Annotated in this window: 51 protein-coding genes, 1 tRNA gene, 1 pseudogene and 1 riboswitch (1 of these 54 running past the window's edge); of the genes and pseudogenes, 17 read left to right on the top strand and 36 right to left on the bottom strand. The window is 67.3% G+C overall.

The features are described from left to right. Positions 1-161 (top strand): annotated as a pseudogene (locus GH681_RS04470) (IS256 family transposase); the annotation flags it as partial. Positions 162-509: 348 nt separating this feature from the next. Here the strand turns inward: GH681_RS04470 and GH681_RS04475 are convergent. Next, complete coding sequence (locus tag GH681_RS04475; RefSeq protein ID WP_153160238.1) at positions 510-1322, bottom strand: SDR family oxidoreductase; 813 nt, start codon at positions 1320-1322, stop codon at positions 510-512. A 138-nt stretch (positions 1323-1460) separates the two neighbouring features. On the opposite strand from GH681_RS04475, the gene putA reads away from it, so the two are divergent. Beyond that, on the top strand, positions 1461-5108 hold the full coding sequence (putA, locus tag GH681_RS04480; protein WP_153160239.1) for a bifunctional proline dehydrogenase/L-glutamate gamma-semialdehyde dehydrogenase PutA: 3648 nt from the start codon (positions 1461-1463) through the stop codon (positions 5106-5108). A gap of 123 nt (positions 5109-5231) precedes the next feature. Here the strand turns inward: putA and GH681_RS04485 are convergent, their stop codons facing one another. Continuing rightward, complete coding sequence (locus GH681_RS04485) at positions 5232-6998, bottom strand: PQQ-dependent methanol/ethanol family dehydrogenase (protein ID WP_298625426.1); 1767 nt, start codon at positions 6996-6998, stop codon at positions 5232-5234. A 17-nt stretch (positions 6999-7015) separates the two neighbouring features. Then, the gene (locus tag GH681_RS04490; RefSeq protein ID WP_153160241.1) at positions 7016-7264 is read right to left on the bottom strand and encodes a hypothetical protein; all 249 of its coding nucleotides are present in this window, start codon (positions 7262-7264) and stop codon (positions 7016-7018) included. Between the two features lie 204 nt (positions 7265-7468). Here GH681_RS04490 and GH681_RS04495 point away from each other — a divergent pair, with 204 nt between their 5' ends. The 8 genes from GH681_RS04495 (at position 7469) to GH681_RS04530 (ending at position 15796) form a co-directional block, all read left to right on the top strand. After that, positions 7469-8248, top strand: a complete 780-nt coding sequence (locus GH681_RS04495) for a quinoprotein dehydrogenase-associated SoxYZ-like carrier (protein ID WP_228111776.1) — start codon at positions 7469-7471, stop codon at positions 8246-8248. Continuing rightward, positions 8245-9195 carry a quinoprotein relay system zinc metallohydrolase 1 gene (locus GH681_RS04500; protein ID WP_153160242.1) on the top strand — a complete coding sequence of 317 codons (951 nt, stop codon included), beginning with the start codon at positions 8245-8247 and terminating at the stop codon, positions 9193-9195. Before GH681_RS04495 ends, GH681_RS04500 begins: the two co-directional genes overlap by 4 nt. Then, positions 9192-10001, top strand: coding sequence for an energy transducer TonB (locus GH681_RS04505; RefSeq protein WP_153160243.1), 810 nt, complete (start codon positions 9192-9194; stop codon positions 9999-10001). The genes GH681_RS04500 and GH681_RS04505 overlap by 4 nt, the downstream gene beginning before the upstream one ends. Next, positions 9998-11455, top strand: coding sequence for an ATP-binding protein (locus GH681_RS04510; RefSeq protein ID WP_228111777.1), 1458 nt, complete (start codon positions 9998-10000; stop codon positions 11453-11455). The genes GH681_RS04505 and GH681_RS04510 overlap by 4 nt, the downstream gene beginning before the upstream one ends. Next, positions 11452-12087 carry a response regulator transcription factor gene (locus GH681_RS04515; RefSeq protein WP_153160244.1) on the top strand — a complete coding sequence of 212 codons (636 nt, stop codon included), beginning with the start codon at positions 11452-11454 and terminating at the stop codon, positions 12085-12087. Before GH681_RS04510 ends, GH681_RS04515 begins: the two co-directional genes overlap by 4 nt. 31 nt (positions 12088-12118) lie before the next feature. Next, positions 12119-12616 (top strand): SRPBCC family protein, encoded by a 498-nt coding sequence (locus GH681_RS04520; protein ID WP_153160245.1) that lies wholly within the window; start codon positions 12119-12121, stop codon positions 12614-12616. 15 nt (positions 12617-12631) lie between these two features. Beyond that, positions 12632-14746 carry a 4Fe-4S binding protein gene (locus tag GH681_RS04525; protein WP_153160246.1) on the top strand — a complete coding sequence of 705 codons (2115 nt, stop codon included), beginning with the start codon at positions 12632-12634 and terminating at the stop codon, positions 14744-14746. A gap of 249 nt (positions 14747-14995) precedes the next feature. Further along, positions 14996-15796 carry an alpha/beta hydrolase gene (locus tag GH681_RS04530; protein WP_228111778.1) on the top strand — a complete coding sequence of 267 codons (801 nt, stop codon included), beginning with the start codon at positions 14996-14998 and terminating at the stop codon, positions 15794-15796. Positions 15797-15799: 3 nt separating this feature from the next. Here GH681_RS04530 and GH681_RS04535 read toward each other — a convergent pair whose 3' ends face one another. From GH681_RS04535 to GH681_RS04575, 9 genes are all read right to left on the bottom strand, one after another. Then, positions 15800-16246, bottom strand: coding sequence for a MaoC family dehydratase (locus GH681_RS04535; RefSeq protein WP_153160247.1), 447 nt, complete (start codon positions 16244-16246; stop codon positions 15800-15802). A gap of 123 nt (positions 16247-16369) precedes the next feature. Continuing rightward, entirely contained in the window at positions 16370-16984 is a 615-nt protein-coding gene (gene ureG / locus GH681_RS04540; RefSeq protein ID WP_153160248.1) for an urease accessory protein UreG, read from the bottom strand. Continuing rightward, positions 16981-18345, bottom strand: coding sequence for a patatin-like phospholipase family protein (locus GH681_RS04545; RefSeq protein ID WP_153160249.1), 1365 nt, complete (start codon positions 18343-18345; stop codon positions 16981-16983). The genes ureG and GH681_RS04545 overlap by 4 nt, the downstream gene beginning before the upstream one ends. Before the next feature lies 1 nt (position 18346). Then, a complete protein-coding gene (locus GH681_RS04550) occupies positions 18347-19030 on the bottom strand; it encodes an urease accessory protein UreF (RefSeq protein ID WP_153160250.1) in 684 nt (227 codons plus the stop codon). Positions 19031-19041: 11 nt separating this feature from the next. Continuing rightward, complete coding sequence (gene ureE, locus GH681_RS04555) at positions 19042-19518, bottom strand: urease accessory protein UreE (RefSeq protein ID WP_153160251.1); 477 nt, start codon at positions 19516-19518, stop codon at positions 19042-19044. Between the two features lie 127 nt (positions 19519-19645). After that, the gene (gene ureC, locus GH681_RS04560) at positions 19646-21346 is read right to left on the bottom strand and encodes an urease subunit alpha (RefSeq protein WP_153160252.1); all 1701 of its coding nucleotides are present in this window, start codon (positions 21344-21346) and stop codon (positions 19646-19648) included. 252 nt (positions 21347-21598) lie between these two features. Continuing rightward, positions 21599-21904, bottom strand: coding sequence for an urease subunit beta (locus GH681_RS04565; RefSeq protein ID WP_153160253.1), 306 nt, complete (start codon positions 21902-21904; stop codon positions 21599-21601). A 9-nt stretch (positions 21905-21913) separates the two neighbouring features. Continuing rightward, positions 21914-22216: an urease subunit gamma gene (ureA, locus tag GH681_RS04570; protein ID WP_153160254.1), complete on the bottom strand. Its 303-nt coding sequence runs from the start codon at positions 22214-22216 to the stop codon at positions 21914-21916. A 221-nt stretch (positions 22217-22437) separates the two neighbouring features. Further along, positions 22438-23205, bottom strand: coding sequence for an urease accessory protein UreD (locus GH681_RS04575; protein WP_228111779.1), 768 nt, complete (start codon positions 23203-23205; stop codon positions 22438-22440). Positions 23206-23474: 269 nt separating this feature from the next. On the opposite strand from GH681_RS04575, the gene GH681_RS04580 reads away from it, so the two are divergent. Then, on the top strand, positions 23475-24056 hold the full coding sequence (locus GH681_RS04580) for a hypothetical protein (RefSeq protein ID WP_153160255.1): 582 nt from the start codon (positions 23475-23477) through the stop codon (positions 24054-24056). Between the two features lie 14 nt (positions 24057-24070). Here GH681_RS04580 and urtE read toward each other — a convergent pair whose 3' ends face one another. The 5 genes from urtE to urtA all read right to left on the bottom strand — a co-directional run bounded on the left by urtE (position 24071) and on the right by urtA (position 30005). Then, on the bottom strand, positions 24071-24763 hold the full coding sequence (urtE, locus tag GH681_RS04585; RefSeq protein ID WP_153160256.1) for an urea ABC transporter ATP-binding subunit UrtE: 693 nt from the start codon (positions 24761-24763) through the stop codon (positions 24071-24073). A gap of 137 nt (positions 24764-24900) precedes the next feature. After that, entirely contained in the window at positions 24901-25752 is an 852-nt protein-coding gene (gene urtD, locus GH681_RS04590; protein ID WP_153160257.1) for an urea ABC transporter ATP-binding protein UrtD, read from the bottom strand. Beyond that, positions 25749-26963, bottom strand: a complete 1215-nt coding sequence (gene urtC / locus GH681_RS04595; RefSeq protein WP_153160258.1) for an urea ABC transporter permease subunit UrtC — start codon at positions 26961-26963, stop codon at positions 25749-25751. The genes urtD and urtC overlap by 4 nt, the downstream gene beginning before the upstream one ends. 10 nt (positions 26964-26973) lie before the next feature. Further along, on the bottom strand, positions 26974-28581 hold the full coding sequence (gene urtB / locus GH681_RS04600; protein WP_153160259.1) for an urea ABC transporter permease subunit UrtB: 1608 nt from the start codon (positions 28579-28581) through the stop codon (positions 26974-26976). 164 nt (positions 28582-28745) lie between these two features. Next, positions 28746-30005, bottom strand: a complete 1260-nt coding sequence (gene urtA, locus GH681_RS04605; protein WP_153160260.1) for an urea ABC transporter substrate-binding protein — start codon at positions 30003-30005, stop codon at positions 28746-28748. 159 nt (positions 30006-30164) lie between these two features. On the opposite strand from urtA, the gene GH681_RS04610 reads away from it, so the two are divergent. From GH681_RS04610 to GH681_RS04620, 3 genes are all read left to right on the top strand, one after another. Continuing rightward, positions 30165-31022 (top strand): HDOD domain-containing protein, encoded by an 858-nt coding sequence (locus GH681_RS04610; protein ID WP_153160261.1) that lies wholly within the window; start codon positions 30165-30167, stop codon positions 31020-31022. Positions 31023-31058: 36 nt separating this feature from the next. Next, positions 31059-32570: an NAD(P)H-hydrate dehydratase gene (locus tag GH681_RS04615; RefSeq protein WP_153160262.1), complete on the top strand. Its 1512-nt coding sequence runs from the start codon at positions 31059-31061 to the stop codon at positions 32568-32570. Positions 32571-32711: 141 nt separating this feature from the next. Beyond that, positions 32712-32786: transfer RNA gene (locus tag GH681_RS04620), tRNA-Val, on the top strand. A 193-nt stretch (positions 32787-32979) separates the two neighbouring features. Here the strand turns inward: GH681_RS04620 and pnp are convergent. The 15 genes from pnp to GH681_RS04695 form a co-directional block, all read right to left on the bottom strand. Then, a complete protein-coding gene (gene pnp, locus GH681_RS04625) occupies positions 32980-35076 on the bottom strand; it encodes a polyribonucleotide nucleotidyltransferase (protein WP_153160263.1) in 2097 nt (698 codons plus the stop codon). 196 nt (positions 35077-35272) lie between these two features. Next, positions 35273-35542, bottom strand: a complete 270-nt coding sequence (rpsO, locus tag GH681_RS04630; RefSeq protein ID WP_153160264.1) for a 30S ribosomal protein S15 — start codon at positions 35540-35542, stop codon at positions 35273-35275. 74 nt (positions 35543-35616) lie between these two features. Then, a complete protein-coding gene (gene truB, locus GH681_RS04635) occupies positions 35617-36534 on the bottom strand; it encodes a tRNA pseudouridine(55) synthase TruB (protein ID WP_153160265.1) in 918 nt (305 codons plus the stop codon). A 45-nt stretch (positions 36535-36579) separates the two neighbouring features. After that, on the bottom strand, positions 36580-37005 hold the full coding sequence (gene rbfA / locus GH681_RS04640) for a 30S ribosome-binding factor RbfA (RefSeq protein WP_153160266.1): 426 nt from the start codon (positions 37003-37005) through the stop codon (positions 36580-36582). A 3-nt stretch (positions 37006-37008) separates the two neighbouring features. Further along, entirely contained in the window at positions 37009-39831 is a 2823-nt protein-coding gene (gene infB / locus GH681_RS04645; protein WP_153160267.1) for a translation initiation factor IF-2, read from the bottom strand. Positions 39832-39847: 16 nt separating this feature from the next. Beyond that, on the bottom strand, positions 39848-41320 hold the full coding sequence (gene nusA, locus GH681_RS04650; protein WP_153160268.1) for a transcription termination factor NusA: 1473 nt from the start codon (positions 41318-41320) through the stop codon (positions 39848-39850). A 21-nt stretch (positions 41321-41341) separates the two neighbouring features. Continuing rightward, a complete protein-coding gene (gene rimP, locus GH681_RS04655) occupies positions 41342-41770 on the bottom strand; it encodes a ribosome maturation factor RimP (protein WP_153160269.1) in 429 nt (142 codons plus the stop codon). 172 nt (positions 41771-41942) lie between these two features. Then, positions 41943-43118 carry a 23S rRNA pseudouridine(2605) synthase RluB gene (gene rluB, locus GH681_RS04660; protein WP_194271132.1) on the bottom strand — a complete coding sequence of 392 codons (1176 nt, stop codon included), beginning with the start codon at positions 43116-43118 and terminating at the stop codon, positions 41943-41945. Further along, on the bottom strand, positions 43075-43656 hold the full coding sequence (gene scpB / locus GH681_RS04665) for an SMC-Scp complex subunit ScpB (RefSeq protein WP_153160271.1): 582 nt from the start codon (positions 43654-43656) through the stop codon (positions 43075-43077). Before scpB ends, rluB begins: the two co-directional genes overlap by 44 nt. Next, positions 43634-44404: a ScpA family protein gene (locus tag GH681_RS04670; RefSeq protein ID WP_153160498.1), complete on the bottom strand. Its 771-nt coding sequence runs from the start codon at positions 44402-44404 to the stop codon at positions 43634-43636. Before GH681_RS04670 ends, scpB begins: the two co-directional genes overlap by 23 nt. A 142-nt stretch (positions 44405-44546) precedes the next feature. Then, complete coding sequence (locus GH681_RS04675; protein ID WP_153160272.1) at positions 44547-45749, bottom strand: tryptophan--tRNA ligase; 1203 nt, start codon at positions 45747-45749, stop codon at positions 44547-44549. Positions 45750-45755: 6 nt separating this feature from the next. Then, entirely contained in the window at positions 45756-46415 is a 660-nt protein-coding gene (locus GH681_RS04680) for a site-2 protease family protein (RefSeq protein WP_153160273.1), read from the bottom strand. Positions 46416-46504: 89 nt separating this feature from the next. Next, complete coding sequence (locus tag GH681_RS04685; protein ID WP_153160274.1) at positions 46505-47128, bottom strand: L-threonylcarbamoyladenylate synthase; 624 nt, start codon at positions 47126-47128, stop codon at positions 46505-46507. A gap of 18 nt (positions 47129-47146) precedes the next feature. Further along, positions 47147-47986 carry a 3',5'-nucleoside bisphosphate phosphatase gene (locus GH681_RS04690; RefSeq protein ID WP_153160275.1) on the bottom strand — a complete coding sequence of 280 codons (840 nt, stop codon included), beginning with the start codon at positions 47984-47986 and terminating at the stop codon, positions 47147-47149. Beyond that, a complete protein-coding gene (locus GH681_RS04695) occupies positions 47983-48873 on the bottom strand; it encodes an alpha/beta fold hydrolase (RefSeq protein ID WP_153160276.1) in 891 nt (296 codons plus the stop codon). The genes GH681_RS04690 and GH681_RS04695 overlap by 4 nt, the downstream gene beginning before the upstream one ends. A 53-nt stretch (positions 48874-48926) precedes the next feature. Continuing rightward, positions 48927-49018, top strand: a riboswitch (glycine riboswitch). A 196-nt stretch (positions 49019-49214) separates the two neighbouring features. On the opposite strand from GH681_RS04695, the gene gcvT reads away from it, so the two are divergent. From gcvT to gcvP, 3 genes are all read left to right on the top strand, one after another. Continuing rightward, a complete protein-coding gene (gcvT, locus tag GH681_RS04700; protein ID WP_153160277.1) occupies positions 49215-50297 on the top strand; it encodes a glycine cleavage system aminomethyltransferase GcvT in 1083 nt (360 codons plus the stop codon). A 51-nt stretch (positions 50298-50348) separates the two neighbouring features. Further along, the gene (gcvH, locus tag GH681_RS04705) at positions 50349-50726 is read left to right on the top strand and encodes a glycine cleavage system protein GcvH (RefSeq protein ID WP_153160278.1); all 378 of its coding nucleotides are present in this window, start codon (positions 50349-50351) and stop codon (positions 50724-50726) included. A gap of 102 nt (positions 50727-50828) precedes the next feature. Next, positions 50829-53720, top strand: coding sequence for an aminomethyl-transferring glycine dehydrogenase (gcvP, locus tag GH681_RS04710; RefSeq protein WP_153160279.1), 2892 nt, complete (start codon positions 50829-50831; stop codon positions 53718-53720). Positions 53721-53802: 82 nt separating this feature from the next. Here the strand turns inward: gcvP and GH681_RS04715 are convergent, their stop codons facing one another. The 4 genes in view from GH681_RS04715 to prsT are tightly spaced (at most 34 nt apart) and all read right to left on the bottom strand, a layout consistent with a single transcriptional unit that may run on beyond the window. Then, positions 53803-54567 carry a S1C family serine protease gene (locus GH681_RS04715; RefSeq protein ID WP_153160280.1) on the bottom strand — a complete coding sequence of 255 codons (765 nt, stop codon included), beginning with the start codon at positions 54565-54567 and terminating at the stop codon, positions 53803-53805. 13 nt (positions 54568-54580) lie between these two features. Continuing rightward, positions 54581-55498 (bottom strand): transglycosylase SLT domain-containing protein, encoded by a 918-nt coding sequence (locus tag GH681_RS04720; RefSeq protein ID WP_194271133.1) that lies wholly within the window; start codon positions 55496-55498, stop codon positions 54581-54583. Between the two features lie 14 nt (positions 55499-55512). Next, a complete protein-coding gene (locus GH681_RS04725; RefSeq protein ID WP_153160282.1) occupies positions 55513-56793 on the bottom strand; it encodes a nucleotide sugar dehydrogenase in 1281 nt (426 codons plus the stop codon). Between the two features lie 34 nt (positions 56794-56827). Continuing rightward, positions 56828-57671, bottom strand: the final stretch of a protein-coding gene (prsT, locus tag GH681_RS04730) for an XrtA/PEP-CTERM system TPR-repeat protein PrsT (protein ID WP_153160283.1). It continues 1946 nt past the right edge of the window; only the last 844 of its 2790 coding nucleotides appear in the window; its start codon lies beyond the right edge, outside the window; the stop codon is at positions 56828-56830.

A 57671-nucleotide genomic window follows, 5' to 3' on the forward strand; every position in this document is an offset into this window, starting at 1 on the left:
GGGGCCACTTCCCGACGGATGAAGCGGCCACCAAGCTGATCTGGCTGGCGCTGCGCAACATCACCGACGGATGGCGGGGAACGATGACATGCTGGAAAGGCGCCATGAACCAGTTCGCCATCCTGTATGGCGAGCGCTTCATTCCGGCGGTCACAAAATGAGAACCGCCGATTGATCCCGGCCATGGCCGGGATCAATCGAAATTCGCCTCGAACACAAAATTACTGACACTCCCGACACTCCCGCGGGTTGGCGCTTTTTTGCTCCCGGTTGGGAGCAATTTCCTTCCAGCCCGGAGCGATGCGCTCCCGACCGGGAGTGATTTCGTCCGAGTCGGGAACGTTTTGCTCCCGGTCGGGGCGAAAGAGCTCCCGGTTCGGAGCTTTTTGCTCCCGATTCGGACGGATGAGCTCCCGGTTGGGAGCAAAAAGCTCCGAACCGGGACAAATTTGCTCCCACCCCGGAGCAAAAGGCCCCCAAGCGCGAGCACTCGGGCAAACGCCGGGCGGTCAGTCGTCGCTCGCCCCCGGCGACACCGCCGAGCCGGCCAGGATGCCGCCGTCGATGGTCAGCTCGGAGCCGTTCACATAAGGCGCCTCGTCCGAGGCCAGCAGCACGCACACTGCCGCCACCTCTTCCGGGCGGCCGAAGCGGCGGGCCGGGTTGGCGCGCACGAAGGCCTGCATGCGCGCCTCGCGCCCGGGGCCGGAACCGAGCATCGGCTCCCACATGGGGGTGAGGATCGCCGCCGGGTGCACCGAGTTGCAGCGGATCGGCAGGCCCTGCTCGGCGCAGTACAGCGCCACCGTCTTGCTGTGGTTGCGGATGCCGGCCTTCGACGACGCGTAGGCCGACGCGCCGGGCACGCCCACCACGCCCGAGCGGGACGACATGTTGATGATCGAGCCCACGTTGCCCCGGGCGCGCATGGTCTGGATCGCGAAGCGGCAGCCCAGGAAGGTGCCATCCAGGTTGGTGTGATGCACCCGGCGCCAGTCGTCAAGGCTGGCGTGCTCCGGGCTCTGGGGGCCGGAGCCGGTCTCGAAGCCGGTGATGCCGGCGTTGTTCACCAGCGCGTCGAGCTGCCCGGCCTCGGCGACGATGCGCGCCATCGCCGCCTCCCAGTCGGCTTCCTCGCGCACGTCGAGGCGCAGATAGACGGCGTTGCCGCCGATCGAATCGGCCACCGCCTGGCCGCGGGCGTCGTCGATGTCGCTCACGTAGCAGCGGGCGCCCTCCGCGGCAAAGGCGCGGGCGATGGCCTCGCCGATGCCCCGGGCAGCGCCGGTCACCAGGGCCACTTTATTGTTCAGACGGTTCATGCGTGCTCTCCAGGCAGAAGGTGAAAGGGCGGACGATGCAAAATCCGCCCGCCATTATCCGCCCGTCGCGAAACTCCCGCCCGCCGCCGCGCTCGAACCCCTGTAGCACACCCCATCGTCGTTCGAGGAGCCCGCGCCATGAACGCCCCGCCCGACCGCCGCGCCGCCGACCACCGTGCCGCCATCTCCGCCCACTGCCGCAGCGACGAAGCGGCCCGGGTTGCCGCCCTCGCCGCCGAACTCGCCGCCGTGCCCCTCGACAGGGCCGCCGTCGCCGAGCACGCCCGGGCGCTGGTGGTGGCGGTGCGCCAGCAGCGCGAAGGGGCCAGCGGGGTGGACAACCTGATGCACGAGTTCTCGCTCTCGACCCAGGAAGGCATCACCCTGATGTGCCTGGCCGAGGCCCTGCTGCGCATCCCCGACACGGCCACCCGCGACCGCCTGATCCGCGACAAGATCGCCAAGGGCGACTGGCGCGCCCGCCTGGGCCACAGCCACTCCCTGTTCGTCAATGCCGCCACCTGGGGGCTGATGCTCACCGGCCGGCTGGTGGCCACCCACAACGAGCACACCCTCGGCGGCAGCCTCGCCACGCTCATCGCCCGGGGCGGCGAGCCGCTGATCCGGCGGGGGGTGGAATTTGCGATGGGCCTGCTGGGCCAGCAGTTCGTGATGGGCGAGACCATCGCCACCGCCCTCAAGCGCAGCGAAGAGAAGATCCGTCAGGGCTACACCCACTCCTTCGACATGCTCGGCGAGGCCGCCGCCACCCGCGCCGATGCCGAGGCTTACACCAACGCCTACGAGCGCGCCATCCACGCCATCGGCAAGGCCAGCGCCGGGCGCGGGGTGATCGCCGGGCCGGGCATTTCCATCAAGCTCTCGGCGCTCCACCCCCGCTACTGTCGCGCCCAGCGCCAGCGGGTGATGGACGAGCTCTACCCGCGCCTCGTGGCGCTAATGCAGCTCGCCTGCGGCTACAACATCGGGGTGAATATCGACGCCGAGGAGGCCGACCGGCTCGAACTCTCCCTCGATCTCGTCGAACGCCTGCTCGCCGAGCCGGATCTGGCCGGCTGGACGGGCCTCGGGGTGGTCGTCCAGGCCTACCAGAAGCGCTGCCCCTTCGTGATCGAGCATCTGGCCGACCGGGCGCGCGAGCACGGCCGGCGCATCATGATCCGGCTGGTCAAGGGCGCCTACTGGGATAGCGAGATCAAGCGCGCCCAGGTGGACGGCCTGGCCGGCTACCCGGTATTCACCCGCAAGGTGCACACCGATCTTTCTTACCTGGCCTGTGCCGCCCGCCTGCTGGCGGTGGCCGACCGGATCTACCCCCAGTTCGCCACCCACAACGCCCACACCCTCGCCAGCGTCACCCGCATGGCCGCCGACCGGGGCGTGGCCGAGTACGAATTCCAGTGCCTGCACGGCATGGGCGAGCCCCTCTACGACAACGTGGTCGCCCCGGGCCAGCCCGGCGGGCGCTGCCGCATCTACGCCCCGGTGGGCAACCACGCCAGCCTGCTGCCCTATCTGGTGCGGCGCCTGCTGGAAAACGGCGCCAACACCTCCTTCGTCAATCGCATCGTGGACGACGCCGTGCCGGTGGACGCCCTGCTCACCGATCCCCTCGACGCGGTGCGCCGCGACGGTGGCCGCCCCCACCCGGCCATTCCCCTGCCGCGGGATCTCTTCGGGCCCACCCGGCGCAACTCCGCCGGGCTCGATCTCGCCAGCGACGCCGAGATCAACCGGCTCGACGCCGAACTCGCCCTCCTCGCCCCGCGCCCCTGGCACGCCGAGCCGCTCCTCGCCAGCCACCCGCCCTCCGGCACGCCCTACCTGCCCGTGACCAACCCCGCCAACCGGCAAGACCACGTGGGCACCGTACTCGAAGCCACCCTCACCGACGTGGCCCGTGCGGTGGAGGCCGCCGACACCTTCGCCGACGACTGGCACGCTGTGCCGCCAACCCGCCGGGCCACCGCGCTGCGCGCCGCCGCCGACGCCTTCGAGGCCCACCGCGCCGAGTTCATCAGCCTGTGCATCCGCGAAGCCGGCAAGACCCGCGCCAACGCCATCGCCGAGGTGCGCGAGGCGGTGGATTTCTGCCGCTACTACGCCACCCAGATCGAACACCTGCCCCCCAGCGCCACCGCGCCCGGGCCGGTGGTATGCATCAGCCCGTGGAACTTCCCGCTGGCGATCTTCGCCGGCGAGGTGGTGGCCGCGCTGGCCGCCGGCAGCCCGGTGCTCGCCAAGCCCGCCGAGCAGACGCCCCTCACCGCCGCGCTGGCGGTGCATCTGCTCCACGCCGCCGGCGTCCCCCGGGCGGCCCTGCAGCTGCTGCCCGGCCGGGGCGAACGGGTGGGCGCCGCGCTGGTGGCCGATCCGCGCATCCGCGGCGTGATCTTCACCGGCTCGACCGAAGTTGCCGGGCTCATCCACCGTCAGCTCGCCCAGCGCCCGCCTGAGGCCCGGACCCCTCGCCTGATCGCCGAAACCGGCGGCCAGAACGCGATGATCGTGGACGCCTCGGCGCTACCCGAGCAGGTAGTGCAGGACGCCCTCGCCTCCGCCTTCGACAGCGCCGGCCAGCGCTGCTCGGCCCTGCGCGTGCTGTGCCTGCAGGAAGAGATCGCCGACCGGGTGATCGAGCTCCTCGCCGGGGCGATGATGGAGCTCTCCATCGGCAACCCGGCGCGGCTGTCCACCGACGTGGGCCCGGTGATCGACGACACCGCCCGCGCGACGCTCCTCGCCCACATCGACCGGCTGCGCACCATCGGCCACCGGGTGATCCAGTGCCCGCTGCCCGACCCCTGCGCCACCGGCAGCTTCGTGCCGCCCACGCTCATCGAGATCGAGAGCATCGCCGAACTGGAAAGGGAGGTCTTCGGCCCCGTGCTGCATGTGCTGCGCTACCACGCCGGCCGGCTCGACGAACTCATCGACACCATCAACGCCACCGGCTACGGCCTCACCTTCGGCATGCACAGCCGCATCGACGAGCGCATCGATACCGCCACCCGCCGCATCCGCGCCGGCAACCTCTACATCAACCGCAACCTGATCGGCGCCGTGGTGGGCGTGCAGCCCTTTGGCGGCGAAGGCAGATCCGGCACCGGGCCGAAGGCCGGCGGGCCGTTCTACCTGCCGCGGCTGATGGGCGACCTGTCGGTGCCGCCGGCCGCCCTCGGGCTCATGCCGGACGACAGCGGCGTCGACGACTGCCGCCTCGCCCGCTTCGACACGCTGCGCGCCTGGGCCCACCACGAGGGTCTGCGCAGCCTGGCCGAAGCCTGTGCCGATTTCGCCACCACCTCGCCGCTGGCCTGCCGGGCAACGCTCCCCGGCCCCACCGGCGAACGCAACACCCTGGGGTTTGCGCCCCGCGGCACGATCCTGTGCGTGGCCGACGACCGGGACACCCTGCTCGTCCAGCTTGCCGCCGCGCTGGCCACCGGCAACACGCCGGCAGTGGTGCACGGCGCCGTGGCCGCCGCCGCCCTCGACGCCCTCCCGGACGGGCTGGCCGCAGCCGTCGTGCAGATCGACGAGGACGCGATCCTCACCGTGGATGGCGTACTCCATGCCGGCAGCCCCGAGCGCCGCGCCGACCTGCACCGCCGGCTGGCCGACCACCCGGCACGCATCCTGCCGCTGGTCGAAGCGGGGCCCGACGGGCGCTACCCGCTGTACCGGCTGGTGGTGGAAAGGGCCGTGTCGATCAACACCGCCGCTGCCGGCGGCAACACGAGCCTGATGACCCTCGCCGTCTGAACACCCCTGTCGCCGCCCTGCCTGACGCCAACAGTCAAAAAAAACGGCACGGACGCTTTCGCATCCGTGCCGTTTCCGCAACCAGGCGGCCCGATGTTCCGGGCCACCTACTCCCAATCGGGATTACTTGCCGTTGTGCAGCTTGAACACCCACACGGAACCACCCTGTTCCAGGAAGTTCACGCGACGGGCCACATCGCCGCCCCACAGGGGAACCGCACCGCCCCAGCCGGACACCACGGCCACGTACTGCTCGCCGTTTTCCATCCAGGTGACCGGGGGAGCCACCACGCCGGAGCCGGTCTGGAAGGACCAGACTTCCTTGCCGGTCTTGGCGTCCAGCGCCTTCAGGTAGCCTTCGGGGGTACCGTAGAAGGTCAGGTTGCCGGCGGTGGTCAGCACGCCGCCCCACAGGGGAGCGAAGTTCTTGTTTTCCCAGACGATCTTGCCCGAGACCGGATCGACCGCGCGCAGCGCGCCGATGTAGTCGTCGTGCAGGGCCTTGATGGTGAAGCCCGCACCCAGGTAGGCGGCGCCGCGCTTGTACGAGACCGGCTCGTTCCAGATGTCCATCGCCCACTCGTTGGCCGGCACGTAGAACAGGCCGGTCTGCGGGTTGTAGGCGATCTGCTGCTGGTTCTTGCCGCCCAGGAAGGACGGAGCAGCCGTAACGCTCTTGCCCTTCTTGCCATCGGCGCTGCCGGACGGATCGCCCGGGCGGTTCTCGTCCACGTAGATCGGACGGCCGGTGTTCATGTCGAAGCCCTTGGCCCAGGTGATGTCCTTGACGAAGGGGAAGATGTTGAGCGGCTTGCCGTTGGTACGGTCGAGCACGAAGAAGAAGCCGTTACGGTCAGCCTTGCCACCCGCCTTGATGATCTTGCCGGTCTTCGGGTCCTTGTAGTCGAAGGAGACGAATTCGTTCACACCGTCGAAGTCCCAGCCGTCGTGCGGGGTGGTCTGGTAGTGCCAGACGATCTTGCCGGTATCCGGGTCGATGGCCACGGTGGCGGAGGAGAACAGGTTGTCGCCGGGGCGCAGGTGGCTGTTCCACGGAGCCGGGTTGCCGGTGCCGGCGAAGACCAGGTTGGTGTCGGGATCGTAGGTGGCGCCGTTCCAGGTGGCCGCGCCGCCGGTCTTCCACAGGTCGCCGGTCCAGGTGGCGTTGAGGGTGCCGGAGATGCCGTTCTCGACCTTCTCGCCATTCACCCACTTGTAGCCCATGTGGCCTTCAACGGTCGGACGCATCCAGACCATCTTGCCGGTCTTGGCATCGCGGGCTTCCATGCGGCCCTGCACGCCGAACTCGCCACCGGACACGCCGGTGATGACCAGGCCCTTGACGATCAGCGGAGCCGCCGTGGCAGAGTAGCCGGCAGCGTAGTCGTCGATCTTGTCCTTCCAGACAACCTTGCCGGTGTCCTTGTTCAGGGCCACGAGCTGGGCGTCGAGGGTGGCGAAGATCACCAGGTTGTCGTAAAGCGCGGCGCCGCGGTTGATCACGTCACAGCACGGCATGATGCCTTCGGGCAGACGGTGCTCGTACTTCCACAGCTTCTTGCCGGTCTTGGCGTCGAGGGCGAAGATGCGGCTGTAGGAGGCCGTCACGAACATCTTGCCGTCGTGCACCAGCGGCTGGGATTCCTGGCCGCGCTGCTTCTCGCCGCCAAAGGAGAACGACCAGACCGGAACCAGGTTCTTGACGGTCTTGGTGTTGATCTTGTCCAGCGTGCTGAAACGCTGACCCTGCTGGCCAAGGCCGAAATGAACGACGTCGCCGGTGGTCTTCGCATCGTTGAGGATGTCGGCGTCGGTGACTTCCTTCGCCTGGGCGGCGCCAGCAACCATCAGCGCTGCAGCGATGATCGACATCGCAAACGGCTTTTTCATATTTTTGCTCCTTTGGATCATTGAATGTCTCCTTCGAGAAGGTGCTGAAGCACACGACGGACGGGCCACCTCCCGGCCACGCCCGAGTACGCAGCACGGTCAATCCGCAAAAGCCGTGCCATCAACGCGGCCGCATCACGGAAATCTGCATTTCGGGAAAATTTCCCGATATAAAAAGGGCTGTTGGCAACAACGAAACTTTTAATGATCTGCACCAGCCCCGGCCTGATGGGCAATTCGCCCGATACAGCTGCTTCATTCCTCACCAAGTGCTCCAAACTGCAACAGCCCGGCGCGGAACACGTTACGCCGGCACACGGCCACCGGGCAGCGGAAGCCCCCGCCCGGCATCCCCCACCGCCGTTTGAGGCCCTCCGGCCCGCGCCACAACCTCAGGCACGAAGCTTGCAGCCGTTCATCTCATCATAGAGCGCGCCGCCCACGAGCAGGCCGCCACGAGGAGACCAAGCTTGAAACTACTGCACGCCCTTGCGGCCGGGGCATTCGCCGCCGTCTGCACCCTGGCCCATCCCGCCAGCCCGGCCCCCCAGGCCGACCCCCTGGAATCGCCCCGCTGGGGCGACATGCGCAGGGAATTCTTCCCGGCCAAGGCCCGCGTCCGCTTCGACAGCCGGGTCAAGGTCACCGCACCGCTCACCGCCGAGAACGCCCTCAACGTGCCCGTGAGCGTCGACGCCGGCGAGTTGTCCGACGTGCGTGAGGTCGTCGTCTTCGCCGACTTCAACCCCATTGTAAAAATAGTACGTTTCGAGCCCACCGGCGCCCATCCCGCGCTCGGCTTCCGGATCAAGCTCCAGCAATCGTCCCCCGTCCGCGCTGCGGTGCGCACCGGCGACGGCAGCTGGCACGTGGGCGGCACCTGGGTGAACACCGCCGGTGGCGGCTGTACCCTGCCCTCCGCCGGCAGCGCCTCGCCCGAATGGCAGAAGCGCCTCGGCGAGGTGAGCAGCCGGGTGTGGGCCAGGAAGGAAGGCGGCGAGCGCATCCGCCTGCGGGTGATCCACCCGGAAGACACCGGCCTCGCCGCCGGCGTGCCGGCCTTCTTCATCCAGGACCTGCGCCTCACCGATGAAGCCGGCCAGCCCCTGATGCACATCGAGGGTTTCGAACCCCTGTCCGAAAATCCGGTCTTCACCGTAGACATCCCCGCCGCCCGCGCCGCCGCCGGCTACCGGGTGAGCGGCCGCGACAACAACGGCAACACCATCTCGGCAGCGATCGAAAAATGAAGCGCGTCGCCCGAACCCTCACCGCCATCTTCACCCTCGGCTGGGCCCTGCTGCTCGCCGCGGCCGACATGGACTACGGCCTCGCCCCCGAGCAGATCGCCCCCGACACCTGGGTGCTCACCGGCCGCAGCGAAGACTTCAGCACCCAGAACGGCGGCAACATCGTCAACACCGCCTTCGTCGTCACCTCGGCCGGCGTGCTGGTGATCGACAGCGGCCCCAGCCGGGCCTATGGCGAGCAGCTGCGCCGGGCCATCGCCCGGGTCACCGACAAGCCGGTGGTGATGGTGGTGGACACACACCACCACCCGGATCACTTCCTCGGCAACCAGGCTTTCCCTAAGGAAACCCTGGCCGCGCTGCCCGGTACGATCCACGGCATTCACACCGAAGGCGGCAACCTCAACGAGAACATGTACCGCCTCACCGGCGACTGGATGGCCGGCACCGAGCCCGTCGCCCCGGCCCGCCAGCTCGCCGCCGGCCCGCTGCAGCTGGGCGACCACCGGTTCGAGCTGCTCGCCCTCGATGGCCACACCGAGGCCGATCTCGCCATCCTCGACCGCCAGACCGGCGTGCTGTTTGCCGGCGATCTGGTCTTCAACAACCGCGCACCCACCACGCCCCACGCCCGCCTCGACGCCTGGAACGCCGCCCTCGCCAAACTCGAAGCCCTGCCCTTCACCCGCCTCGTGCCCGGCCACGGCCCGGTGAGTACCGACGGCGCCCCGATCCGCCAGACCCGCGCCTGGCTAGCGTGGCTCGATGAGACCCTGCGCCAGTCTGCCGAAGAAGGCCTCGACATGACCGAGGTGCTGGCCCTGCCGCTGCCCGCCGGGTTCCGCCGACTGGCCGTCTCCGAGGCCGAATACCGCCGCTCGGTCGGCCAGCTCTACCCCGCTTATGAGCAGCGCGCCCTCGCCCGGGACGGAAAGGCTGCCCGATGAACGCCGCACCCACCTTCGCCATGCCCTGGCCCGAGGTGCCCGCGCCGCGGATCAGCCGCCCCCTCAAGCTGGCCATCGCCGCCTCCATCGGCGTACATGTGCTGGCGCTCGCCTGGCAGCACGATCTCCTGCCCAAGGCAGACGACACCCCGCCCACCCTGAACGTGGTGCTCCGTGCCCCGGCCCCGGTCGTCCAGCCGGCCCCGGCGCCCGAACCCGTCGCCCGCGTCGAGTCCGTCGAGCCCCCGGCCCCGCGGATCACCCGCCCGGCCAAGGTGGATCCCATCTCCGCCCCCCGTGCGGCACCGGTGATCACCCGCGCGGCCGCGCCCGACGTTCCGGCGATCCGCACCGAAACCCCGCGGCCCGCGCCGGTCGCCACCCCGGCACCAGCCCCTGTGGTCGCCGAAGCGGCCCCGGCCCGCCCCGCCGCATCGACCGTCGCTCACGCCGAGCCGGCTGCCCCCATCCACGCCGCCCCGGCCGCCGACGAGCCCGTAGACCCGGCCCTCCTCGAACGCTACGGCCGCAACCTGTCCAGCCTGTTCGCCCGCCAGCAGAACTACCCGCGCATCGCCGCCATGCGCGGCTGGGAGGGCGAGGTGCAGGTGCGCATCACCATCGCCCGCAAGGGCACCATCGTGTCCACCCAGGTGGTCCGCTCCAGCGGCTTCGACGTGCTCGACCAGAACGCCGTCCAGCTGGTCACCGCTGCCGGCCCGCTTCCCCGCCCGCCCGAGAACCTGCAGAACCGCGAGTTCCAGGTGATCGTCCCGGTGCACTACAAGCTGGAGAAATCATCGTGAGCAACGCCACCACCACGGCCGTGCCCGACGACACCGGCTGGCAGTCGCGCAGTGGCCCCCGCCCCATGTCCCTGCGCCTGCGCCTGAGCCTGGTGCTCACCGCCCTGGCGGCCGCCCTGGTGCTGGCTGGCGCGGCCATGTGGGTGCGCGACGCGCGCATCGCCATCGCCGAGGAAGTCACCGCCGCCAACCGGGTGGCCGCCCAGTGGCTGGGCGCCGCCGCCCGGGGCGCCGCCGAAGGCGACCCGGCCTGGAGCGAGGAGCGCCTCATCGCCCACCTCACCGCCGTCGGCCGCATCCGCGCCCACCACCTCGAAGCCCGCGACCCGGTGGGCAGCGTGGTGTACCGCTCGCCGCCCTCCGCCTACAAGGCCGGCCACGACGCCCCCGCGTGGTTTGCCGATTGGCTCGGCCCGGACATGCCGGCCCTGCAGCTTCCCGCCGGCCGGCTCACCCTGTCGCTCCAGCCCGACGCCTCCCGGGCGCTGGTGGATCTGTGGGACGACCTCTCCGCCGCCGCCGGCCGTGCCCTGCTGGCGCTGGCCGGGCTCTTCGCCGGCTGCTGGCTGGCCCTTGACCGGGCCCTGCGCCCCCTCGACAACGTGATGGCTGCCCTCGGTCGCGCCGGGCAGGGGCGTTTCGACACCCGCCTGCCCGAAACCGGCCCCGCCGAGCTCGCCCGCCTCGCCCAGGCCTTCAACGGCATGGCCGGCCAGCTCGACCACGCGGTCTCCGAGAACGTCCGCCTCACCCAGCAGCAGGCGGTAGCCCGCGCCATCACCGAACGCCTGGAAGCCGACCGCCGCGCCATCGCCCGCGAGCTCCACGACGAGTTGGGCCAGAGCATCACCGCCGTCGCCGCCCTGGCCGGCGCCATCGTCCAGCGCTGCACCGACAACCCCGCCGTGAGCAAGAGCGCCGAAGTGATCCGCGACGTGGCCTCGCGGATGCACGACGACGTGCGCGCCCTGCTCACCCGCCTGCGCCCGCCCACCGCCGGCAGCAACGAGGAAACCCTGGCCGACGCCGTGGGCAGCTACCTCGCCGCATGGCAGAGCCGCCACCCGGACATCGAGCTGTCGTCCGAGCTCTTCGCCGGCCCCTATCCGCTGCCCGACGACATCACCCTCACCGCCCTCCGGGTGGTGCAGGAGTCGTGCACCAACATCGTCCGCCACGCCCAGGCCCGCCGCGTCCGGGTGCGCCTGCTGCGTGAGGAATCCGGCCTGGTGGTCGAGGTGTCTGACGACGGCCGCGGCATCGAGCCCGCCACGGGTCAGGCCGGCTTCGGCCTCACCGGCATGCGCGAGCGGGTCGCCGCGGTGGACGGCCAGCTCGACATCGCCAGCCCCCACGGCGGCGGCACCCGCATCCGCGCCCGCCTGCCCCTGCCCCCGGTGGCCGCTGCCGCCGACGCCACGACCCGACTCGCCCCGGAGCCCGCCCTGTCATGAAACTCGATCACCTGACCCTCGTGCTCGCCGACGACCACGCCATCGTGCGGATGGGCTTCCGACTGCTCCTCGAAGGCGTCGGCGCCCGGGTGCTGGCTGAGGCCGACAGCGGCGAAGCCGCCCAGCGCCTGTTCGCCGAGCACACCCCGGACGTGCTGGTGATGGACCTGTCGATGCCCGGCTGCGGCGGCCTGTCGGCGCTGGAGCGCATCCTCGCCCGCGAGCCCGCCGCCCGGGTGCTGATCGCCTCGGCCCACGCCGACGCCCTCACCGCCGAACGCACCCTCAAGGCCGGCGCCGCCGGCTACCTGTGCAAGCGCAGCGCACCCGACGAGCTCCTCCGCGCGGTGTGCCTGGTGGCCGCCGGCCAGACCTACATCGACCCGGAGATCGCCGCCGTGCTGCGCCGCGCCGACCGCCCGGAGCACCCGGCCGAAGCTCTCACCGACAAGGAATTCCACGTCTTCCTGCAGCTTGCCCAGGGCCACTCGGTGGCAGAGGTGGCCGACACCTTCCACCTCAGCCCCAACACCGTCGGCACCCACCTTTACCGCATCAAGCAGAAGCTCGGCATCCAGAACATGGCCGAACTGGCGATGGCCGCCGTCCGCGCCGGGCTGATCGAGGTCTGACCACGCAGCACCCCCACCCCCCGGAGACAACATGAAAAACAAGGCATCCCTCTTCGTCGCCATCCTCGCCCTCAGCGCCGCCCTGCCGGCTGCCGCGGGCAACACGCTCAAGGTCCAGGAGCATATGGACATCGCCGTTCCGCCCGCCAAGGTCTGGGACACCGTGCGTGACTTCGGCAGCCTCGCCTGGCACCCGGCCGTCGCCACCACCACCCTCGACAAGGGCGAAAAGGACAAGCGCGGCGCCGTGCGCACCGTCACCACCAAGGACGGCGCCAAGCTGGTCGAAGAGCTGCTCAACCATCGCGATTCCGAGCGGATGCTCAAGTACCGCATCATCGACTCGCCGCTGCCGGTGAGCGGCTACGTGTCCACTCTCAAGGTCAAGTCGGCCAAGGGCGGCAGCCGCGTCGAATGGTCGTCCACCTTCAAGGCCAAGGGCGCAGACACCGCCACCGCCAAGAACGCCGTGCGCGGCATCTACACCAGCGGCCTCGACGCCCTCAAGCAGCAGCTCGAAGCCAAGTAAGCAGCGCCCGCGCCGATGGTCTCCGCCCGAAGTCTCCTGCACCGGGCCGCCATCGGCGCCCTCCAGTGTCTCGTCCTCCTCTCCCTGGCCTGCCTGGGCCTGCCCACGCGGGCGGGCGATCTCTCCCAGGCCGACATGGCCCGGCGCGTCCAACCGCCCCTCCATGTGGGCGACAAGCTCCGGGACATCCCCGCCTGGCCCATCACCAGCGAACTGGAGCCCGAAGCCGGCCCGGTCGCCTACGCCTTTGAATCCATCGACCTCGCGCCCATTCCGGGCTTCGAGGGCACGCCCCTCAACCTGCTGGTCACCATCGACCGGCGCGGCAACTTCCTGGGCGTCGAACTGCTGCGCCAGCACGAGCCGGTCTTCCTCTCGGGCCTCGGCGAAGAACCGCTGAAGGACTTCCTGCGCCAGTACGAAGGCAAGAGCCTCAAGCAGGAGATCACCGTCTCCAGCCTCTACGGCAACACCCGCGCCGGCGCGGGCGGCAACCGGGTGGTGCTGGACGGGGTGAGCAAGGCCACCGCCTCGGTGCGCATCGTCAATCAGAGCGTGCTCACCTCGGCCCTGGCGGTAGCCCGCGCCCGGCTGGGCTTTGCCGCCCCGGCCAACAAGGCGCAACCCGCCGAGGTGCGGCCGGACGTCTTCGAGCAACGCAGCTTCGCTCAGCTGGTGGAGGGCGGCGCCATCGGGCGGCTGCACCTGACCAACGGCGACGTGGAGCAGCGCTTCGCCGGCAGCGAAGGGGCTGGCGTCGACGCGGACGCCCTGGCCCGGCCCGACGCCACCTTCGTCGACCTCTACGTGGCCTACCTCAACGCGCCCACCATCGGCCGGGCGATCCTCGGCGACGCCGGCCACGCCGACCTGATGCGCCGTCTCGAGCCCGGCCAGCACGCCTGGTGGGTGGCCACCGGCGGCCGCGACGCCTTTGTCGACGACGCCTTCACCCGCGGCACCGTGCCGCCGCGCCTCGCTTTCAGCCAGGACGGCGGTCCGGTGGAGCTGCGCGACCTGGACATCGCCCCCGCCCCTCCCGCCGGCGCCCCGCCCCTCAACGCCGCGCTGGTGCTGCGGGTGCCGCCCATGTCGGGCGTCGACCCGGCCAGCCCGGTGCGCTTCGAGCTGACCCTGACCCGCGCCAAGGGCTCGATGCTGCCGATCATCACCCAGCGCAGCGCCGTCCTGGATTACCAGCCGCCGGCCGGGCTGTTCCATCGTCCGCCCGCCCCGCTGCCCGACTGGCTGATCGCCTGGAAGGATCGCGCCACCGAGCTCGCGGTGATCGGCGCGGCGCTGCTCGTCCTGTCGGTGGTGCTCGCCCGGCCGCGCTGGATGTCGGTGTCGGCATCGCGCCTGCGGGTGTTCCGGCTGGGCTTTCTGGCCTTCACCCTCGGCTATCTGGGCTGGTACGCCCAGGGGCAGCTGTCGATCGTGCAGATCACCGGCGCGGTCAAGTCGCTGGCCGCCGGTGCCGGGCTCAAGAGCTTCCTGTACGACCCGGTGAGCCTGCTCCTCATCGCCTTCACGCTGGTGAGCTTCGTGGTGTGGGGCCGGGGCACCTTCTGCGGCTGGCTGTGCCCCTTTGGCGCGCTGCAGGAGTTCGCCGCCCACCTCGCCCGCCTGCTGCGCCTGCCCGAGCACCGGCTTCCGCCGCGGCTGGGCGATGCGCTCGAGAAGAGCCGCTACGCCGTGCTCGCCGCCCTGGTGGCCGCCGCGGCCTTTGCCCCGCAGCTGGCCGAGAAAGGCGTCGAGATCGAACCCTTCAAGACCGCCATCACCGTGGGTTTCGACCGGAGCTGGCCCTTCGTGGCCTGGGCGGTGCTGCTGCTGGTGCTGGGCGGCGTGTATTACAAGTTCTTCTGCCGCTACCTGTGCCCGCTGGGGGCGGCGATGACCCTCGGCGGCAAGCTGCGCATCCTCGACTGGTTGCCCCGCCGCACCGAATGCGGCCAGCCCTGCCAGACCTGCCGCCACCGCTGCACCTATGACGCCATCGAGAAATCCGGCGCCATCCGCTACGACCGCTGCTTCCAGTGCCTCGACTGCGTGGGCATCTACCACGACGAAAACCGCTGCGCGCCGATCATGCTGTACCGCAAGCGCGCCGCCGCGACGCGACGCTGAAGCCCTCGCCCTGTGCGACCAGCGGATGCGTCGCGCTAGGCGCTCGCGTCGAAAGCCCGTACATTAGCCACCGCTGATTTACATCGAACCGCCCTGCGTCCAATGCCCTTCGCCCTGCTCCTCGTCACGTTGGGAGCGCTCGCCGTCTTCCTGTTCCCGATGCTGATCCGCCGCGGGCTCGCCGCACCCCGGCTGCGGGAATCGGGACAGCCGACGGATCTGCCATGGCAGACCATCCGGATTCCAACCGTGCGGGGCAGGACGCTCCACGCCTGGTACATGCCCCCTCGCGGCGCCACGCCCGCGTCAGCGGTCGCCGTACTGCACGGCTGGGGCGGCAACGCGGAGACCATGCTGCCGCTCGCCGCCCCACTGCATCTGGCCGGGCATGGCGTGCTGCTCTTCGACGCGCGCTGTCACGGCAGCAGCGACGACGACGATTTCGCCTCCCTGCCGCGCTTTGCCGAAGACCTGGAGCACGCCCTCGACTGGCTGGCCCGGCAACCGGAGGTGGACGCCCGGCGCCTGGCCGCCATCGGTCACTCGGTCGGCGCGGCGGCAGCCCTGCTCGTCGCGGCACGCCGCCCCGCGCTTTCGGCCATCGTGAGCCTCGCGGCATTTGCCCACCCGGCGCGGATGATGGAGCGCTGGCTCGACAGCAAGGGCATTCCCCGCTGGCCCTTCGGGCAACTGATCCTGTGGTACGTGCAGCGCACGATCGGCCATCGCTTCGACGACATCGCCCCCTGCCACACCATCCGGCAGATACGCTGTCCGGTGCTGATCGCCCACGGCAGCGACGACGCAACGGTGCCGGTGGCCGAAGCCCGCGAGATTCACGCCAACCGTGCCCACGACGGCGTCGAGCTGCGCATCCTGACGGGCGGTCACGACGACTGTCAGGATCTCGACCGGGTACTGGCCGATGTCGTCCGCTTCCTCGACAGCAGCCTTGGCCCCGAAAGCACCAAAGAAAACGCCCCGCAGACAGGCGGGGCGTTTCTTGCAGAACCGTCCGGCAGAGCGCTCAAGCGCCCTGCCGCAAACTGATGCTCAGCGGGCCGGCACCATGATGTCGGCTTCGCCTTCGACCACGGGCTTGCCGCGGACGGTGCAGATGGTGTCGAACTTGACCTTGCGCTTCTCGGGCACGAGTTCCTTGATGGTGCAGCGGGTCACGACGGTGTCGCCGATCTTCACCGGGGCCTTGAACTTCAGGGTCTGGGCCAGGTAGATCGCGCCAGGGCCGGGCAGCTTGGTGCCGAGCACGGTGGAGATGAAGCCGGCCGACAGCATGCCGTGGGCGATGCGGCCACCGAACATGGTGGAGGCAGCCAGTTCTTCGTTGATGTGCACCGGGTTGTAGTCACCGGAGACGCCGGCAAACATCAGGATGTCGGCTTCGGTCACGGTGCGGGCATAGACGGCGCTCTGGCCGACGGACAGTTCCTCGAACTTGTAGCCGTAGAACTCTTCGAAATTGTTGTTCTGTTCGCTCATTGCTGTTCCCTTATGCATGTTGGTGGTCTGAGACGCATCGCACTCCCGGGCCGGAACGCTGCCGGCATGAGGCGCCCCGGCAGCATACCGCAAAAAGCGCGACGTTTTTGACGCCGCGCGCGTTCAGCCCGCCGCCAGCAGGCCCTGCTTTTCGATGAAGGCGATGATCTCGGCGAGGCCCTGGCCGGTCTTGAGGTTGCTGAAGATGAAGGGCCGCTCGCCGCGCATCTTCTTCGCGTCCCGGTCCATCACTTCCAGCGAGGCGCCGACCATCGGCGCGAGGTCGATCTTGTTGATGACCAGCAGGTCGCTCTTGGTGATGCCCGGCCCGCCCTTGCGCGGGATCTTGTCGCCGGCGGAGACGTCGATCACGTAGAGGGTGAGGTCCGACAGCTCCGGCGAGAAGGTGGCCGCCAGGTTGTCGCCGCCGGATTCGACGAAGATCAGCTCGACATTGGGGAACAGGCGGATCAGGCGATCGACGGCCTCCAGGTTGATCGACGCGTCCTCGCGGATCGCGGTGTGGGGGCAGCCGCCGGTTTCGACGCCGATGATGCGCTCGGGGGCCAGGGCCTCGTTGCGCACCAGAAACTGGGCGTCCTCGGCGGTGTAGATGTCGTTGGTGACCACGGCGAGGTCGTATTTTTCACGCAGGGCGCGGCACAGGGCGAGGGTCAGGGCAGTCTTGCCGGAACCGACGGGGCCGCCGATGCCGACGCGCAGGGGTTGGCCTTTCATGGAGCTTCCTTGGTCTGGTCTTGGGTGGATCTGGATGGGATTGAGGGTTCGGGCAGGGTGCTCACCAGCCGGCGCCACTGGCTGGCCAGTCCGGCATCGTCGAGCAGTTCGGCAAGGCTGGCCGGCGTGGGCCAGTCCGGGTCGGGGTAGATCTCGCACTTGTGCTTCATGCTGCGGTGTGGCGCCACAAGTTCGCCGGCGGCGGCGGCCTCGTGGGCGGCGCGGATGCCTTCCGCGATGAGCGCATCGATGAAGGCCGGATCGCGGTTGAGCTTGGAGGCGTAGTCGAGCGGAAAGCGCGCCAGCGGGCCGTCCTCGCGGGTCGCAAGGCGGATGAAGCACACCGTCACCGGCTTGTAGGCGGCAAGCCCTTCCGGCAGCCGGCGCACGCTGCCGAGCTGTTCGGCGATGCGGTTCACCCGGTCGATGGCCCGGAGCTCCTGCCCCAGCGAAAGGTTGCCGGCCAGCTCGTTGCGCCGGTCGGCCTGCTCGTCCGGGGTCAGCGGGCCGGCAGTGCCGCCATCGTAGGTGTTGGGGTTGATCTGCACCACCCACAGCAGGTCGGGCTTGCAGTCGCGGCTGCGGCCGTCGAAGAAATCGTTGATCGGCGGGTTCTGGGAATACAGGCCGTCCCAGAAGACGCGCGGCCCAAGATCGCTGCCCTGATCTTCCTCGAGGGTCAGCGGGGTGGCGATGAAGAGTTCGGGAATGCAGGCGCTGGCCAGCAGCTCGTCGAGGCGCAGGCCCAGCTCGGGCTGGTCGGGAAAGGTGCGGAAAGCCGTCTGGGGCTCACCGCCCGGATTGACGACATCCACCGCGCCCACGAAGAGATCGATGCCCTTGCGGCCAAAGAAGCGATCGGCCTGATCGGGCAAGCCCACCACGGCGCGCATGTCGTCCTTCATCCGGCTCTGCACCAGCGACGACGCAAAGGGCGACGGAGGCGTACTCACTGACGGCAGCCAGCGCTGCAGGCCCATCGCCCACTGGGTGGCGGCGTTGGTGAAGTACTCGCCCCACCAGATCGGCAGTTTGTCCTGAATGCTGAGGCTGGCCTTGTTGCGGTTCCAGTAGCGCAGCACCCGGCGAGCGCCTTCGGCCCAGCTGTCGTCGCCTGGATCGCTCCACGCCATCGCCGCAGTGATCGCCCCGCCAGAGGTACCCGAGAGGCCCAGCAGGTCGAACCACCGGCCTTCCTCACCGATGCGCCGGAAGTGCTCGAAGGAGAGGAACAGGTAGGCCAGCGCGCCGGCGGTGAAGGCCGTGTGGGCGCCGCCGCCCTGGCAGGCGATGGCGAGGCGCGGCACGTCGGCGGACGCCTTTCGGGAGGTTCTGGGCGATTTCTTGGTCGATGGGGGCATCTCAGGATCGGAAGAGTCGCGAATACTGGGTTTCGTGGCGGCTGCTGGCGATGGCGAGGCCGGGCTGGAAATTGGACCAGTCTTCTGGCGCCAGCACCAGCGCGGCAGCCACGCGGTCCGGCACCCGGGCGGCCAGATCGGACAGCAGGCGCTGGCCGGCGGCCTGCCCGAGGGGCACGGCCTTGACCGCGGCCATCACCATGTTCTCGATCCACGCCCAGGCGTAGCCGCTGATCGCCGGCCCGGGCTCGACCTGCCAGGCCACCGCCGCCGCCGCCCAGGCCACCGGAAAGGCCGGGTCTTCCAACGCCCGCAGCCGCGCCGCCCAGCCGGGCAGGCCCGCGAAGGCCGGCAGATCCACCAGCAGGCGGACCAGCGAGTAGCCCATCTGGACAGTCTCGGCGCGCAGCTCGGCGGTCTCGCGGCTGGCGAGGCACAGGGCGTTGAGCTCGGCCACCCGGGCGTCGTCGCCAGCCGCCCAGGCTTCCATCAAGCGCGCCAGCAGCGGCAGCTCGAAGCCGCCCACCGCGCCGGCGAGGGCGTCGTCGATCCACTCGCCCACCTGGGCTTCGGTCTTGACGAGACCGGAATCGATGGCGAACTCCAGCCCCTGGGAATAGGTGTAGGCGCCCACCGGCAAGGTGGGGCTGGTGAGCTGCAGGAGGCGGACCAGGGCGAGGCTCATGCCGGCGCCCGTCACTTGTACTGGTGGATCTTTGCTTCGGTCGCCCCGCGCTCGGCGTGGTGATGGCCGTGGGCGTAGGCGCCGGCTTCGGGCTCGAAGGGGGCGGTGAGGCTGGCAACCTCGGCGCCGAGGCCGGTGAGCATGGTTTCCAGCACGTGGTCGGCCTGAATGCGCAGCCAGCCTGCACCCACCTGCACCGCCACGTGGCGGTTGCCCAGGTGATAGGCGGCGCGGGCCAGCGCGAAGGCGTCGGCGCAGCGGGCTTCGATCAGGTCTTCGGGCGCCGCGACCACCTCGACGATCCGCCCGTCGGCCGCCAGCAGGCGGTCACCACCGCGCAGGATGGTGCCCCGGGGCAGGAACAGGCCGACCTCCTCGCCATCGGCCAGCTGGGTGCGCAGCCGGCTCTTGGTACGGGCGTCGAAGTTGAGGGTGAGGCGCGCGGTCGGGGCGGCGTCGCCTGTGTAGAGGGTTTCGATCAGCAGCATCGGTCAGACAATCTCATCTAGCTCAGACTTATCGGTCGGACCTGTAGGTCGGACTTCAGTCCGACACCGGGGATGGTTTGTCGGACTGAAGTCCGACCTACAGGCCGACCTACAGGGCATCACTTGCTCAAAAAAGGAAATACCGCTGCGCCATCGGCAGCACGCTGGCGGGTTCGCAGGTGAGGAGCTGGCCGTCGGCGCGGACCTCGTAGGTTTCGGGGTCGACGCTGATCTCGCCCTGCCAGTCGTTGTGGATCATCGAGGCCTTGGTGACGCTGCGGATGCCGCGCACGGCTTCCAGCGGCTTGACGAGGCCGAGGCCGTCCAGCGCGCCACTGGCCAGCGACGCCTGGGACACGAAGGTCAGCGAGGTCTTCAGCCCGCCGGCGAAGGCGCCGAACATGGGCTTGTAATGCACCGGCTGGGGCGTGGGGATGGAGGCATTGGCGTCGCCCATCGCGGCGGCGGCGATCATCCCGCCCTTCAGGATCAGGCTCGGCTTGACGCCGAAGAAGGCCGGTTTCCAGATCACCAGATCGGCCAGCTTGCCCACCTCGACCGAGCCGACCACATGGCTGATGCCGTGGGCGATGGCCGGGTTGATGGTGTATTTGGCGATGTAGCGTTTGGCGCGGAAGTTGTCGCTGCGGGCGGTGTCGCTGCCCAGCGCGCCGCGCTGCACCTTCATCTTGTGGGCCGTCTGCCAGGTGCGGATGACCACCTCGCCCACCCGGCCCATGGCCTGGGAATCGGACGAGAACATCGACAGCGCGCCGATGTCGTGGAGGATGTCTTCCGCGGCGATGGTCTCGCGGCGGATGCGGGATTCGGCGAAGGCCACGTCCTCGGCGATGGCGGGGTCGAGGTGGTGGCACACCATCAGCATGTCCAGGTGCTCGTCGATGGTGTTGATGGTGTAGGGCCGGGTCGGGTTGGTGGAGCTGGGCAGCACGTTGGGCAGGCCCGCCAGCTTGACGATGTCCGGCGCGTGGCCGCCACCCGCGCCTTCGGTATGGAAGGTGTGGATGGTGCGGCCCTTGAAGGCGGCGGCGGTCGTCTCGACAAAACCCGATTCGTTGAGGGTGTCGGAGTGGATCGCCACCTGCACGTCCATCTCCTCGGCCACACTCAGGCAGGCGTCGATGGCGGCGGGCGTGGTGCCCCAGTCTTCGTGGAGCTTGAGGCCGATCACGCCGGCCTCGACCTGCTCGGCGAGCGGCCCCGGCAGGCTGGCGTTGCCCTTGCCCAGGAAGCCCAGGTTCATCGGGAAGGCGTCGGCCGCCTGCAGCATTCGGGCGATGTGCCACGGCCCCGGCGTGCAGGTGGTGGCGTAGGTGCCGGTGGCCGGGCCGGTGCCGCCGCCGATCATGGTGGTGACGCCGCTCATCAGCGCCTCTTCGATCTGCTGGGGGCAGATGAAGTGGATGTGGGTGTCGATGCCGCCGGCGGTGACGATCATCCCCTCGCCGGCGATCACCTCGGTGGCGGCGCCGATGGCGATGGTGACGCCGGGCTGGATGTCCGGGTTGCCGGCCTTGCCGATGGCGCTGATGCGCCCGTGCTTGAGGCCGATGTCGGCCTTGACGATGCCCCAGTGGTCAAGGATCAGGGCGTTGGTGATGACGGTATCCGCCACCTCGGCGGCCAGGCGCTGGCCCTGGCCCATGCCGTCGCGGATCACCTTGCCGCCGCCAAACTTGACCTCTTCACCGTAGAGGGTGAAGTCCTTCTCCACCTCGATCCACAGCTCGGTGTCGGCGAGGCGCACCCGGTCGCCCACGGTGGGGCCGAACATTTCCGCGTAGGCGCGGCGCGAAATCTTTGCCATATCAGGACTCCAGAAAACCGTGGGGAATGCCGGCTGCAGCCGGAAGCGCGTTGCGTCGGCCACCCGCGGGTTCCAGCCCGCAGGCCTGCAGGTCGGACTTCAGTCCGACGCGACCGCCCAGGAAAATCCGGGGGTGATCGAGCAAGCAGTGTCGGACTGAAGTCCGACCTACAGGCCGACCTACAGGCCGACCTGCGGAAAACCCGTGCTGCCCGGAAGCAATTGCACCAAAAGCCGTGCAAGCACGCATGTTCAGAGTGCTCCCATCACCTGGCCGTTGAAGCCGAACACCTTGCGATCGCCGGCCAGGGCGACCAGCTCGACGGTGCGGGTCTGGCCGGGCTCGAAGCGCACGGCGGTGCCGGCGGCGATGTTGAGGCGATGGCCCCGGGCCGCGGCACGGTCGAAGGACAGCGCGGCGTTGGTCTCGGCAAAGTGGTAGTGGGAGCCCACCTGGATCGGGCGGTCGCCGGTGTTGGCGACCACGAGGGTCAGGGTAGCGCGGCCGACGTTGAGCTCAAGCTCGCCGTCCAGCGGATCGATTTCACCGGGGATCATGGTCGCTCCTCAGACGATCGGTTGATGGACGGTGACCAGCTTGGTGCCGTCCGGGAAGGTGGCTTCCACCTGGATCTCGGGGATCATCTCGGCCACGCCGTCCATCACGTCGGCGCGGGTGAGCAGCGTGGTGCCATAGTTCATCAGCTCGGCCACGGTGCGGCCGTCGCGGGCGCCCTCGAGGATGGCGGCGCTGATGTAGGCCACCGCCTCCGGGTAGTTGAGCTTGAGCCCCCGGGCCTTGCGCCGCTCGGCCAGCAGGCCGGCGGTAAAGATCAGGAGCTTGTCTTTCTCGCGGGGGGTCAGTTCCATGATGGTTCCGTACGGGGAGTAGGTAATGGGTAGTGGGTAGTGGGTAGTGGGCCGTAGGTGCTATGGAGTTGGTAAGTGAACCGGGCTTGGTCGGTTGGGTGATGGGCAGGATTTTGGGAGGTTGGTGAGGCAAAAGAGCGTGGTGAAGCACCGCACCCCCATTTCCTGTTACCCACTCCCCAATACCCACGACCCACTTCCCATTACCCACTCCCTACTTCCTAAGTCGCCCATATTCGGGGAACGGCCGCATCGCGGCCTGCCAGCGCCGGGCGCAGCACCGACCACAGGGCGACGAACCACGCCCGGGCGGGCTCGGCGGCGGGGCCGAGATAGCGGGCCACCAGCAGACCGGGCAGGCGCGTCACGCCGCCCTCGCCCACCGCCGGCTGCACGGCGCGGCAGGCTTCGAGGAGCGCGGTGTCAATGCCTTCGGCCGCCACCAGCAGCGTGCCGGTGACCGGCTGACCGCGCAGGCCCACCGGCGAATCCAGCAGGCGCGAGCCCCCTTCGATGCGGCCTTGTTCGTGCCACAGCAGCCGCCCGTCGCGCTCGATGCGCGAGGCGATGGCAAGGCTGCCGGCGGTAAAGCGTTCGCCCGAGGCGGTACGCCCCAGGCACAACAGATCGAGCCCCATGAACACGGCGTTGCCGGCCAGGCGCACGGTGGTGTCGGCCCGCCCGCGCACCCGGTCGAAGACGATCGCCTCCTGGGGCAGCCATTCGAGCATCCCACCTGCGCCGACGCTGAAATCCAGCGTCTGGCGGGCGAGCTGGGTGCCGTCGGGCTGGCGGCTGCGATACCACTTGCCGGCCCCGGGCGTGGTGACCAACGCCCGGGCGCCCTCACCCACGTCGATTGCGAGCGTGAGCTCGTCGCCCCCGGCGATGCCGGCGGGCGGGTGCAGCACCAGCGCGTGGCACACCTCCGGGCCTTCCGGGTAGAGGGCCTTCTGCACGCGCAGCGGGCCTTGGTGGAGGCGATGCACCAATACGGTGCAATCAGCGCCACGAGCCTGAAAGCCGAGCTCCAGGCGCGCGCACCAATTTCGGGCGTAAGTATCTGGCAAATCAGCGGTCTCTCCGGACCGCACCCCAGCAGGGGAAGAAATCATCTCCAGCATGGCACACCAGCGAGCAAGACCCATGCCGGCAAACGGCAGGAGACGAGACGCCACCCGGACATGCCAAGGCACTTTCCAATCAAGCCCATTTGGATATAATGACAAAAAATTTTACGTGTATATGTTTACATACCATGAAAAACATCCACTATCATCTTGTAGCTGCACTCCTTGCCTCATCCATGCTGACCGCCTGCCAGACAACCGACGTTCGCGAGATCCCCATGAAGATCGCGGGCGGCGAGACGGTCAAGGTCAAGGCCGGCCCGCGCGGCCCAAAGCCCGCCGAAGACGCCCGCATCAAGATTACCGGAGCCGCAATCCTCATCGCACCTCCCGATGAAATCGGTGACACCCCGTCCCTGCTGTGGTCATTCAGCCTGCAGGCCAAGACCAGGGATGAGATTACCCGCATCACTGTCGAGAACGTCTTTCCGACCGATCCTGCCGCAATACTCGTGGACGACAGCGCGCCCAGTCTACGTGACGGCATGTGGATCAATAGCTGGAACAATGGCGATCCGATGGGCAAGCAGAATGGCTGGCTCCAGCAAAAGGGGCTCGCACCCTTCGTGTTCCGATTCACCGTCCACTTCAAGGACGGCACCCACTCCGTACTCCACCAGCTCGCCACCTTTGGAGATGACGACAAACGCTTCTTCCTGAACGCCGCACGGCAGACAAGCGAACGCTACATCATCCGAGGCGGCAAGTAACGCAGCCCCGTCCATCACACCGACAGCATCTCCCGCACCCGGTTGGCGTCCATGTCGGCGCCGGTGCCGCGGCTGATGATCTCGCCGCGCTCCATCAGCAGGTAGTGGTCGGCGAGGGACCGGGCGAAGTCGTAGTACTGCTCCACCAGCAGGATGGCCATCTCGCCGGTTTCGGCGAGGGCGCGGATGGCGCGCTCGATGTCCTTGATGATGGACGGCTGGATGCCTTCGGTGGGCTCGTCGAGGATCAGCAGCTTGGGCCCCGGGGCAAGCGCGCGGCCAATGGCGAGCTGTTGCTGCTGGCCACCGGAAAGGTCGCCGCCGCGGCGCTTCATCATCTGCTTGAGCACCGGGAACATCTCGAAGATGCGGACGGGCACCTGGCTGCTGGCCGGGCGGGTGGCGAGGCCCATCTGGAGGTTCTCCTCCACCGTGAGACGCGGGAAGATCTCGCGCCCCTGGGGCACGTAGCCGATGCCGGCGCGCACGCGGTTGTAGCTGGCGGCTTTGGTGATGTCCTGGCCGCCAAGCTGGATGTTGCCGGTGGCGGCGGGCACAAGGCCCATCAGCGTCTTGAGCAGGGTCGTCTTGCCCACGCCGTTGCGCCCGAGCAGCGTGGTCACCTTGCCCATCGGCACCTCGAAGCTGAGGTCGCGCAGGATGTGGGAACCGCCGTAGTACTGGTTGAGGTTGGTGACAGTGAGCATGGGGGTCTCCAGGGGAAGGCCGGAAGTGGGAAGTAGAAAGTGGGGAGTGGGCGGTGTTTGCTGGACGCTCGGTGGGGCAATCAGGCTGGGGCAGGCACTGCACGCCCCATTTCCCATTACCCACTACCTATTCCCCATTACCGCCCCAGATACACGTCGATCACCCGCGGGTCGGCCTGAACGGTGGCGAGGTCGCCTTCGGCGAGCACCGAGCCTTCGCACAGCACCGTGACCTTGCCGCCCAGGGCCTCGACGAAGGCCATGTCGTGCTCGACGACCATCAGCGAGTGCTTGCCCTTGAGGCTGACGAACAGCTCGGCGGTGCGCTCTGTCTCGTCGTCGGTCATGCCGGCCACAGGTTCGTCCAGAAGCAGCAGCTTGGGGTCCTGCACCAGCAGCATGCCAATCTCCAGCCACTGCTTCTGGCCGTGGGAGAGCAGCCCGGCGGGCCGGTCGGCCTGATCGGCCAGGCGGATCTGCCGGAGGGTGTCGGCGATCTTGTCCAGGTCGTCGCCAAACAGGCGGGCGAAGAGGCTCTTCTTGACGCGCTTGTCGGTCTTCAGGGCCAGCTCGAGGTTTTCGAACACCGTGTGGTGCTCGAAGATCGTCGGCTTCTGGAACTTGCGGCCGATGCCGGCGTGGGCGATCTGCGGCTCGGTCATCCGGGTCAGGTCTATCGTCTGGCCGAAGAAGGCCTTGCCGCTGTCGGGCCGGGTCTTGCCGGTGATGACGTCCATCATCGTGGTCTTGCCGGCGCCGTTGGGGCCGATGATGCAGCGCAGCTCGCCGGCGTCGATCTGCAGCGACAGCGCGTTGAGGGCGCGGAAGCCGTCGAAGCTCACGGTGATGTCGTCCAGATACAGGATGACGTTGTGCGACAGATCCAGCTCGCCGGGCTTGAGGACGTGGCCGGTGCTGGCCTCGCCGTCCCAGTGTTCCTGCTGACCGTCGGCGGGGGCGTTGCGGGAGATGGAGGATTCGACTCTCATGCGGAAGCTCCTTTGGCGGCACCGGCGGGCAGCTCGGCTGCGTTGGATTCGCTGTTACGGGCAGCAGGCGCGGCGGGGGTTTCGGCCTTGGCCTGGGCTGCGGCGGCCTTCGCCTCGCGGCGGGTCAGCTTGGCCCACAGGCCCACCACGCCCTGGGGCAGGTAGAGGGTGACGAGGATGAACAGCAGGCCCAGGAAGAACAGCCAGTATTCCGGGAAGCTGGTGGTGAACCAGCTCTTCGACAGATTGACGATGGCCGCGCCGAACACCGGCCCGATCAGCGTGCCGCGCCCACCCACCGCCACCCAGATGGCGATCTCGATGGAGTTGGCGACGGACATCTCCGACGGGTTGATGATGCCCACCTGGGGCACGTAGAGCGCCCCGGCCAGGCCGCACAGCATGGCCGAGACGGTCCAGATGAACAGCTTGTAGTGCAGCGGGTTGTAGCCGATGAACATCACCCGGCTCTCGGCGTCGCGGATGGCGGTGAGCACCTTGCCGAACTTGGAGGCGATCAGCACCCGACCGAGGATCAGCGTGCCCAGCAAGAGCGCCACCGACAGGCCGAACAGCACCAGCCGCGTCTCGGGGGCGGTGATCGAATAGCCCAGGATGCGTTTGAAGTCGGTGAAGCCGTTGTTGCCGCCAAAGCCGGTCTCGTTGCGGAAGAAGAACAGCATCGCGGCGTAGGTGAGGGCCTGGGTGATGATCGAGAAATACACGCCCTTGATCCGCGAGCGGAAGGCGAAGTAGCCGAAGATCCAGGCGATCACGCCGGGCACCGCCACCGCCAGGAAGATCGCCCACAGGAAGTGGTCGGAGCCCGTCCAGTACCAGGGCAGCTCCTTCCAGTCGAGGAACACCATGAAGTCCGGCAGGTCGCTCTGGTAGCTGCCTTCGCGGCCGATCTGGCGCATCAGGTACATGCCGAAGCTGTAGCCGCCGAGCGCGAAGAACAGCCCGTGGCCAAGACTCAGGATGCCGCCGTAGCCCCAGATCAGATCCATCGCCACCGCCACCACGGCGTAGCACAGGATCTTGCCGATCAGGGTGATGGCGAAGGTGGAGACGTGCAGCGGATGGCTCTCGGGCAGCATCAGGTGGGCCAGGGGCACCAGCACCCAGGCCACCAGCGCGGTGATCGCCACCGCCAGCCAGCCCTTGGGGCCGAGGCCAGCGACGAGTTTGATGCTTGCAGGCGTACGCATGTCGCCCTCCTCAGTTTTCTACGAAGCGGCCCTTGAGGGCAAACAGCCCCTGCGGACGCTTCTGGATGAAGATGATGATGAAGACCAGCACCAGGATCTTGGCGATCACCGCGCCAGCCCAGCCTTCGAGGAACTTGCTCACCACGCCCAGCCCCAGCGCCGCCCACACCGCGCCGGCCAGCTGGCCGACGCCGCCGAGCACGACGACCATGAAGGAATCGACGATGTAGCCGGTACCCATGTCCGGGCCCACGTTGGCGATCTGCGACAGGGCCACGCCACCCAGCCCGGCGATGCCGGAGCCGATGCCGAAGGCCAGGGTGTCGATGCGCGCCGTGGGCACGCCCACGCAGCCGGCCATCGGGCGGTTCTGGGTCACGGCGCGGACGAACATCCCCAGGCGGGTCTTGTTCATCATCAGCCACACCAGCAGCAGCACGAAGCCCGAGAAGGCCACGATCACCAGCCGGTTCCACGGCAGGGAGAGGTTCTCGGCGATCTGCACGCCACCGGACATCCACACCGGGTTGGCCACTTCCACGTTCTGGGCGCCAAAGAGCAGTCGCGCGGCCTGGATCAGCACCAGCGACAGGCCCCAGGTGGCGAGCAGGGTTTCCAGCGGGCGGCCGTAGAGATGGCGGATCACCGTGCGCTCCATGGCCATGCCCACCAGCGCGGCCACGAAGAAGGCCACCGGCACCGCGGCCACCAGGTAGTAATCGACGAAATCCGGAAAACTGGCGCGGAACAGGGTCTGCATGGCGTAGGCCGAGTAGGCGCCGATCATCAGCAGCTCGCCGTGGGCCATGTTGATGACACCCATCACGCCGTAGGTGATCGCCAGGCCCAGGGCCGCCAGCAGCAGGATCGAGCCCAGCGACACGCCGGTGAAGATCTGGCCGGCGGTCTCGCTCCAGGCGAGGCGGCCTTCGATGGACTTGATCGCCGTCTGGGCGGCGTAGCGCACCTTGTCGTCCGTCTCCAGGTAGGCGTCGCCCTGCTTTTCGATGAGGGGCAGAAGCAGCGCCTTCACCGCCGGGCTGGCGGACTCGCCCAGGGTCTGCACCGCCGCGAGACGCACCGCGGCGTCGGGGCTGGTGAGGCGGGCCTGGGCGTGGAGCTGGGCGAGGATAGTCTTGATCTCGCCGTCAGCTTCCGCCTTCACGGCTTTGTCGAGGATGGGCAGCAGCGCGGCGCCGTCGCCCATGTCGGCGAGCAGCAGCTTCGCTGCGGCGAGGCGTTCGGCGCGATCGGCCGAGAACAGGCGCAGCGCCGCGAGGGCGCCATCCACCTGCTGGCGCAGGGCGTTGTTGAGGCCGATGGATTCGGGGTTGGCCGGGGCCGGCTTGATCGCCGCGCCGCTGGCGGCATCCAGCACCTGCCCGCCGGCGGTGATCACCACCCGCCCGCCGGCCACCGCCAGGGCGTCGTCGGCGAGGGCCTTGAGCACCCGCTCGGCGTCCGCGTCTCCGGTGGCGGCAAGGCCGGTGATGGCGGCCTGCTTGGCGTCGAAATCATCCGACGCCAGGCCCTTCAGCGCCGCGGGGTCGAGATCGGCGCGGGCGCCGGTGGCGCACAGGCCGAGCACCAGCCCGAGGGAAAGGAGGAAACGTCTCATGGGAACCTTCCTTGTAGGTCGGGCCGGGGCCCGACAACGATGGACATTGATCTGCGCAAGGGCATCGGGCGTGCGCCCGACCTACAGGGTCCGACCAAATTGAAGCTGCAAAAAAGGCCGGCTCCGGGCGCGGAGCCCTTCACCGGCCCGTGCGTCGCGCGTGCTTAGAGCTTTTGCTTGCTTTCGTTACCCGGGATGAACGGGCTCCACGGCTGGGCGCGGATCGGGCCCTTGGTCTTCCAGACGGTGTTGAACTGGCCATCCGCCTTGATCTCGCCGATGAAGACCGGCTTGTGCAGGTGGTGGTTGGTCTCGTCCATCTTGAGGGTGAAGCCCGACGGCGCGTTGAAGGTCTGGCCGGCCATCGCGGCGATCACCTTGTCGGTGTCGGTGCTCTTGGCCTTCTCGACCGCCTGCGCCCACATGTGGATGCCCACGTAGGTGGCTTCCATCGGGTCGTTGGTGACGACGGTGTCGGCCTTGGGCAGCTTGGCCTTCTTGGCCCAGTCGCGGTACATCTTGATGAACTTGTCGTTCTCGGGGTTCTTCACCGACATGAAGTAGTTCCAGGCGGCCAGGTGGCCCACCAGCGGCTTGGCATCGACGCCGCGCAGTTCTTCTTCACCCACCGAGAAGGCCACCACCGGCACGTCCTTGGCCTTCAGGCCGGCGTTGCCCAGTTCCTTGTAGAAAGGCACGTTGGAGTCGCCGTTGATCGTCGAGATCACCGCCGTCTTCTTGCCCTCGGCGGCGAACTTCTTGATCTTGGCGATGATGGTCTGGTAATCCGAATGGCCGAAGGGGGTGTATTCCTCCATGATGTCGGCCTCGGCCACGCCCTTGCTCTTCAGGAAGGCGCGCAGGATCTTGTTGGTGGTGCGCGGGTACACATAATCGGTGCCCAGCAGCACGAAGCGCTTGGCCGAACCGCCTTCCTTGCTCATCAGGTATTCCACCGCCGGGATCGCCTGCTGGTTGGGCGCAGCGCCGGTGTAGAAGACGTTCTTCTCGAGCTCTTCACCCTCGTACTGCACCGGGTAGAACAGCAGGCCGTTGAGCTCCTTGTAGACCGGCAGCACCGACTTGCGGGACACCGAGGTCCAGCAGCCGAAGGTCACCGCCACCTTGTCCTGCGAAAGCAGCTGGCGGGCCTTCTCGGCAAACTTCGGCCAGTCGGAGGCCGGGTCCACCACCACCGGCTCGAGCTTCTTGCCGAGCACGCCGCCCTTGGCGTTGATCTCGTCGATGGTCATCAGCGCGGTTTCCTTCAGCGCCGTCTCGGAGATGGCCATCGTGCCCGACAGGGAGTGGAGAATCCCCACCTTGATGGTGTCGGCGGCGTAGGCCGTGGAAGACATGGCGCCGATGGCGGCGATGGAGGCGGAGAGAACAGCGGCCTTGATGAAGCTACGGCGGTTTTGCATCTTGGGCTCCTTGCGTGGTTGGCGGGATTTCATGCGGTGCAGCAATGGAGTGCAGGTTACGGAGCCCGCCCTTTTGCCGAAATACGCAGGATTGCGTAGGTGGGCAGGTGGGCTAGAATTCGGCACGGCCGCAAACCCGCGGCCCCTCCCCCGAAAGCCATGTCCAGCCCCGCCCCTTCCGAACTTGAACGCCTGCTCCGGGGTGTCGAAATCCCCCCCTGCCCGGCCATCCTGACCCGGCTGCAAAAGGAGATCGCGTCTCCCAACGCCTCCCTGTCCACCGTTGGCACCCTCATCAGCAGCGATGTGGCCCTCGCCGGATCGGTGCTGAAGGTCGCCAACTCTGCCGCCTTCGGCCTCAGCCGCAAGGTCACCACCATCCAGCAGGCCCTGCCGGTGCTCGGCATGCGCACCCTTGGCAACCTGGTGGCCGGCGTCGCCCTGCGCAACGCCCTCGGCAGCCACCAGCGCCTCGACCGCTTCTGGGATTCCACCCTGCGCATCGCCCACCTGTGCGGACGCCTCACCAAGGAATTCCGCGGCGTGCCAGCCGACACCGCCTACAACTTCGGGCTGTTCCACGATTGCGGCATCGGTGTGCTGATGGGCCGCATCCCCGATTACCGGGACACCCTCCAGCTAGCCAACATCACCTACGACCGCCCCTTCACCGCCGTCGAAGAAGAACGCCACGCCACCCACCACGCCGCCATCGGCTACCTGCTGTGCCGCAGCTGGGGCCTGCCCGACGAGATCAGCACCGCCACCCTGCTCCACCACGACATGAGCGTCTTCGAGCCCGGCGCCGACGCCACCGCCGCCAAGACCCGCACCCTGATCGCCCTGGCCACCCTGTCGGCCTGCTTCGTCGGCAGCTTCCTGCGCATGAACGAGGATTCCATCTGGCAGCGCGGCCGCACGCCGGTGATGGCCCACCTGGGCATCGACGACAGCGATTTCTTCGACCTGCGCGAGATGGCCTTCGAAACCCTCGAGCACATGGACAGCCCCGTCTGATCCGCCACCGCCCCACACCAGCCTGAGCGCCCCGCCATGTTTGCCGCATCCCGCCCGATCTACCCCGTCGCCGGCATCCGCGCCGTCGAAGCGCTGGCCATCCCCGGCGCAACCCCGCCGCTGATGGAACGTGCCGGCGCGGCCGCCGCCCAGCTTGCCCTGCGCCTCGTCCAGGGCCCCGCCCGGGTGCTCGTCGCCTGCGGGCCCGGCAACAACGGCGGCGACGGCTTTGTGGTCGCGCGGCATCTGCACTGCGCCGGTCTGGCGGTGAGCGTGGCCTTTGCCGGTGATCCCTGTCGTCTGCCCGACGACGCCCGCGCCGCCCACGCCGCGTGGATCGCCGCCGGCGGCCTCACCGTGCCCGATCTGCCCGCACCGCCGGACGAAGGCTGGGCACTGGTGGTGGACGCCCTCTTCGGCATCGGCCTGCAACGCCCGCTGGAAGGCCGCTACGCCGCCTGGATCGACACCCTCAACGCCCAGCCCTGCCCGCGCCTCGCCATCGACATCCCCAGCGGTCTCGACGCCGACACCGGCCGCCGCCTGGGCCCCTGCTTCGAGGCCAGCCATACGATCACCTTCATCGCCCTCAAGCCCGGCCTGCTGACCCTCGACGGCCCCGACCACTGCGGCGAAGTGCTCCTCGACACCATCGACGTGGACGCCGAAGCCCTCGCCCCCGCGCCCGGGCGCGAGATCACCCCAGCCCTCTTCGCCGCCCAGCTCAATCCACGCCGCGCCAACAGCCACAAGGGCAGCTACGGCGACGCCGCGCTGGTGGGCGGCGCGCCGGGCATGGTCGGCGCCGCGGTGCTGGCCGGCCGCGCCGCCATCCATCTGGGCGCCGGCCGGGTGCTACTGGGCCTGCTCGACCCGGCCGCGCTACCGGTGGACATCCTGCGTCCCGAGCTGATGTTCCGCGCCGCCGCCGAGCTCCTCACCGATCCCGCCATGAGCGCCATCGCCGTCGGCCCCGGCCTCGGGCAATCCGACGCCGCCCACGCCCTCGTCGCCACGGCCATCGGCCTCGACAAGCCCCTGGTGCTCGACGCCGACGCCCTCAACCTCGTCGCCGCCGATCCGGCCCTGCAGCGCGCCCTCGCCGACCGCAGCGCGCCGACGCTGCTCACCCCCCACCCCGCCGAAGCCGCCCGCCTGCTCGGCTGCAGCACGCCGGACGTCCAGCGCGACCGCATCGCCGCCGCCATCGACATCGCCAGGCGGCTGGGCGCCTGGGTCGTGCTCAAGGGCTGCGGCAGCGTCGTCGCCAGCCCGCAGGGCGCCTGGTGGATCAACACCAGCGGCAACCCGGCCATGGCCACCGCCGGCATGGGCGACGTGCTCACCGGCCTCGTCACCGCCCTCCTCGCCCGCGGCTGGCCCGCCGGCGACACGCTGCTCGCTGCGGTGCACCTCCACGGCGCCGCCGCAGACCAGTTCTGCATTACGCACGCCCTCGACAGCGGCCTCCTCGCCGACGAAGTCGCCCCGGCCGCGAGGCAATGCTTCAACGACTGGATCCGTGCATCGGGCACCGGAACCCGTTGATTCCGCGCGTTCGTTTCAATTGAAACTATTTTTGTGTTATTTAAAACACACCAACGGAATTTTCGCCGCAGACCGAACAAAGTTCAAAAAAGGCCTTGACGCCCGTAGAGGTGATGCCTATAATGCGCGCTCTAACTCACCGGGCGGTTAACTCAGCGGTAGAGTGCCACCTTCACACGGTGGAAGCCACTGGTTCGATCCCAGTACCGCCCACCAGATTCCAGCAAGAAGGCCACGCAAACGCGTGGCTTTCTTGCTTTTGCGCGCCACTTCCCAAGCCCCCTTCTGCCAACGCCGGTGTGCGCAACCAGCCTCTGCATCCGCCAGGCGTAACGCCCCGCACTTAGACGACGGACGAAAAAAATCGGGCGCCGCAGCGCCCGATTCTCAAACGTGGAAGCCGAAAAACTTATTCGGCCTTCTCGTTCAGCAGTGCCTTCATGGACAGGCGCACGCGGCCCTTCTCGTCGGTCTCGAGCACCTTGACGCGCACGACCTGACCTTCCTTGAGGTAGTCGGACACGGCATTCACGCGCTCGTTGGCGATCTGGGAAACGTGCAGCAGGCCGTCGCGGCCCGGCATGATGTTGATGATCGCGCCGAAGTCGAGGATGCGGACGACCGGGCCTTCATAGACCTTGCCCACTTCCACTTCAGCGGTGATCGCCTCGATGCGGCGCTTGGCTTCCTGGGCACCTTCGGCGCTCACGGAAGAAATCGTCACATTGCCATCGTCGGTGATCTCGATGATGGTGCCGGTTTCTTCCTGCAGGCCACGGATCACCGCGCCGCCCTTGCCGATCACGTCACGGATCTTCTCCGGGTTGATCTTCAGGGTGATCATGCGCGGGGCGAAGGTGGACACTTCACCACGGGCTTCGCCGAGAGCTGACTTCATCAGGCCCAGGATGTGCATGCGGCCTTCCTTGGCCTGAGCCAGGGCAACCTGCATGATTTCCTTGGTGATGCCGAGGATCTTGATGTCCATCTGCAGGGCGGTCACGCCCTTGTCGGTACCGGCCACCTTGAAGTCCATGTCGCCCAGGTGATCTTCGTCACCCAGAATGTCGGTCAGCACGGCAAAACGGCCACCGTCCTTGATCAGGCCCATGGCGATGCCAGCCACCGGCGCAGACAGCGGAACGCCTGCATCCATCATCGCCAGCGAACCGCCGCAGACGGACGCCATCGAGCTGGAGCCGTTGGATTCGGTGATCTCGGACACCACGCGAACGGTGTAGGAGAAGTCTTCCTTGCCCGGCAGCACGCCAGCCAGCGCGCGCTTGGCCAGACGGCCGTGGCCGATCTCGCGACGCTTGGGCGAGCCGAAGCGACCGCATTCGCCAGTGGAGAACGGGGGGAAGTTGTAGTGCAGCATGAAGCGCTCGCGGTATTCACCGGCGACCGCGTCGATGATCTGCTCGTCACGCCCGGTGCCGAGGGTGGTGACCACCAGCGCCTGGGTTTCGCCGCGGGTGAACAGGGCGGAACCGTGGGTACGCGGCAGCACGCCGACACGGATGTCGATCGGGCGGACGGTGCGGGTGTCACGGCCGTCGATACGCGGCTCGCCGGACAGGATGCGGCCACGCACCACCTTCGATTCGAGATCGAAGATGATGTTGTTGACGGTGTTGGTGTCGTATTCGCGGCCTTCGGCGGTCAGGGCGGCATGCACTTCGTCGCCGATGGCCTTCAGCTGCTGGGAACGCTCCTGCTTGGCGGTGATGCGGAAGGCATCCTCGATCTTGGCGGCGGCGATTTCGGTGACGCGGGCGATCAGGGCCTCATCCTTGGCCGGCGGCTGCCAGTCCCACTCGGGCTTGCCAGCAACCTCAACGAGTTCGTTGATGGCGTTGATGGCGGCCTGCATCTGGGTGTGGCCGAACACCACGCCGCCCAGCATCACGTCTTCCGGCAGCTCAAGGGCTTCGGATTCGACCATCAGCACGGCGGTTTCGGTACCGGCGACCACCAGGTTCATCTGGCTGGTCTGCAGCTGGGTGGCGGTCGGGTTGAGGATGTACTCGCCGTTGGCGTAACCCACGCGACAGGCGCCGATCGGGCCAGCGAAGGGGATGCCGGCGATCGCCAGGGCGGCGGAGGCGCCGATCATCGCGGGAATGTCGGCGTCGACTTCCGGGTTCAGGGAGACGACCTGGACGATGACCTGGACTTCATTGTAGAAGCCGTCCGGGAAAAGCGGGCGGATCGGACGGTCGATCAGGCGGGAGGTCAGCGTCTCCTTCTCGGTCGGACGGCCTTCGCGCTTGAAGAAACCACCGGGGATACGGCCGGCAGCGTAGAACTTTTCAACGTAATCAACGGTAAGCGGGAAGAAATCCTGGCCCGGCTTGGCATTCTTGGCGGCAACCACGGTCGCCAGCACAACGGTGTCGTCAACATTGACGAGCACGGCACCATGGGCCTGGCGGGCAACTTCGCCGGTTTCCAGGATGACGGTGTGGGAACCGTAGGTAAAACTCTTCTTGATTGCGGTAGGCAAGGGATGTCCTTTCATTCAATCGGCAGGCGGCAAACCACAACCGCGCGCGTAGCCGAGGTAAAAACGCCGTTTTTCTCTGGCGCACAGATATGACAAAGCCGGCGAAGCCACACGGACTTACACCGGCTGTGCCCATGACCAGCCCTGCGCGTTCGGCAGGATTGTCATGTTCGGTAACGAAGCTACTTCTATCCGCTTACTTGCGCAGGCCGAGGCGGGAGATCAGCTCGCGATAGCTGTCGACGTTCTTGCGCTTCAGGTAGTCGAGGAGCTTGCGACGCTGGCTCACCATCATCAGCAGACCACGACGGGAGTGATGGTCCTTGACGTTAGCCTTGAAGTGGCCGGTCAGATCGTTGATGCGGGCGGTAAGCAGAGCGACTTGCACTTCCGGAGAACCGGTATCGCCCTTGGCGCGCTGGTAGTCGCCAACGATTTGCGCTTTTTGTTCAGTGGAGATTGCCATTGTTTAACTCGGTTAGTTGTAGCCTTGCGAAGCGCGCGATTATACCAACCGCGCGCAGGATTACTCAAGACATTTCATTGATTTCCGGTGGCCATCAAACGTGTCGGCACCAGCAGCCCGCCTTCGGAAAGCGTCCCCACACCGAGAAAACGCGTGCCGTCGTAGGCCCGGTACATCGCACCAACCACCCCCTCGATCCCCGCAGCCGACTGGCCGTGGGTGAAACTGCGGGTCTGGACAGCATCGAACGCGAGCTGCGGCAGATGCCCCAGCAACGCGTCCACCGGCGCCAGACGCCCTTCCCTATCCTCCGCCGGCAAGGCTTCGAGTTCTGCCAGCGAGATGCTGCCATTCAGATCGAACGGCCCGATCCGCGTCCGCCGCAGGGCGGTGAGATGCGCCCCGCAACCCAGAAATGCCCCCAGATCCGAAGCCAGCGTGCGCACATAGGTGCCCTTACTGCATTCCACGCGCACCACCAGGCTGTCACCATCCCGCGACAGCAGGTCGAAGCGATGGATGGTAACCCGTCGCGGCTCACGGGGAATCTCGACGCCCTCACGGGCATATTCATACAGTGCCTTGCCGTGATGCTTGAGCGCCGAGTACATCGGCGGCACCTGTTCGATGTCGCCGCGCAGCCGGTCGATCGCCTCGGCAAGAGCCGCATCGGTGACATCCACCGGGCAGCGGGCCAGCACCTCGCCTTCGGCATCGGCTGTGGTGGTGGTCACACCGAGCAACACCGTCGCTTCGTAAGCCTTGTCGGCGTCGAGCAGAGTCTGGGAGAACTTGGTCGCCTCGCCGAAGGTGAGCGGCAAGAGGCCGGTCGCCATCGGGTCGAGCGTGCCGGTGTGGCCGCCCTTCGCCGCGTTCAGCAGCCAGCGGGCCTTCTGCAGCGCATTGTTGGAGCTGATGCCGGTCGGCTTGTCGAGGAACAGCACGCCATGCACGGCACGGCGCGGAATGCGTCGCTGAGGGGGCTTGGCCAAACGGGGAATTCCTGAAAAGGCACCGCAGGCGCGGTGCCTGGAGACTCAACGGGACGGATCGGGGGCGTCGGAGGCGGGCTTGTCGCCCTCGCCTTCACCCGCGTCATCGGCGTAGTGACGATCAGACTCGACAGCCTTGTCGATCAGCGCCGAGATCCGGTTGCCGGTTTCCACCGACGGGTCGTAGACAAAATGCAGTTCGGGCAGCGTGTGGATGCGCACGCGGCGGCCGAGCTCCCGGCGCAGGAAACTACTAGCCCGACGCAGACCCCGCAGGATCTCGTCGAGGCCTTCCTGGCCGGTCATCGAGGTGAAGAAGACCTTCGCGTGGGCGTAGTCCGGCGTGAGCTCCACGTCGGTCAGGGTGATGAAACCGACGCGGGGATCCTTCACTTCGAGGCGGATCAGTTCGGCCAGTTCGCGGCGGACTTGCTCCGCCACGCGCTGGCCACGGGAAAACTCCTTGGGCATGGCTTAGAGCGTCCGGGCGACTTCCTGGATTTCGAAGACCTCGAGTTGGTCACCTTCCACCAGATCGTTGAAGTTGCGAACCTGCAGACCGCACTCGTAGCCAAACTTGACTTCCTTGACGTCGTCCTTGAAGCGCTTGAGCGATTCGAGTTCGCCGCTGTGGATGACCACGTGGTTGCGCAGCACGCGAACCTGGGCGTTCCGCTTGACCAGACCTTCCAGCACGTAACAACCGGCGATGGTGCCAACCTTGGAGATCGTGAAGACCTGACGGACTTCGACCAGACCAAGCACCTGCTCGCGCTTTTCGGGGGCCAGCATGCCGGACAGCGCGCTCTTCACCTCATCCACGGCGTCGTAGATGATGTTGTAGTAGCGGATATCGACGCCGAACGTCTCGGCCAGCTTGCGGGCGTTGGCATCGGCACGGATGTTGAAGCCGATGATGACCGCACCGGAAGCCTGAGCCAGGTTGACGTCGGATTCGCTGATCGCGCCGACACCACCGTGGATGACCTGCACCCGGACTTCTTCGTTGGACAGCTTGACCAGCGACTGGGCCAGCGCTTCCTGGGAGCCCTGCACGTCGGCCTTGATGATGAGCGGCAGCGACTTGACCTCGCCCTCGCCCATCTGTTCGAACATGCTTTCGAGCTTGGCGGCCTGCTGCTTGGCCAGCTTGACGTCGCGGAACTTGCCTTGACGGAACAGGGCGATTTCACGCGCCTTGCGTTCGTCAGCCAGGGCCACGACCTCGTCACCGGCACCCGGCACTTCGGACAGGCCGAGGATCTCGACCGGAATCGACGGGCCAGCCTCATCGATGGGCTTGCCGTTCTCGTCGAGCATCGCACGGACACGACCGAAGGTCGCGCCGGCGAGCACCACGTCGCCACGCCGCAGCGTGCCGGATTGCACCAGCAGGGTCGCCACCGGGCCGCGGCCCTTGTCGAGGCGGGCTTCGATGATCAGACCCTTGGCCATGCTTTCGCGCGGCGCGGTGAGTTCGAGCACTTCGGCCTGGAGCAGGATGGCTTCGAGCAGGTCGTCGACGCCGGTGCCGGTCTTGGCGGACACTTCGACGAACATCGTGTCGCCGCCGTAGGCTTCCGGAACCACGCCTTCGGCGATGAGTTCCTGGCGCACACGCTCGGGGTTCGCGCCCGGCTTGTCGATCTTGTTGACCGCCACGATCAGGGGCACTTCGGCCGCCTTGGCGTGGTGGATGGCTTCCTTGGTCTGGGGCATCACGCCGTCGTCGGCTGCAACCACCAGCACGACAAGGTCGGTGGCCTTGGCGCCGCGGGCACGCATGGCGGTAAACGCTTCGTGACCCGGGGTGTCGAGGAAGGTCACCATGCCACGTTCGGTTTCCACGTGGTAGGCACCGATGTGCTGGGTGATGCCGCCCGCTTCACCGGCTGCAACCTTGGCGCGCCGGATGTAGTCGAGCAGCGAGGTCTTGCCGTGGTCGACGTGGCCCATGACGGTGACGACCGGCGCACGAGGCTCCAGCGGCACATCCTTGTGCTCAACGTTTTCCTCGAGGAAGGCATCGGGATCGTCCAGCTTGGCGGCGAGCGCCTTGTGGCCCATTTCCTCGACGACGATCATCGCGGTGTCCTGGTCCAGCACCTGGTTGATGGTGACCATGGAACCCATCTTCATCAGGGTCTTGATCACTTCGATGGCCTTCACGGACATCTTGTGGGCCAGATCAGCGACCGAGATGGTCTCGGGCACGTGGACTTCACGCACGATCGGTTCGGTCGGGGCGACGAAAGCCGTCGTTTCCTGATGACGACCGTTGCCGCGACCGCCGCTACGGCCACCGCCACGCCAGCCGCCGGCACCGCCGGTGGTGTCGCCACGTGTCTTGATGCCGCCACGACGCTTGGCGTCGGCGGGGACTTCCTTGCTGACGACCTTCTTGACGTCCTTGCGGACGCCCTTGTCTTCGGTCTTGGCGGGCTTGTGCAGCGTGCCGGACTTCGGCGCGGCCTCACCTTCGATCTTCGCCTTCTCGGCGGCAGCGACGCGAGCCTTTTCGTCTTCAGCGCGCTGCAGCATCGCGGCGCGGGCACGGGCTTCACGCTCCTGCTTTTCCTTCAGATCGGCAGCCTGGCGGGCAACCAGCTCGGCGTGGCGCTGGGCTTCGCGTTCACGGGAAGCCTTTTCCTCGGCGCTCAGGATCGAACCGGCCACGACACGGCGAACCGGGGTCGACGGACGAGTCTCGCCCTTCGGCTTGGCGGGTTCGGACGGAGCGGCAACCGGGGCAGGAGCCTCGGGCTTGACTTCGGCGACGACGGGTTCGGGTGCCGGCGGCGGCGCCACGACAACCGGCTCGGGTTCCGGCTCGGGAACCACCTCGACCACGGGCTCGGGCTCGGGTGCCGGCGGCGGCGCCACGACAACCGGTTCCGGCTGCGGCACCGGCTCGGCCACGCTTTCAACGATGGGTTCGACCACCGGCTCGAGCTGTTCGGCGACAGTCGCGCCAGCCGGCGTTTCGGTCAGCGGAGCGTCGTCGCGCTTGATGAAGGTGCGCTTCTTGCGAACCTCGACCTGCACCGTGCGAGCACGCCCGGTGGAGTCGGTTGCGCGGATCTCGCTGGTCTGCTTGCGCGTCAGCGTGATCTTCGACTTGGCTGCCGTCTCGCCGTGAGCGCGACGCAGAAAATCGAGGAGGCGAGTCTTGTCCTGCTCGGAGAGCAGGTCGGATTCACGCACCTTGTCGACGCCGGCCTTCTGCAACTGCTCGAGCAACACGGAGGCCGGCATTTTGAGTTCGCCGGCAAATTGTGTAACGGTTGTCTGTCCCATCTTGAACCTCCGGGTATTACTCGAACCAGTGCGCGCGCGCCTTGGTGATCAGATTCTTGGCCCGCTCTTCGTCCAGCCCCGACATTTCCATCAGTTCGTCCACCGCCAGATCGGCCAGTTCGTCGCGGGTATGAACGCCACCCTGGGCCAGCTTGGCGGCCAGGGGCTTGTCCATGCCCTCGAGGTCCAGAAGGTCCTCGGAGACGGTTTCCAGCTGTTCTTCGGTGACGATGGCTTCGGTGAGGAGCACGTTGCGGGCGCGATTGCGCAGCTCGTTCACCGTTTCTTCGTCGAAGGATTCGATTTCCAGCATTTCAGCCAGCGGCACATAGGCGATTTCCTCGAGGGACGAGAAACCCTCGTCGATCAGGATGTCCGCCACTTCCTCGTCCACGTCCAGCCTGGAGATGAACAATTCACGTACCGTATTGTGCTCTGCCTGGGACTTGCGCTCCGACTCGGCTTCGGTCATCAGGTTGATGGTCCAGCCGGTGAGTTCGGAGGCAAGCTTCACGTTCTGGCCGTTACGGCCGATCGCGATTGCCAGGTTGTTCTCGTCCACCACCACATCCATGGCGTGGGCTTCCTCGTCCACGACGATGGAAGACACTTCGGCCGGCTGCAGCGCGCCGATCACGAACTGGGCGGGCTCCGGCGACCACAGCACGATGTCGATGTTCTCGCCGCCGATCTCGTTGCGCACCGCGGTGACGCGGGAGCCACGCAGGCCGACGCAAGTACCGATCGGGTCGATGCGCGGGTCGTTGGACTTCACGCCGATCTTGGCGCGCAGGCCGGGATCGCGGGCGCAGGCCTTGATCTCCAGCAGACCATCGTCGATCTCGGGCACTTCCAGTTCGAACAGACGAATGACGAACTCCGGCGCAGTGCGCGAGAGGATCAGCTGCGGGCCGCGGGCGCCGCGATCGATGCGCAGCAGGTAGGCCTTGACACGATCGCCAACGCGCAGGTTTTCCTTCGGAATCATCTGATCGCGGGGCAGCACGGCTTCGAGGCGACCCACTTCGATGATCGCGTTGCCACGCTCCATGCGCTTGATGGAGCCGGAGATGATGAACTCCTTGCGCTCCAGGAAGTCATTGAGGATCTGCTCGCGCTCGGCGTCGCGGACCTTCTGGAGGATGACCTGCTTGGCAGCCTGGGCACCGATGCGGCCGAAGTCGATGGGCTCGAGGCCTTCCTCGACGTAGTCGCCCACCTGGATCTCCGGGTATTCTTCGCGGGCGTCGATCAGACCCATCTGGGCCTCGTCGTTCTCCACGTCCTCGTCGGGCAGCACCTGCCAGCGACGGAAGGATTCGTAGTCGCCGGTTTCCCGGTCGATGGAGACGCGCACATCGGCGCCGTCGTTGATGCGCTTCTTGGTTGCCTGGGCGAGAGCGGACTCGAGCGCCGAGAAGACGATCTCCTTGGAGACGTTCTTCTCACGGGCAAGTGCATCAACCAACAGCAAAATTTCGCGGCTCATACCTGCAAACCTCCAAATTCCTTAAAACCTGGGCACCAGGCGGGCCTTTTCGATATCTTCAAACGGGATCGTCATCGATCCCTTTTCCGTTTCCAGGGTGACGACGCCATCTTTCAGGCCCTGCAGCACCCCGGCAAAATTACGCTGATTGGAAATGGGCATGGCGAGGCGAACCTGCACCTCCTGACCGGCGAAGCGCTCGAAATCGGCCGGCTTCTTGAGGGCCCGATCCAGACCGGGCGACGACACCTCAAGGCGGTCGTATTCGACGTTCTCGACTTCGAAGATCCGGGTCAGCTGATTGCTCACGGTGGCGCAATCATCCACCGTGATACCGTTCGGCGAGTCGATGAACACCCGCATCAGCCGGCCACGGGGAGAGGTCTCAAAATCGACCAGCTCATAGCCAAGACCTTCAGCGGTCTGCTCGATCAGTTTCAGCAGCTCCATGCCCACACATTCCTAAACCACAAATAAAAAATGGGCGAAACGCCCATCCCTGTTAATTCGACCGGATGTCGGCTCTTTCGAGCCGATTCGGTCCCTTCGAACCGATAAAACGTGCTAAGTATAGCAGCCCGCCGAGGCGGGCGCAATTTCCACCCTCAAAACAAGTCGTGCACTAGCCCGGGCGACGCGCCGGGCGGGCCGGTTTGCGGGCTTTTCCGGGTTGCCCGACAGGCTTGGGAAGGCCGGCCAGGGCACACACGTCCTCCACCGCCATGTCCTCCCACATCCCACGCTTGAGGCGCGACGGCAGCACCACCGGCCCGTAGCGCACGCGCATCAGGCGGCTCACGGTGAGGCCCATCGCCTCGAACATTCGCCGCACTTCGCGGTTGCGACCTTCCGACAGCGTGACTCGATACCAGTGATTGGCACCTTCGCCGCCCGCATCGAGCAGAGTGTTGAACTTGGCGGGGCCATCTTCGAGCTCGATGCCGGCCAGCAGCGCCTGCTTCTGGACATCGTCGAGTTCGCCCAGCAGACGCACGGCGTACTCCCGGTCGAGTTCGTAGCGCGGGTGCATCAGCTTGTTGGCGAGATCGCCATCATTGACGAACAACAGCAGACCCGAGGTATTGAAGTCCAGCCGCCCCACCGCGATCCAGCGCCCCTTGCGCAGATTGGGCAGGCGATCGAATACCGTTGGACGGCCCTCCGGATCGTCCCGCGAGACGATCTCGCCTTCCGGCTTGTGATACAGCACAACCCGCGGGATGCGCGGCGCGAAGCGCAGCGGCATCAGCTTGCCATTGACCCGCACCCGGTCGCCGGGGCCAACCTTCTGGCCCACGTCGGCGGGTTCGCCATTGACCGAGATGCGACCGGCGACGATCCACTCCTCGATCTCCCGACGGGAGCCGATGCCGGCTGCGGCAAGCACCTTGTGCAGGCGTTGGGGCTCGGTGTAGGTGGTGTCCTGGGGCTTCTTGCGGCGCTCGCCTTCGGCGGACGGCGGCAGCTCGTTGCTGACCAGCGGATAGCTGTCGTCGCCACCGCCGAAGCCCACATTGCCCTGACGTTTGGCACGCCAGTTGCCGCGGCCCACACCCAGATCGGACAAGCCGATCGCCGAGGCGTTGCTCTTCGGCTGACGGAAGCCGTCGTCACGCTCGGCGCGGGGTGCGCGATTGCCCTCGCCCTCGGGCCGCCCACGGCCCCGGCGTCCGCCCTGGGGCTGACCTGCAGCGGCGCCTTGGGGGCGCGGGCCATTGCCGCCGGGGCGGGCAGGACCACCGGGCTTGCCGGTCTTAGCCCTGAACGGCTTGTTCTTCGGTTTTTGGGAGGTCGACAAGATCCATGATCCTTTCGATTTCAGTCAGCGGAGGCAGCTCGGTCAGGCTTCGCAGCCCGAGGTCCTCCAGGAATTTTCGGGTCGTGGCATACAGGCCCGGCCGACCGGGAGTATCCCGATGACCGACCACATCCACCCACCCTCGCGACTCGAGGGTCTTCAATACATTGGTCGAGACCACCACGCCACGGATGTCCTCGATGTCACCGCGCGTCACCGGCTGCCGGTAGGCGATGATCGCCAGGGTCTCGAGCACCGCGCGGGAATACTTGGGCGGCCGCTCTTCCTTCAGGCGATCGAGATAGACCTGGTACTCGGGGCGCGTCTGGAAACGCCAGCCACCGGCCGTCTGGATCAGCTCGACGCCCCTGCCCTGCCAGTCTTCGGCCAGCTCGCCCAGCAGCCGCCGGATGAAGTCGGGGCCGGGCTCTTCGTCGAAGAGCCGGCGCAGTTCGCTCACCGACAGGGGCGCAGGCGCCGCCAGCAGGGCCGTTTCCAGCACCAGCTTGAAGGCTTCAGTCGATTCCGGCTGCACCATCGGCACGTTTCACATAAATCGGCGCAAAGGCCTCGTTCTGGGTGACCACCACCAGGCGCTCCTTCACCAGCTCGAGGGTGGCGAGAAAGCTCACCACCAGGCTGGGTACGCCCAGGTCGGGGTCGAACAGGGATTCGAACACCACAAAGGTGTCGTCCCGCAGTTTTCGCAGGATCAGCGTCATGTGCTCGCGCACCGACAGCTCTTCCCGCTGGATCGTGTGGTGCCGCTTGAGGCGGCTCTGGCGGGCGATCTTCAGCCACGCCAGTTGCAGGTCGTGCAGGCTCACGGCCGGCAGACGCTCGACGACCTTCTCGGCCACGAACACCCCGACCCACTCGAAATCCCGCTCCACGCGGGGCAGTTCGTCGAGGCGCGCGGCGGCGAGCTTGACCTGTTCGTATTCGAGCAGACGACGCACCAGCTCGGCACGGGGATCTAGCTCCTCGGCTTCTTCGGCCCGCGGCGGCCGGGGCAGCAGCATGCGCGACTTGATCTCCAGCAGCGTCGCGGCCATCAGCAGATAGTCGGCGGCGAGCTCGAGGTTGTGCTGGCGCATCGCCTCCACGTATTCCAGATACTGCACCGTAAGCGGCGCCATCGGAATGTCGAGGACGTTGATGTTGGCCTTGCGGATCAGGTAGAGCAGCAGGTCGAGCGGGCCTTCGAAGGCATCGAGGAACACCTCCAGCGCATCGGGCGGGATGTACAGATCCTTCGGCAGATCGAAGATCGGCTGGCCGTACATTCGGCCGATGACGGCTTCGATGGGCTCGGCGGGCGGCGCCAGATCGAGCGGCGCCGTCACGGCTGGTCAACCGCCGCGCAGGCTAACACGCCGGACGCAGGGCTCCAAGGCATAAATCCGCGTCCGGCCAATCCCTGAAACATCAGCTGTAGCTCAGGCCCATCGCGTCGCGGACTTCGCGCATGGTTTCCTGGGCGAGCTTGCGGGCCTTGTCGCAGCCGTCGGCCACGATGCTGCGGACCAGGCTCGGGTCGTCGAGATAGGGCTGGGCGCGCTCGCGCATCAGGTCCTGCTCCTTCAGCACCGCGTCGATGACCGGCTGCTTGCACTCGATGCAGCCGATGCCGGCGCTGGTGCAGCCCTGGGTCACCCACTCGCGGGTCTTGTCGTCGGAGTAGATGACGTGGAACTGCCACACCGGGCACTTCTCCGGATTGCCCGGATCGGTGCGCCGCACGCGGGCCGGATCGGTCTGCATGGTGCGGATCTTCTTGCCCAGGGTGTCGGCCTCTTCGCGCAGGAAGATGGTGTTGCCGTAGGACTTGGACATCTTCTGGCCATCGAGGCCCGGCATGCGCGAGGCTTCGGTGAGAAGCGCGCCCGGCTCGACGAGGATCATCTTGCCGCTGCCCTCCAGGTAGCCGTACAGGCGCTCGCGGTCGCCCAGCGAGAGGCTCTGGGCCTCTTCGAGCAGCGCCTTGCCGAGGGCCAGGCCCTCTTCGTCGCCGTTCTGCTGGAAGCGGGTGCGGAACTCTTCGTACAGCTTGGCACGCTTGCTGCCGAGCTTCTTGATGGCTTCTTTCGCCTTGTCCTCGAAGCCGGGCTCGCGGCCATACATGTGGTTGAAGCGGCGGGCGAGTTCGCGGGTGAACTCGACGTGGGGCAGCTGGTCCTCGCCCACCGGCACCTTGTCGGCGCGGTAGATCAGGATGTCGGCGCTCATCAGCAGCGGGTACCCGAGGAAACCGTAGGTGGTCAGATCCTTGTGGGAGAGCTTCTCCTGCTGATCCTTGTAGGTGGGCACGCGTTCGAGCCAGCCCTGTGGCGTCATCATCGACATCAGCAGGTGCAGCTCGGCGTGCTCGGGCACGCGGGACTGGATGAAGATGGTGGCCTGGGACGGATCGACGCCGGCGGCCAGCCAGTCGACGATCATCTCCCACACGCTGCCCTCGATGCCCCTCGGGTTGTCGTAGTCGGTCGTCAGGGCGTGCCAGTCGGCGGCGAAGAACAGACAGGGGTACTCGGACTGCAGCTTGACCCAGTTTTTCAGGACGCCGTGATAGTGGCCGAGGTGGAGGCGCCCGGTGGGGCGCATGCCGGAGAGGACGCGTTCAGCGAACATGGGATGTCAAAGTCCAATAACGGTTGCGAGAGCAAAACGGAAAATGGCCACCAGCGGCCCGAGGATGTCGCCAAGGATACCGGTTAGCAGCAGGAACAGCAGGATCGGAAAACCATAGGGTTCGATCTGCGCAAACTTGTAGGCCGGGCCCGGCGGGAGCAGGCTCACCGCAATCCGCCCGCCATCAAGCGGCGGCAACGGCACCAGATTGAGGAACATCAGCACGGCGTTGATCTGCATGCCGGCGTCGGCCATCTTGGCCATCGGCAGCGCGTAGGCGTTGTCGGGCATGCCCACTGCCACGCGGAACAGCAGCGCCCAGCCGATGGCCATCACCAGATTGGCGAAGGGACCGGCGGCAGCCACCCACAGCATGTCGGCCTTGGGGTTTCTGAGGCGGCCAAAATTGACCGGCACCGGCTTGGCCCAGCCGAACAGCATCGCCCCGGCGCCCACGAGGCTGCTGGTGATGAGGATAAGGCCCGGCACGAGGATCGTGCCCACCGGGTCGATGTGGCGGATCGGATTGAGGCTGATCCGGCCGGCGAGCTCGGCGGTGCGATCGCCAAAATGCCGTGCGGCATAGCCATGCGCCGCCTCGTGCAAGGTGATGGCGAACAGCACGGGCAGCGCCCAGATGGTCAGCGTGACGATGAGTTCTTGCATGGAATCGGTCCGAGCGGGGGCACGGATTCTACCAGAGCCGGCCCGCCGGCCCCGCTGAAACCCGGAACTTCTCCAGAGCCCGCAACAACTTACAACCCGAATGGGGCGAGACTGCCCCGCCCTTCGCGCACCAGCACCGGGCTTCCGCCGGTCAGATCGATGACCGTGGTGGCCTCGCCGCGGCAGGGGCCGGCTTCGATGATGAGATCCACTTCCTTCTCAAGGCGGTCGCGGATGTCTTCCGGATCGGTCAGCGGATGCTCGTCGTCGGGCAGGAGCAGCGTGGAACTCAGCAGCGGCTCGCCCAGTTCGGCGAGGAGCGCCGACACCACGGGATGATCAGGCACCCGCAGGCCGATGGTCTTGCGCTTGGGGTGGAGCAGCCGGCGCGGGAGCTCCTTGGTGCCTTCGAGGATGAAGGTGTACGGCCCCGGCGTGGTGGCCTTGAGGAGCCGGTACTGGCTGTTATCCACCCGGGCGTAGGTGGCAATCTCCGACAGATCGCGGCAGATCAGTGTGAAGTGATGGCGCTCATCCACCCCGCGGATGCGGCGGATGCGCGCCAGCAGCGCGTTGTCGCCGGTGTGGCCGCCGAGGGCGTAGGCCGAATCGGTGGGAAAGGCGACGAGACCGCCGCCGCGCATGATCTCCGCCGCCTGCTTGATGAGGCGGGGCTGGGGTTGCTCGGGGTGAAGCGTGAAGAACTGGGCCATGGTGAAGAAACGGGACTTTCAGATCAGACGCGACCACACGGGCGTGAGGTCGGGCGGCAGCGGAGGCGCCCGACCGAGATCGATCGGGCTGTCTTCCGGGCCATGGAAATCGGAGGCGCGGGAGGCCATCAGGCCAAACTTGCGCGCCATCCGCGCAAAGGCGAGCACCTGCCCGCCATCGTGGGCGCCGCAGGCAACCTCGACGGCATCGCCGCCCAGCTCGCGAAACTTGTCGAAGAGGATGTCCATCTCGACATGGGACAACCGGTAGCGGCCCGGGTGGGCGATCACCGCCAGCCCGCCGGCACCCTTGATCCAGCCGACGGCATCCTCCAGCGTCGCCCACACGTGATCCACATAGCCCGGCTTGCCCCGGGCGAGGTAGTGGAGGAACACGTCATGCACATTCTTGGCGCAACCGGCCTCGACCAGAAAACGCGCAAAGTGCGCCCGACTGATGAGCGCCGGGTTGCCCACGTAGCGCAGCGCGCCTTCGAGGGCGCCGTGAATGCCGATGCGGTCGAGCTCAGCGGCAATTTTTGCCGCCCGGCCATCACGGCCACTGCGCACCCGATCAAGCCCGGCGATGAGCGCCGCGTTGGAGGGATCGACGCCCAGGCCGACGATGTGCACCGTCTGGTCCAGCCAAGACACCGACACCTCGACCCCGGGCACGAATCGCAGCCCCAGCTCGGCCGCGGTGGCGGCAGCCTCGGGCAGACCGAGGAGTTCGTCATGATCGGTGAGGGCGAGCAGATCGACCCCGTTGGCGTGCGCACGGCGGACCACGGCCGCGGGCGCCAGGGTGCCGTCCGAAGCGGTGGAGTGACAGTGAAGATCAGCGTTGACGGCGTTCATGATCCCTTGGACAGCAGAAAATCCTCGATGATCCGGGCGGTCAGGCCCGGCTGGTCGTGATGCAGGTTGTGGCCGCTGTCGGCCAAGTCCACTTCACGAAAATCCCGGAAGGCGGCCCGCGCCTCGGCGTGGGCTTCGTCGGTCACGCCGAGCCGGCGGCGCAGGTCAGGCTCGGCCGGCTCGACCCACAGGGTCGGCGCCGTCACCCGTCGCCACGCGGCCAGGGCCTCGGCGCGCCGGTACAGCACGGCATTCACGCGGCGATGGGCCGGATCGCCTGCGAGGCGGATACCGCCCTCCCCGTCCGGCTCGCCCAGGTGCTCGGCGAGAAACGCGGCCTTGCCGGCATCGAGGCGGGGGTTGTCGGCCTGCAGACGGGCGGCCAGCGCGGCGCGGTCCGGGTAGCGCCGGAAGCCCGCCGGGCGTTCGAGATCATTGAGCCACTTTTCCATCCGGCCGGGAGCGTTCTCCGGCGGGTTGTCGGCAAGCCCAAAGGCGTCCAGCGCCACCAGCCGCCCAACCCGCGCCGGCCGCACGCCGGCATACAGGCAGGCTACGTTGCCGCCCATGCTGTGACCGACCAGCCGCACCGGATCGACCGGCGAACAGGTGCGCAGGAGTGCGTCCAGATCGGCCACGTAATCGGGAAACCAGTAGGCGTCGCCGCCGTTCCACTGGCTGAGACCAAAGCCGCGCCAGTCGGGGGCGATCACATGCCAGTCTGCCTCGAGGGCATCGACCACAAACTGGAACGACGCCGAGACGTCCATCCAGCCATGCAGCAGGAACACCTTGGGCGCACCTTCCTCACCCCATTCGCGGAGGTGGTAGCGCAGGCCGCGAACGTCGAGGTGGCGGCTGCGGGAAGGGCGTCGGATCAGGGTCATCCCTAGAAGTTTAGCAGACCCTTGCCGTAGGCCATGCCCGGTGGTAAGGTGCGCGCCGTCGTGTGGGAGAGTGTTCGCGCAGCTGCTGCGAACCGCCGAAGGCGCAACCCCCGGAACCGCTCAGGCAAAAGGACCGCCGACGAATCAACAATCTGGAGAGTGATGCCGCCCGTTATCCGTGCCAGCCACGGCCGGCCGCATCCACCGAAGGGGCACGCTGCCGGCACCGTTCGCCGCTGCAATCTCTCAGGTACAAAGGACAGATGGGGCCGACGCGATTTCCGAATCGCGTCGGCCCCATTGCTTTTCTACACTGGAACGATTGCCCACCGGAGAACACGATGACCCAGCGCACCCTTCTTCACGCCACCCACGTCGCCGCAGGCGCCCGCATGGTCGATTTCGCCGGCTGGGACATGCCGGTGAACTACGGCTCCCAGATCGAGGAACACCACGCCGTCCGCCGCGACGCCGGCATGTTCGACGTCTCCCACATGCTCGCGCTGGATCTCGTCGGCAGCGGCGCCAAGGCCTTCCTGCGCGGCCTGATCGCCAACGACGTGGCCAAGCTCACCGAGCCGGGCAAGGCGCTCTACAGCTGCATGCTCAACCCCGAAGGCGGCGTGATCGACGACCTGATCGTCTATTTCCTCTCCGACACCGAATACCGGGTGGTCGTCAATGCCGGCACCGCCGACAAGGACGTGGCCTGGATGCAGCAGCAGCTCGCCGCCACCGGCCTCGCCGCCACCCTCACGCCCCGCCGTGATCTGGCGATGATCGCCGTCCAGGGCCCGAACGCCCGCGCCAAGACCTGGGCCGCCATCCCGGGCTCCGAAGCCGCCTCGGCCGGCCTCAAGATCTTCCAGGCCGCCGCCTTTGGCGACATGTTCATCGCCCGCACCGGCTACACCGGCGAAGACGGCTTCGAGCTCACCCTGCCGGCCGATCAGGCCGCCGCCACCTGGGACGCCCTCGTCGTCGCCGGCGTCAAGCCCTGCGGCCTCGGTGCCCGCGATACCCTGCGCCTCGAAGCCGGCATGGCCCTCTACGGCAACGACATGGACGAGACCGTCTCGCCGCTCAATGCCGGCCTCGCCTGGACGATCGATTTCAAGGACGCCAGCCGCGACTTCATCGGCAAGGCCGCGCTGCAGGCCAACCCGGCCAGCCAGCAGGTCCTCGGCCTCGTGCTCGAAGACAAGGGCGTGCTGCGCGCCCACCAGCATGTCTTCACCGCCCAGGGCGAAGGTGAGACCACCAGCGGCACCTTTTCGCCGACCCTCGAAAAGGCCATCGCCATGGCCCGCCTGCCCCTGGGCGTTGCGCCCGGCGATGCCGTCGAGGTGGACATCCGCGGCAAGCGCCTCAAGGCCCGGGTGGTTAAAGCCTCTTTCGTCCGTAACGGCAAACCCCTAATCTGATGCGTCCCGCATTGCTGCGCCTTCAACCATTCTGACCAAGGAAATCTCACCATGACGACCCCCTCCGAACTGCGCTACACCGAATCCCACGAATGGGTCCGCCTTGAGGCTGACGGCACCGTCACCGTCGGCATCACCGACCACGCCCAGCAAGCCCTCGGCGACGTGGTCTTCCTCGAGCTGCCCGAAGCCGGCCGCGTCGTCACCGCCGGCGAGAGCATCGCGGTGATCGAATCGGTCAAGGCCGCCTCCGACATCTACGCTCCGGTGGCCGGCGAGATCATCGCCAACAACCAGGAAGCCGTCGACGCGCCGGAATCCGTCAATGCCGACGCCTACGCCGCCTGGCTGTTCAAGATCAAGCCGGCCAACGCCGCCGACGTGTCCGCCCTGCTCGACGCCGCCGGCTACGAAGCCGCCATCGGCTAAGTCGCAGCCCGGATCGGGAGCGTGCCCCTGGCGCGCCCCGATCCACCCGCTGCCGCTTGTCATTGCTGTAACCCTTGCCGTAACCCAACCCGAGTTTTCCCCATGTCGAAGACGCTTCTCTCCGCCCCGCTCGCCACGCTCGAACAGGGCGACGACTTCATCCGCCGCCACCTGGGCCCCTGTGCCTCCGAGCTGCCGGCGCTGCTCGCCGCCGTCGGGGTCGACTCCCTCGACACCCTGATCGACCAGACCGTGCCGGCCGGCATCCGCCTGCCCGCGCCGCTGGCCATCGGCGAACCGACGCCCGAGCACGTGGCCCTGGCCCGCCTGAAGGCCATCGCCGGCAAGAACGTGCTGAAGAAGTCCTTCATCGGCATGGGCTACTACGACACCATCACGCCCAAGGTCATCCTGCGCAACGTGATGGAAAACCCGGGCTGGTACACCGCCTACACGCCTTACCAGGCCGAGATCGCCCAGGGCCGCCTCGAAGCCCTGCTGAACTTCCAGCAGATGGTCATCGACCTCACCGGGCTGGAGCTCGCCAACGCCTCGCTGCTCGACGAAGCCACCGCCGCCGCCGAAGCCATGGCCATGGCCCGGCGCATCTCCAAGGTCAAGAGCCAGGCCTTCTTCGTCGATGAAGGCGTCTTCCCGCAGACCCTCGACGTGGTGCGCACCCGCGCCGAATACTTCGGCTTCGAGCTGATCGTCGGCCCGTCTGCAGAGGCCGCCCATCACGACGTGTTTGGCGCCCTGATGCAATACCCCGACGAGCGTGGCGTGGTGGCCGACATCGCCGCCCCGATCGCCGGCCTCAAGGCCAAGGGTGCAGTGGTGGCTGTCGCGTCCGACCTGCTGGCGCTGGTGCTCCTCAAGTCGCCCGGCGCGCTCGGCGCCGACATCGCCCTCGGCTCGGCCCAGCGCTTTGGCGTGCCGCTCGGCTTCGGCGGCCCCCACGCCGCCTTCTTCGCCACCCGCGAAAGCCACGTCCGCTCCATGCCGGGCCGCATCATCGGCGTCTCCAAGGATGCCCGCGGCAAGACTGCCCTGCGCATGACCCTGCAGACCCGCGAGCAGCACATCCGCCGCGAGAAGGCCAACTCCAACATCTGTACGTCCCAGGTGCTGCTGGCCAACATGGCCGGCATGTACGCCGTGTATCACGGCCCGGAAGGCCTGCGCACCATCGCGGCGCGCGTCCATCGCCTCGCCGCCACCCTGGCCGAAGGCCTGGGCCAGGCCGGCTTCGCGCTCGCGTCCGACAGCTTCTTCGACACCATCCAGGTGGAAACCGGCGCCCGCTCCGCCGAGATCTACGCCGCCGCCCAGGCCGCCGGCTTCAACCTGCGCCACGTGGACGGCCACGCCCTCGGCATCGCCATCGACGAGAAGACCACCCGCGACGACATCGCCGCGCTGCTGGCCGCCTTCGGCGCCACGGCCGATGTGACCGCCCTCGACGCCACCGTCGCCGCCCGCGGCGGCAACCTGCCGGCCGAGCTGCTGCGCGACGACGCCATCCTCGCCCACCCGGTGTTCAACACCCACCACACCGAGCACGAGATGCTGCGCTACCTCAAGCGCCTGCAGAACCGCGATCTGGCGCTGGACCACTCGATGATCTCCCTGGGCTCGTGCACCATGAAGCTCAACGCCACCAGCGAGATGATCCCCGTCACCTGGCCCGAGTTCGCCGACATCCACCCGTTTGCCCCAGCCGACCAGACCGCCGGCTACCTCGAGATGATAGAAGGCCTCGCCGCCCAGCTGCGCGAGATCACCGGCTTCGACGCCATCTGCATGCAGCCCAACTCCGGCGCCCAGGGCGAATACGCCGGCCTCGTGGCGATCCGCCGCTACCACACGGCCCGCGGCGACCACCACCGCACCGTGTGCCTGATCCCCAAGTCGGCCCACGGCACCAACCCGGCCACCGCCCAGATGTGCGGCATGGACGTGGTGGTCGTGGCCTGTGACGACAACGGCAACGTCGATCTGGCCGACCTCAAGGCCAAGGCCGAGCAGCACGCCGACAAGCTCGCCGCGCTGATGATCACCTACCCGTCCACCCACGGCGTGTTCGAGGAAGCCATCCGCGAGATCTGCGCCACCGTGCACCAGTACGGCGGCCAGGTTTACATGGACGGCGCCAACATGAACGCCCAGGTCGGCCTCACTTCGCCCGCCACCATCGGCGCCGACGTGAGCCACATGAACCTCCACAAGACCTTCTGCATTCCCCACGGCGGCGGCGGCCCGGGCATGGGCCCGATAGGCCTGAAGGCCCACCTCGCACCGTTCATGGCGGATCACGTCGTGGCCGCCACCGGCAGCGAGGATCGCCCCAACGCCGGCCAGGGCGCCGTGTCGGCCGCCCAGTTCGGCTCGGCCAGCATCCTGCCGATCTCGTGGATGTACATCACCATGATGGGTGGCCGCGGCCTCAAGCGCGCCACCGAAGTGGCCATCCTCAACGCCAACTACGTGGCCAGCCAGTTGGCGGCGCACTACCCGGTGCTCTACACCGGCAGCCAGGGCCGCGTCGCCCACGAGTGCATCCTCGACATCCGCCCGATCAAGGCCGCCACCGGCATCTCCGAGGTGGACATCGCCAAGCGCCTGATGGACTACGGCTTCCACGCCCCGACCATGTCCTTCCCGGTGGCCGGCACGATAATGGTCGAGCCCACCGAATCCGAGGACAAGGGCGAACTCGACCGCTTCATCGCCGCGATGGTGGCGATCCGCGGCGAGATCCGCGCCATCGAGGAAGGCCGCCTGCCCGCCGACAACAACCCGCTCAAGAACGCGCCCCACACCCAGGCCGACTTCCTGGGCGACTGGGACCGCCCCTACTCCCGCAGCGAAGCCGCCTTCCCGCTGGCGTGGGTGAGCGACAACAAGTTCTGGCCGAGCGTGAACCGCATCGACGATGTCTACGGTGACCGCAACCTGTTCTGTTCCTGCGTGCCGATGGACGAACTGGCCTGATCTGCCAAGGCATAAAAAAGCCCGGGGTCTTCTGGACCTCGGGCTTTTTTACGTCGGTACGGCACGCTTGGCGTGGAGTGGCTCAGGGCGTGAGCAACGTCTTCACAAAGGCGGCGGGAATCGCGTAGGAGATGCCCGACGGCGAGGTCACGGCCGACTCCTTGCCGCCCTTGATGAACACCATGCTGAGCACGCCCAACACCTCGCCGGAGGTGGCATCGAACATCGGGCTGCCGCTGTTGCCCGGGTAAGAGATGAGATCGAGCTGGATCACCGAGTAACCACCCGCCGCCAGACGACGCACAGCCGCGCCATCCAGCTGCTTCGCGGTGGAAACCGGCTGGCCGATCGGGGTGATCGCCGAGACGATGCCCTTGTGGGTCACCGGCACGATGCCGATGCTGCCCCCGAGGGGAAAGCCGGTCACGGCCACGTCCTGCCCGTCGCGCACGGTGCTGGAATCCCCCAACCGTAACGCCGGCATCGGCGGCCCGTCGAAACGCAACACCGCCAGATCGTGATCGAGATCGATCGACTCCTTGGTGATCGGCCGGGCCGTGACCCGTCCCGCACCGGATAGTGCCATCACCAGCTTCTCGTCATCGCCCAGATCGGGCATGCCGACCACGTGGGCGTTGGTCACCACCTGATTACCGTTTCCAGCCACAAAACCTGTACCCAGAAACCGGAAACGAGGGTTGCGCGTGGGCGACAGCGTACCGATCGCCACTATCGAGCGCTTGACCGACGCCACGGTATCGGGGAAGTCAGCCCTTGCCGGCGGAGCAACGACACAGGCGAGCGCCATCACCCCGGACATCAGCGAACGGGAAAATCGGAAACCCATCGGGCTCACCTCACTAATTGACGGCCTTGATCGCAGAGAGCGCAGGCGATGCGTTTACGAGTCGCGCATCGAAGGGATGTTCCGTCCGCGGGAAGAATTCGAGGATGCGTCGGACGTAAGCCTGGGTTTCCTTGTACGGGGGCACGCCCCGATAGCGGTCCACCGCGCCTTCACCGGCGTTATAGCCGGCCACGGCCAGCGCCACATTGCCCCGGTAGTAGGCCAGCAGCCAGCGCAGGTAGGCAAGCCCGCCCTTGATGTTCTCCACCGGGTCGTAGCTGTCCTTGACGTTGAAACGGCTGGCCGTCTCGGGGATCAGCTGCATCACGCCCATCGCGTTCTTGGGCGACAGGGCATTGGAATCGAAATTGGACTCGGTCGTCGCGATGGCCAGCGCCAGCCGCGGCTCGATCGAGAAACGCGGGGCGAGCGTGGTGATCAGCTCGACCATCTTCTTCTTGCGCTCGGGCAGCGACGCCAGATACTTTCGGGAATCCCAGTTGTCGCGAATCGAGAACGCCCACTCAACGCTGTGCGCCTTCAGGCATTCGGGCACCGCGCCGGTGTAGTCGCCGGCAACCCGGCGAGCCTTGCCGGCGCCTTCGTGCCCCTTGAACACCGCCATCTCGAACAGCGTCGCGGCGATCCCGTCGTCCCGGGGCACGCCGCGGCCATTCGCGTACATCCAGCCCAGGCTGTACATCGCCTCGGCACTGCCCGAACGGACCGCCTCGCAATAAAGCTCGGCCGCCCTTTCGGGATCACGGGGGGCGCCTTCACCGTGCTCGAAGGCCAGCGCCTGCTCGACGATCTGCCGGGCATCGGTGGCCTGTGCTTCGAACTTCGGCTCGGCCGCCTGCACGACGCGCGCCCCGCCTGCCAGGCTCGCACCCAGAAGGACGATGGAAAGCAGCTGCTTCACGCGCGTCATGTCCCGGGGCCCGCTTAGAGACGCCAAACCTTGGCACCAGCCGCAGCGATCTCGGCCGGGTCGTAGAAGCTCTTCACGTCGGTGAACACACCGTTCGGCACCAGCTTGTCGCACAGCTTGGCCACGCCCATCTCGGCGTATTCCTTGTGGGCCACGGCGGCGACGATGGCACCGGCCTTCGGGAGCTTGTCCCAGGCGGTGAGGCTCACGCCGTACTCGTGCTCGGCCTCGGCAGATTCGGCCACCGGGTCGTGCACGTGCACCTTGACGCCGTAGCTCTGCAGCTCGCGGATTACGTCGATGACCTTGCTGTTGCGCAGGTCGGGGCAGTTTTCCTTGAAGGTGAGACCCAGCACGATCACGTCGGCGCCCTTGATGTTGAGGCCGTTCTGGATCATGGTCTTGACGGTTTCTTCGGCGACGTACTTGCCCATGCTGTCGTTGATGCGACGGCCAGCCAGGATGACTTGCGGGTGGTAGCCCAGCATGTCGGCCTTGTGGGTCAGGTAGTACGGATCGACGCCGATGCAGTGGCCACCGACCAGGCCCGGACGGAAGGGCAGGAAGTTCCACTTGGTGCCGGCGGCCTTGAGCACTTCGAGGGTGTCGATGCCGATCTTGTGGAAGATCACGGAGAGTTCGTTCATCAGGGCGATGTTGAGGTCGCGCTGGGTGTTCTCGATGACCTTGGCGGCTTCGGCGACCTTGATGGAGCTGGCCGGGTAGACGCCGGCGGTGATCACCGAGGCGTAGGTGTCGGCGACGATCTTCAGGGTCTCGGGGGTGTCACCGGAGACGACCTTCATGATCTTGGTGACGGTGCGTTCCTTGTCGCCCGGGTTGATGCGCTCGGGGGAGTAGCCGACGTTGAAGTCCTGCTTCCACTTCAGGCCCGAGAACTTCTCGAGGATGGGAATGCACACTTCTTCGGTGGCGCCGGGATACACGGTGGATTCGTAGACGACGATCGCGCCCTTCTTCATGTACTTGCCGACGCTCTCGGACGACTTGACCAGCGGGGTGAAGTCCGGCTGGTGAGCCTCATCGACCGGGGTGGGCACGGCGACGATGATGAAGTCGGCTTCGGAGATCACCTTCGGGTCGGTGCTGCACGTGAGATGCACGGCGGCCTTGAGGTCTTCGGAGGCGACTTCGCCGGTCGGGTCCACGTGGCGGGCGTAGGCGTCGACCTTCTCCTGGTGGAGGTCGAAACCGACGGTTTTCACTTTCTTGCCGAATTCAACGGCGAGGGGCAGGCCAACGTAGCCGAGGCCGATAACTGCAATGGTGGTCATTTCAGAGATCCTGATAACGAATGTGAAGACTTGATCAGAGGGTCGCGCGGATCTTTTCGATCTCGGCGGCAACCGGGGATTTTTCGGGGGCGCTGCGCTGGGCTTCGTCCAGCTCCTTGCGGGCACCGTCCTTGTCGCCGCTCTTGATGAGGGCACGGGCAAGGTTGATGCGCAGCTGCGGCAGCTTGGGCCCGAGGCTCACGGCCTTCTTCAGCGTCTCGATGCCCTTGGCGGTGTTGCCGCTGTCCATCAACAGCGTGCCGAGGGTGTCGAGCACCACCGGGCTGTTGGGGGCCAGGGACACGGCCTGCTCGGCCACGCTGACGGCGCTCTTGTCGTTGAGCTTGCCCAGCGCCCACGCCAGGTTGTTAAGCAGCATGGCGTTCTTGGGCGCCATCTCGAGCATCTGGCGATACTGCTGGACGGCCGATTCGTACTTCTGCTCGGACAGGCTGCGCTCGGCGAGGTAGGTGCGGATGACCATATCCTTCGGATTGGCCTTGACCCAATCGGACACCAGCTTCGCCGCTTCCTGCTCCTGGCCGGCGGCGAGCCGCGCGGAATGCACGCGGATCAGCGACTGCGGGCTCTTGTCGCGCTTGAAGGCTTCGGAGTACGGCCCGACGGCATCGGCAGACTTGCCCATGGCGGAGAGGGCCTCGCCTTCGAGCAGGAAACCGACCGACGATTCGCCGTGCTGCTTCTGCACGTCCCTGGCCACTGCAATCGCCGCGTCGCCACGCTTGCTCTGGAGCAGCAGCGAGATCAGGCGCTGCTGGGCTTCGACGGCATCGGGCTTGAGCGCCAGGGCCTTGCGCAGGCTCTGCTCGGCACTGGCGAAATCCTTGGCCGCAACCTGCAGGTCGGACATGGCCACC

Source organism: Zoogloea sp. 1C4 (assembly GCF_009469605.1).
In the GTDB taxonomy this organism is placed as follows: Bacteria; Pseudomonadota; Gammaproteobacteria; order Burkholderiales; family Rhodocyclaceae; genus Zoogloea; species Zoogloea oryzae.

Coding starts and splice junctions, on each gene's coding strand:
- GH681_RS04720 (WP_194271133.1), bottom strand. CDS start 55,498: ATGACGCGCGTGAAGCAGCTGCTTTCCATCGTCCTTCTGGGTGCGAGC.
- GH681_RS04500 (WP_153160242.1), top strand. CDS start 8,245: ATGAAGCGCGTCGCCCGAACCCTCACCGCCATCTTCACCCTCGGCTGG.
- GH681_RS04695 (WP_153160276.1), bottom strand. CDS start 48,873: ATGACCCTGATCCGACGCCCTTCCCGCAGCCGCCACCTCGACGTTCGC.
- gcvP (WP_153160279.1), top strand. CDS start 50,829: ATGTCGAAGACGCTTCTCTCCGCCCCGCTCGCCACGCTCGAACAGGGC.
- ureA (WP_153160254.1), bottom strand. CDS start 22,216: ATGGAACTGACCCCCCGCGAGAAAGACAAGCTCCTGATCTTTACCGCC.
- rbfA (WP_153160266.1), bottom strand. CDS start 37,005: ATGCCCAAGGAGTTTTCCCGTGGCCAGCGCGTGGCGGAGCAAGTCCGC.
- nusA (WP_153160268.1), bottom strand. CDS start 41,320: ATGAGCCGCGAAATTTTGCTGTTGGTTGATGCACTTGCCCGTGAGAAG.
- GH681_RS04685 (WP_153160274.1), bottom strand. CDS start 47,128: ATGGCCCAGTTCTTCACGCTTCACCCCGAGCAACCCCAGCCCCGCCTC.
- urtB (WP_153160259.1), bottom strand. CDS start 28,581: ATGAGACGTTTCCTCCTTTCCCTCGGGCTGGTGCTCGGCCTGTGCGCC.
- GH681_RS04615 (WP_153160262.1), top strand. CDS start 31,059: ATGTTTGCCGCATCCCGCCCGATCTACCCCGTCGCCGGCATCCGCGCC.
- GH681_RS04715 (WP_153160280.1), bottom strand. CDS start 54,567: ATGGGTTTCCGATTTTCCCGTTCGCTGATGTCCGGGGTGATGGCGCTC.
- GH681_RS04515 (WP_153160244.1), top strand. CDS start 11,452: ATGAAACTCGATCACCTGACCCTCGTGCTCGCCGACGACCACGCCATC.
- ureG (WP_153160248.1), bottom strand. CDS start 16,984: ATGAAAGGCCAACCCCTGCGCGTCGGCATCGGCGGCCCCGTCGGTTCC.
- GH681_RS04485 (WP_298625426.1), bottom strand. CDS start 6,998: ATGAAAAAGCCGTTTGCGATGTCGATCATCGCTGCAGCGCTGATGGTT.
- GH681_RS04475 (WP_153160238.1), bottom strand. CDS start 1,322: ATGAACCGTCTGAACAATAAAGTGGCCCTGGTGACCGGCGCTGCCCGG.
- gcvT (WP_153160277.1), top strand. CDS start 49,215: ATGACCCAGCGCACCCTTCTTCACGCCACCCACGTCGCCGCAGGCGCC.
- GH681_RS04725 (WP_153160282.1), bottom strand. CDS start 56,793: ATGACCACCATTGCAGTTATCGGCCTCGGCTACGTTGGCCTGCCCCTC.
- infB (WP_153160267.1), bottom strand. CDS start 39,831: ATGGGACAGACAACCGTTACACAATTTGCCGGCGAACTCAAAATGCCG.
- GH681_RS04675 (WP_153160272.1), bottom strand. CDS start 45,749: ATGTTCGCTGAACGCGTCCTCTCCGGCATGCGCCCCACCGGGCGCCTC.
- urtA (WP_153160260.1), bottom strand. CDS start 30,005: ATGCAAAACCGCCGTAGCTTCATCAAGGCCGCTGTTCTCTCCGCCTCC.
- urtD (WP_153160257.1), bottom strand. CDS start 25,752: ATGAGAGTCGAATCCTCCATCTCCCGCAACGCCCCCGCCGACGGTCAG.
- GH681_RS04690 (WP_153160275.1), bottom strand. CDS start 47,986: ATGAACGCCGTCAACGCTGATCTTCACTGTCACTCCACCGCTTCGGAC.
- GH681_RS04670 (WP_153160498.1), bottom strand. CDS start 44,404: ATGTACGGCCAGCCGATCTTCGATCTGCCGAAGGATCTGTACATCCCG.
- GH681_RS04680 (WP_153160273.1), bottom strand. CDS start 46,415: ATGCAAGAACTCATCGTCACGCTGACCATCTGGGCGCTGCCCGTGCTG.
- urtE (WP_153160256.1), bottom strand. CDS start 24,763: ATGCTCACTGTCACCAACCTCAACCAGTACTACGGCGGTTCCCACATC.
- GH681_RS04565 (WP_153160253.1), bottom strand. CDS start 21,904: ATGATCCCCGGTGAAATCGATCCGCTGGACGGCGAGCTTGAGCTCAAC.
- GH681_RS04545 (WP_153160249.1), bottom strand. CDS start 18,345: ATGCCCCCATCGACCAAGAAATCGCCCAGAACCTCCCGAAAGGCGTCC.
- rimP (WP_153160269.1), bottom strand. CDS start 41,770: ATGGAGCTGCTGAAACTGATCGAGCAGACCGCTGAAGGTCTTGGCTAT.
- GH681_RS04525 (WP_153160246.1), top strand. CDS start 12,632: ATGGTCTCCGCCCGAAGTCTCCTGCACCGGGCCGCCATCGGCGCCCTC.
- ureC (WP_153160252.1), bottom strand. CDS start 21,346: ATGGCAAAGATTTCGCGCCGCGCCTACGCGGAAATGTTCGGCCCCACC.
- GH681_RS04610 (WP_153160261.1), top strand. CDS start 30,165: ATGTCCAGCCCCGCCCCTTCCGAACTTGAACGCCTGCTCCGGGGTGTC.
- GH681_RS04535 (WP_153160247.1), bottom strand. CDS start 16,246: ATGAGCGAACAGAACAACAATTTCGAAGAGTTCTACGGCTACAAGTTC.
- putA (WP_153160239.1), top strand. CDS start 1,461: ATGAACGCCCCGCCCGACCGCCGCGCCGCCGACCACCGTGCCGCCATC.
- rpsO (WP_153160264.1), bottom strand. CDS start 35,542: ATGGCAATCTCCACTGAACAAAAAGCGCAAATCGTTGGCGACTACCAG.
- GH681_RS04505 (WP_153160243.1), top strand. CDS start 9,192: ATGAACGCCGCACCCACCTTCGCCATGCCCTGGCCCGAGGTGCCCGCG.
- GH681_RS04580 (WP_153160255.1), top strand. CDS start 23,475: ATGAAAAACATCCACTATCATCTTGTAGCTGCACTCCTTGCCTCATCC.
- GH681_RS04550 (WP_153160250.1), bottom strand. CDS start 19,030: ATGAGCCTCGCCCTGGTCCGCCTCCTGCAGCTCACCAGCCCCACCTTG.
- gcvH (WP_153160278.1), top strand. CDS start 50,349: ATGACGACCCCCTCCGAACTGCGCTACACCGAATCCCACGAATGGGTC.
- urtC (WP_153160258.1), bottom strand. CDS start 26,963: ATGCGTACGCCTGCAAGCATCAAACTCGTCGCTGGCCTCGGCCCCAAG.
- scpB (WP_153160271.1), bottom strand. CDS start 43,656: ATGGTGCAGCCGGAATCGACTGAAGCCTTCAAGCTGGTGCTGGAAACG.
- GH681_RS04520 (WP_153160245.1), top strand. CDS start 12,119: ATGAAAAACAAGGCATCCCTCTTCGTCGCCATCCTCGCCCTCAGCGCC.
- ureE (WP_153160251.1), bottom strand. CDS start 19,518: ATGCTGCTGATCGAAACCCTCTACACAGGCGACGCCGCCCCGACCGCG.